51 protein-coding genes, 1 pseudogene, 1 riboswitch and 1 other annotated feature (1 of these 54 only partly in view) are annotated in these 57,671 nt (G+C 40.5%); of the genes and pseudogenes, 39 read left to right on the top strand and 13 right to left on the bottom strand.

Features of this window, described 5'->3' with window-relative positions; all coding sequences use genetic code 11:
• The 16 genes and pseudogenes from zapA to CS931_RS11375 form a co-directional block, all read left to right on the top strand.
• Positions 1-516: the 3' portion of a cell division protein ZapA gene (gene zapA, locus CS931_RS11450; protein ID WP_099206028.1), read on the top strand. 42 nt of this gene lie to the left of the window's left edge; the window shows 516 of its 558 coding nt (coding positions 43-558); the start codon falls outside the window, past its left edge; it ends in the stop codon at positions 514-516.
• The gene (locus CS931_RS11445) at positions 506-2,593 is read left to right on the top strand and encodes a U32 family peptidase (protein ID WP_143826252.1); all 2,088 of its coding nucleotides are present in this window, start codon (positions 506-508) and stop codon (positions 2,591-2,593) included. Before zapA ends, CS931_RS11445 begins: the two co-directional genes overlap by 11 nt.
• Before the next feature lie 91 nt (positions 2,594-2,684).
• The gene (gene dut, locus CS931_RS11440; protein ID WP_099206026.1) at positions 2,685-3,116 is read left to right on the top strand and encodes a dUTP diphosphatase; all 432 of its coding nucleotides are present in this window, start codon (positions 2,685-2,687) and stop codon (positions 3,114-3,116) included.
• Positions 3,117-3,511: 395 nt separating this feature from the next.
• Positions 3,512-4,537 (top strand): rod shape-determining protein, encoded by a 1,026-nt coding sequence (locus tag CS931_RS11435; RefSeq protein ID WP_099206070.1) that lies wholly within the window; start codon positions 3,512-3,514, stop codon positions 4,535-4,537.
• A gap of 147 nt (positions 4,538-4,684) precedes the next feature.
• The gene (mreC, locus tag CS931_RS11430; RefSeq protein ID WP_099206025.1) at positions 4,685-5,602 is read left to right on the top strand and encodes a rod shape-determining protein MreC; all 918 of its coding nucleotides are present in this window, start codon (positions 4,685-4,687) and stop codon (positions 5,600-5,602) included.
• A complete protein-coding gene (locus tag CS931_RS11425; RefSeq protein WP_099206024.1) occupies positions 5,602-6,114 on the top strand; it encodes a rod shape-determining protein MreD in 513 nt (170 codons plus the stop codon). The genes mreC and CS931_RS11425 overlap by 1 nt, the downstream gene beginning before the upstream one ends.
• Positions 6,115-6,134: 20 nt before the next feature.
• Positions 6,135-8,399 carry a penicillin-binding transpeptidase domain-containing protein gene (locus tag CS931_RS11420; RefSeq protein ID WP_099206023.1) on the top strand — a complete coding sequence of 755 codons (2,265 nt, stop codon included), beginning with the start codon at positions 6,135-6,137 and terminating at the stop codon, positions 8,397-8,399.
• Between the two features lie 132 nt (positions 8,400-8,531).
• Positions 8,532-9,266, top strand: coding sequence for a nucleotide-binding protein (locus CS931_RS11415; protein ID WP_099206022.1), 735 nt, complete (start codon positions 8,532-8,534; stop codon positions 9,264-9,266).
• Positions 9,267-9,314: 48 nt separating this feature from the next.
• Positions 9,315-9,713: a methylglyoxal synthase gene (gene mgsA / locus CS931_RS11410; RefSeq protein ID WP_099206021.1), complete on the top strand. Its 399-nt coding sequence runs from the start codon at positions 9,315-9,317 to the stop codon at positions 9,711-9,713.
• Positions 9,714-9,725: 12 nt separating this feature from the next.
• Positions 9,726-9,924: a binding site (T-box leader), on the top strand.
• A 113-nt stretch (positions 9,925-10,037) separates the two neighbouring features.
• A complete protein-coding gene (gene hisS / locus CS931_RS11405; protein ID WP_099206020.1) occupies positions 10,038-11,330 on the top strand; it encodes a histidine--tRNA ligase in 1,293 nt (430 codons plus the stop codon).
• A 114-nt stretch (positions 11,331-11,444) separates the two neighbouring features.
• Positions 11,445-13,229 (top strand): aspartate--tRNA ligase, encoded by a 1,785-nt coding sequence (aspS, locus tag CS931_RS11400; RefSeq protein ID WP_099206019.1) that lies wholly within the window; start codon positions 11,445-11,447, stop codon positions 13,227-13,229.
• Positions 13,230-13,561: 332 nt separating this feature from the next.
• Positions 13,562-16,044 (top strand): annotated as a pseudogene (locus CS931_RS11395) (anaerobic ribonucleoside triphosphate reductase).
• A gap of 223 nt (positions 16,045-16,267) precedes the next feature.
• Positions 16,268-16,762 (top strand): anaerobic ribonucleoside-triphosphate reductase activating protein, encoded by a 495-nt coding sequence (nrdG, locus tag CS931_RS11390; RefSeq protein ID WP_099206017.1) that lies wholly within the window; start codon positions 16,268-16,270, stop codon positions 16,760-16,762.
• A gap of 165 nt (positions 16,763-16,927) precedes the next feature.
• On the top strand, positions 16,928-18,694 hold the full coding sequence (locus tag CS931_RS11385) for a phosphoenolpyruvate carboxykinase (GTP) (protein WP_099206016.1): 1,767 nt from the start codon (positions 16,928-16,930) through the stop codon (positions 18,692-18,694).
• Positions 18,695-18,869: 175 nt separating this feature from the next.
• On the top strand, positions 18,870-19,265 hold the full coding sequence (locus tag CS931_RS11380) for a bacteriohemerythrin (RefSeq protein WP_099206014.1): 396 nt from the start codon (positions 18,870-18,872) through the stop codon (positions 19,263-19,265).
• Positions 19,266-19,684: 419 nt separating this feature from the next.
• Positions 19,685-20,671 carry a glycoside hydrolase family 130 protein gene (locus CS931_RS11375; protein WP_099206012.1) on the top strand — a complete coding sequence of 329 codons (987 nt, stop codon included), beginning with the start codon at positions 19,685-19,687 and terminating at the stop codon, positions 20,669-20,671.
• Positions 20,672-20,774: 103 nt separating this feature from the next.
• Here CS931_RS11375 and CS931_RS12835 read toward each other — a convergent pair whose 3' ends face one another.
• The 4 genes from CS931_RS12835 to CS931_RS11355 are packed head-to-tail and all read right to left on the bottom strand — an operon-like array spanning position 20,775 to position 22,670.
• Positions 20,775-21,899 carry a LysM peptidoglycan-binding domain-containing protein gene (locus CS931_RS12835; RefSeq protein ID WP_099206010.1) on the bottom strand — a complete coding sequence of 375 codons (1,125 nt, stop codon included), beginning with the start codon at positions 21,897-21,899 and terminating at the stop codon, positions 20,775-20,777.
• Positions 21,899-22,153, bottom strand: coding sequence for a phage holin (locus CS931_RS11365; RefSeq protein WP_099206008.1), 255 nt, complete (start codon positions 22,151-22,153; stop codon positions 21,899-21,901). Before CS931_RS11365 ends, CS931_RS12835 begins: the two co-directional genes overlap by 1 nt.
• A gap of 12 nt (positions 22,154-22,165) precedes the next feature.
• A complete protein-coding gene (locus CS931_RS11360; RefSeq protein WP_306341545.1) occupies positions 22,166-22,396 on the bottom strand; it encodes a hypothetical protein in 231 nt (76 codons plus the stop codon).
• Between the two features lie 28 nt (positions 22,397-22,424).
• On the bottom strand, positions 22,425-22,670 hold the full coding sequence (locus CS931_RS11355; protein ID WP_159459822.1) for a helix-turn-helix domain-containing protein: 246 nt from the start codon (positions 22,668-22,670) through the stop codon (positions 22,425-22,427).
• A 172-nt stretch (positions 22,671-22,842) separates the two neighbouring features.
• Here CS931_RS11355 and CS931_RS11350 point away from each other — a divergent pair, with 172 nt between their 5' ends.
• The 13 genes from CS931_RS11350 (at position 22,843) to CS931_RS11290 (ending at position 36,475) form a co-directional block, all read left to right on the top strand.
• On the top strand, positions 22,843-23,472 hold the full coding sequence (locus CS931_RS11350) for a LexA family protein (protein WP_099206006.1): 630 nt from the start codon (positions 22,843-22,845) through the stop codon (positions 23,470-23,472).
• Positions 23,473-23,760: 288 nt separating this feature from the next.
• Complete coding sequence (locus CS931_RS11345) at positions 23,761-24,687, top strand: DUF5685 family protein (protein WP_099206005.1); 927 nt, start codon at positions 23,761-23,763, stop codon at positions 24,685-24,687.
• Between the two features lie 82 nt (positions 24,688-24,769).
• On the top strand, positions 24,770-25,405 hold the full coding sequence (locus CS931_RS11340; RefSeq protein WP_099206004.1) for a J domain-containing protein: 636 nt from the start codon (positions 24,770-24,772) through the stop codon (positions 25,403-25,405).
• 86 nt (positions 25,406-25,491) lie between these two features.
• On the top strand, positions 25,492-26,055 hold the full coding sequence (locus CS931_RS11335) for a hypothetical protein (RefSeq protein WP_099206003.1): 564 nt from the start codon (positions 25,492-25,494) through the stop codon (positions 26,053-26,055).
• A gap of 255 nt (positions 26,056-26,310) precedes the next feature.
• The gene (locus CS931_RS11330) at positions 26,311-27,192 is read left to right on the top strand and encodes a MurR/RpiR family transcriptional regulator (protein ID WP_099206002.1); all 882 of its coding nucleotides are present in this window, start codon (positions 26,311-26,313) and stop codon (positions 27,190-27,192) included.
• Entirely contained in the window at positions 27,182-28,414 is a 1,233-nt protein-coding gene (locus tag CS931_RS11325) for a BaiN/RdsA family NAD(P)/FAD-dependent oxidoreductase (protein WP_099206001.1), read from the top strand. Before CS931_RS11330 ends, CS931_RS11325 begins: the two co-directional genes overlap by 11 nt.
• Before the next feature lie 108 nt (positions 28,415-28,522).
• Positions 28,523-29,200: a (d)CMP kinase gene (gene cmk / locus CS931_RS11320; RefSeq protein ID WP_099206000.1), complete on the top strand. Its 678-nt coding sequence runs from the start codon at positions 28,523-28,525 to the stop codon at positions 29,198-29,200.
• A 30-nt stretch (positions 29,201-29,230) separates the two neighbouring features.
• Complete coding sequence (locus tag CS931_RS11315; RefSeq protein WP_099205999.1) at positions 29,231-29,860, top strand: lysophospholipid acyltransferase family protein; 630 nt, start codon at positions 29,231-29,233, stop codon at positions 29,858-29,860.
• Position 29,861: 1 nt separating this feature from the next.
• The gene (locus CS931_RS11310; RefSeq protein WP_099205998.1) at positions 29,862-30,401 is read left to right on the top strand and encodes a hypothetical protein; all 540 of its coding nucleotides are present in this window, start codon (positions 29,862-29,864) and stop codon (positions 30,399-30,401) included.
• Positions 30,402-30,443: 42 nt separating this feature from the next.
• Complete coding sequence (locus CS931_RS11305) at positions 30,444-32,414, top strand: bifunctional 4-hydroxy-3-methylbut-2-enyl diphosphate reductase/30S ribosomal protein S1 (RefSeq protein ID WP_099205997.1); 1,971 nt, start codon at positions 30,444-30,446, stop codon at positions 32,412-32,414.
• Positions 32,415-32,576: 162 nt separating this feature from the next.
• Positions 32,577-34,931, top strand: a complete 2,355-nt coding sequence (gene secF, locus CS931_RS11300) for a protein translocase subunit SecF (protein WP_099205996.1) — start codon at positions 32,577-32,579, stop codon at positions 34,929-34,931.
• Positions 34,932-35,192: 261 nt separating this feature from the next.
• On the top strand, positions 35,193-35,585 hold the full coding sequence (locus CS931_RS11295; RefSeq protein WP_099205995.1) for a metal-dependent transcriptional regulator: 393 nt from the start codon (positions 35,193-35,195) through the stop codon (positions 35,583-35,585).
• Between the two features lie 54 nt (positions 35,586-35,639).
• Positions 35,640-35,776: riboswitch (FMN riboswitch) on the top strand.
• A 105-nt stretch (positions 35,777-35,881) separates the two neighbouring features.
• The gene (locus tag CS931_RS11290) at positions 35,882-36,475 is read left to right on the top strand and encodes an ECF transporter S component (protein ID WP_099205994.1); all 594 of its coding nucleotides are present in this window, start codon (positions 35,882-35,884) and stop codon (positions 36,473-36,475) included.
• A 112-nt stretch (positions 36,476-36,587) separates the two neighbouring features.
• Here CS931_RS11290 and CS931_RS11285 read toward each other — a convergent pair whose 3' ends face one another.
• On the bottom strand, positions 36,588-37,409 hold the full coding sequence (locus CS931_RS11285; protein ID WP_099205993.1) for a class I SAM-dependent methyltransferase: 822 nt from the start codon (positions 37,407-37,409) through the stop codon (positions 36,588-36,590).
• A 127-nt stretch (positions 37,410-37,536) separates the two neighbouring features.
• Entirely contained in the window at positions 37,537-38,067 is a 531-nt protein-coding gene (locus tag CS931_RS11280; RefSeq protein ID WP_099205992.1) for a DUF6106 family protein, read from the bottom strand.
• Between the two features lie 330 nt (positions 38,068-38,397).
• Between CS931_RS11280 and rpsB the strand changes: the two genes are divergently transcribed.
• The 3 genes from rpsB (at position 38,398) to mutY (ending at position 41,378) form a co-directional block, all read left to right on the top strand.
• Positions 38,398-39,117 carry a 30S ribosomal protein S2 gene (gene rpsB / locus CS931_RS11275; RefSeq protein ID WP_099205991.1) on the top strand — a complete coding sequence of 240 codons (720 nt, stop codon included), beginning with the start codon at positions 38,398-38,400 and terminating at the stop codon, positions 39,115-39,117.
• Positions 39,118-39,156: 39 nt separating this feature from the next.
• Positions 39,157-40,071, top strand: a complete 915-nt coding sequence (gene tsf, locus CS931_RS11270) for a translation elongation factor Ts (protein ID WP_099205990.1) — start codon at positions 39,157-39,159, stop codon at positions 40,069-40,071.
• 212 nt (positions 40,072-40,283) lie between these two features.
• The gene (mutY, locus tag CS931_RS11265) at positions 40,284-41,378 is read left to right on the top strand and encodes an A/G-specific adenine glycosylase (protein WP_099205989.1); all 1,095 of its coding nucleotides are present in this window, start codon (positions 40,284-40,286) and stop codon (positions 41,376-41,378) included.
• A gap of 66 nt (positions 41,379-41,444) precedes the next feature.
• Here the strand turns inward: mutY and CS931_RS11260 are convergent, their stop codons facing one another.
• Positions 41,445-41,747, bottom strand: a complete 303-nt coding sequence (locus CS931_RS11260; protein WP_099205988.1) for a hypothetical protein — start codon at positions 41,745-41,747, stop codon at positions 41,445-41,447.
• A gap of 218 nt (positions 41,748-41,965) precedes the next feature.
• Here CS931_RS11260 and CS931_RS11255 point away from each other — a divergent pair, with 218 nt between their 5' ends.
• The 6 genes from CS931_RS11255 (at position 41,966) to CS931_RS11230 (ending at position 49,134) form a co-directional block, all read left to right on the top strand.
• On the top strand, positions 41,966-43,096 hold the full coding sequence (locus tag CS931_RS11255) for a 5-bromo-4-chloroindolyl phosphate hydrolysis family protein (RefSeq protein ID WP_099205987.1): 1,131 nt from the start codon (positions 41,966-41,968) through the stop codon (positions 43,094-43,096).
• 29 nt (positions 43,097-43,125) lie between these two features.
• Positions 43,126-44,286 carry a toxic anion resistance protein gene (locus CS931_RS11250; RefSeq protein ID WP_099205986.1) on the top strand — a complete coding sequence of 387 codons (1,161 nt, stop codon included), beginning with the start codon at positions 43,126-43,128 and terminating at the stop codon, positions 44,284-44,286.
• Positions 44,287-44,333: 47 nt separating this feature from the next.
• On the top strand, positions 44,334-44,885 hold the full coding sequence (locus CS931_RS11245) for a LemA family protein (protein WP_099205984.1): 552 nt from the start codon (positions 44,334-44,336) through the stop codon (positions 44,883-44,885).
• A 48-nt stretch (positions 44,886-44,933) separates the two neighbouring features.
• The gene (locus tag CS931_RS13095; RefSeq protein WP_159459821.1) at positions 44,934-45,923 is read left to right on the top strand and encodes a TPM domain-containing protein; all 990 of its coding nucleotides are present in this window, start codon (positions 44,934-44,936) and stop codon (positions 45,921-45,923) included.
• Between the two features lie 115 nt (positions 45,924-46,038).
• A complete protein-coding gene (locus CS931_RS11235; protein ID WP_099205981.1) occupies positions 46,039-46,689 on the top strand; it encodes an HAD-IA family hydrolase in 651 nt (216 codons plus the stop codon).
• A 279-nt stretch (positions 46,690-46,968) separates the two neighbouring features.
• Complete coding sequence (locus CS931_RS11230; RefSeq protein ID WP_099205979.1) at positions 46,969-49,134, top strand: methyl-accepting chemotaxis protein; 2,166 nt, start codon at positions 46,969-46,971, stop codon at positions 49,132-49,134.
• Between the two features lie 149 nt (positions 49,135-49,283).
• On the opposite strand, the gene ychF is transcribed toward CS931_RS11230, so the two are convergent.
• The 6 genes from ychF to CS931_RS11200 form a co-directional block, all read right to left on the bottom strand.
• Entirely contained in the window at positions 49,284-50,378 is a 1,095-nt protein-coding gene (gene ychF, locus CS931_RS11225; protein ID WP_099205978.1) for a redox-regulated ATPase YchF, read from the bottom strand.
• Between the two features lie 433 nt (positions 50,379-50,811).
• Positions 50,812-51,627, bottom strand: coding sequence for an alpha/beta hydrolase (locus CS931_RS11220; protein WP_099205977.1), 816 nt, complete (start codon positions 51,625-51,627; stop codon positions 50,812-50,814).
• A gap of 29 nt (positions 51,628-51,656) precedes the next feature.
• A complete protein-coding gene (locus CS931_RS11215; protein ID WP_099205975.1) occupies positions 51,657-52,769 on the bottom strand; it encodes a polyamine ABC transporter substrate-binding protein in 1,113 nt (370 codons plus the stop codon).
• A gap of 144 nt (positions 52,770-52,913) precedes the next feature.
• On the bottom strand, positions 52,914-53,711 hold the full coding sequence (locus CS931_RS11210) for an ABC transporter permease (protein WP_099205973.1): 798 nt from the start codon (positions 53,709-53,711) through the stop codon (positions 52,914-52,916).
• A 185-nt stretch (positions 53,712-53,896) separates the two neighbouring features.
• Entirely contained in the window at positions 53,897-55,576 is a 1,680-nt protein-coding gene (gene pgeF / locus CS931_RS11205; RefSeq protein WP_099205971.1) for a peptidoglycan editing factor PgeF, read from the bottom strand.
• On the bottom strand, positions 55,573-56,262 hold the full coding sequence (locus tag CS931_RS11200) for an HAD family hydrolase (protein ID WP_099205969.1): 690 nt from the start codon (positions 56,260-56,262) through the stop codon (positions 55,573-55,575). The genes pgeF and CS931_RS11200 overlap by 4 nt, the downstream gene beginning before the upstream one ends.
• A gap of 190 nt (positions 56,263-56,452) precedes the next feature.
• Here CS931_RS11200 and CS931_RS11195 point away from each other — a divergent pair, with 190 nt between their 5' ends.
• Positions 56,453-57,625, top strand: a complete 1,173-nt coding sequence (locus CS931_RS11195; protein WP_099205967.1) for an NAD(P)-dependent malic enzyme — start codon at positions 56,453-56,455, stop codon at positions 57,623-57,625.
• Positions 57,626-57,671: the final 46 nt, after the last annotated feature.

Below are 57,671 nucleotides of genomic sequence, written 5' to 3'. Positions count from 1 at the left end.
TGCGGACTAATCACAGAAGAAACCGATGAATATATGCACGAGCTGGCAGCTGAAATCGGTGAAATGATGAATGAGGTCATGGCAGCATCCCCTTTTATTACAAAGGAATCAGCGGCGGTGACGGCAGCTTTGATTTATTTGGATACAGTAAAAAAAGATGAATTTAAAGAACTGGAAAAGAAAAAGAAAATTTCAGAGCTTGAAAAACGAAACTTGGAGCTGGAGAGACAAGCGGCACAACTGCGCAAAGAGAATAATCGCCTGTCAGATGAATCTGCCGCTCTTTTTAAGCAGATTGAGAATGGGATAGACAGTGATGAAAGACGTACATTAGAAGATAAAATAACTGATTTAGAGTGGCAGTTGGCGCAAGCTGATAAAGGGCAGAGTGCCACAGAAGAAAATGTGGCGTTACCACCAATAGACAAAAAAGTGAAGCTGCGTAATCCGCTGCGTAATTCAGAATGGGAAGAAAACGATTTTGTCACTTTCTTTGAGAAAAAACATGAAAAATAAAATAGAAGTACTAGCGCCTGCCGGAAGCTGGGATTCTCTGCAAGCAGCTGTATATGCCGGAGCAGATGCGGTTTATTTGGCAGGGCAATCTTTTGGAGCCAGAGCAAGTGCACAAAATTTCACAAATGAAGAGCTTGCTGAAGCGGCTGCCTTTTGCCATGCCCGAAATGTAAAACTCTATATCACCGTTAATACACTCATTAAAGACAGAGAAATGCAAGAAGCCTTGGAATTTATTCGTTTTCTTTGTGAGATAGCAGTAGATGCTGTCATTGTGCAGGATATGGGTCTATTCCGTGAAATTAGACGTTGTGCGCCTAATTTGGTTGTGCATGCATCTACACAAATGAGTTTGCATTCTCGTGCCGGTGTGCAGCTGTTAAAGGATAACGGGGCACAACGAGTGGTGTTGGCGAGAGAAATCTCTTTAGCAGAAACAGAAGAAATTACAAAGGCTTGTGAAATAGAAACCGAAAGCTTCGTGCATGGTGCTCTTTGTGTTTCTGTTTCGGGTCAGTGCTATTTTAGTGCCACGTTGGGTTCACGAAGCGGAAATAGAGGAATGTGTGCGCAACCCTGTCGCTTACCGTTTTTAGCAGATGGGGGAAACGGGCATGCCCTTAGCTTAAAAGACTTATCTTATATTGAAGAAGTCGAAAAGCTGGAGAATGCGGGGGTCACTTCCGCTAAGATTGAGGGACGCATGAAGCGCCCCGAATACGTCGCGGCAGCTGTTTCGGCTTGCCGAAAAGCAGCAGATGGTGAGGATATTCCGGAAGATTTGAAGAGTAGTTTAAACAGTGTATTTTCCCGTTCTGGTTTTACTAAAGGGTATTTTGAGGGAAAAATAGACGAAAATATGTTAGGTATACGCACAAAACAAGATGTTACAGCCGCGACTGAAAAGGTTTTTGGCAGTCTGCGAGGCTTATATCGAAAAGAACTTTCTCGTGTAGACGTATCTTTTTTACTTTCTGTGGACGATTTGGTCAAACTGACTGCTGTAGATGAACAGAATAATCATGCAGAGATGTGTGTACCAACAGAAGAAGGTCGTTTGCTGGAAAAAGAGAGATGTATTTTGCAACTAAGCAAAACAGGGGGAACCCCCTTCAAAGCACAAAATATAGTGGTGGAAAAAGCAAGCGTTCCTATTACGATTTCAACATTAAACAACATGAGACGAGAAGTGTTGAAAACTTTGTTGAAAACTAGAGAGCAATCCGATAAAATTGAGTTTTTATGCAAAACTGATTTTATGAATGAATTTCACCAAAATAATCTTGAGAATAAGAAGAAGACAAAAATGCCGCTGGTTGTTTCCTATCGTTCATGGAAACAGGTGACAGCAGAAACGTCTTCTTTAGATAAAATTGTATTGCCACTGTCTACCGACTTTAGCCAACTTAAAAAGTTTGAAATTCCAAATAATAAAATTATTTTGGAAATCCCTCGTGTTATATTTGGTCTAAGTTCAGAGGAGAAAATCAAGCAAAAAATGCAAGAGCATATGCTGGTAGGGCGAAAAGCGTTTCTATGCCAGAACATAGGGGCTCTACAGCTTTGTAAAGAGCTAGGAGCAGAGGCGCATGGTGGATTTTCGCTAAATATACTCAATAGCAAATCACTTGCTTTCTTTGCAGAAAATGGCTTAAAAAGTGCTGAACTTTCTCCGGAGATTACATTGAAAGAAATGATGGACTTAGGGAATGAAGTTCCTAAAGGTGTCATGCTATATGGTCGTCAGGCTTTGATGATGACGAGAAAATGTCCGGTAAAAAGCGAGAAACATCCTTGCCGAAATTGTACGGGAACAACGGCATTGATTGACAGACAAAAGAAAGAATTCCCTGTCATGTGTACATTGTCAGGAATGAATAAATATACGGAAGTTTTCAACAGCGTTCCTTTGTGGATGGCTGATCGACTACCTGAAGTCAAGGGTGCAGATTATGGGATTTTAAGGTTTACTGTGGAAAATGCTGTTGAATGTGATCAAATTTTGAAGGCATTTAATCGACAAGAAAAACCAGTATTTGACTATACTCGAGGGCTTTTTTACAGGGGAATTCAGTAAATGTGGAAAACTCTGTGGAGAATGTGGATAAATCATTCTTAAAAAATTTGAAATACCTTGATAACACTGAAAAAAAGGAGAAATCTAAGATATGTTGAAAATGATGAAGCTAAAAGAAGGTGCTATCATCCCTGAAAGAAAAACAAGGGGTAGTGCAGGATATGACCTGTGTGCATGTATAGCGACAGAATTTATACTTGAACCCGGTGATTTTATTATTATCCCAACCGGTTTGGGTGTAGAAATTCCAGAAGGCTATGCCGGCATGATTTTTACCCGCAGTGGTTTGGGCGTTAAGCATGGTGTACATGTTTCTAACGGTGTCGGTGTGATTGACAGTGACTATAGAGGCGAGATTCATGTTGGACTTCGCAATTTAGGAAAAACTGCTTATGCCATTTCGCCCAATGAGAGAATTGCTCAGCTCATTTTAATGCCAATTTTTACCCCTGACATTGAAGAAGTGTTTTCTCTCACCGAAACAGAACGAGGAGCAGGTGGATTTGGCAGTACAGGACGCTAATAAAAACCAGATATTGTGCTTGAGAAGATGAAAGAATCATATATCTGTGTTTGAGTAAAAATTAAGATAAAAACTTTGATTTATGTAAACTTAATGGTTGAGAAAATCGCGGAAATACGTTATAATAAAAGCATTACTGTAGGTTGGTGTCACAAAAGTGGTTACATAATGCAAAAACGATAAAATAACGCCGGTATTTATCTGGAATAATTTTGGTGTTAAACTTTTGGAGACAGATAGAGCACGACTCAAAAACAAAAGCGCAATCAAAGTTGATCTTATAAAAAGAGCTGAATGAGAACGAAACTATTGTATATCCTAATACGGGAAGATAGATTAACATAGCTGAATTAGGCTGGGAGGATACTATGTCAGGAATTTTTTCGATGTTTTCAATGTTTTCAAAAGATATAGGAATTGATTTGGGTACTGCCAATACTCTTGTTTTTATGAGAGGTAAAGGAATTGTTATGCGTGAACCGTCCGTTGTGGCTGTTGATGTTAGAACGGATGAAGTGCTTGCCGTTGGCAAGCAGGCAAAAGAAATGCTTGGCAGAACCCCCGGTTCTATTACAGCAGTTCGTCCACTAAAAGAGGGTGTTATTGCCGACTTTGATGTGACGGCCGCTATGCTTAAATATTTTATTCGCAAAGCGATGAAAGCGGGCTCTCTTTATCGTCCCAGAGTTGTGATTTGTATCCCCTCTGGTGTAACCGAGGTGGAGAGAAGAGCGGTTGAAGATGCCGCCAGACAAGCTGGCTCTAATAACGTAGATTTGATTGAAGAACCAATGGCTGCGGCAATTGGAGCAGGGCTTCCTGTTGGAGAACCCACGGGCAGCATGGTCGTTGACATCGGCGGTGGTACATCTGAAGTTGCCGTTATTTCACTGGGGGATATTGTAACCGCTGTTTCTGTACGTATGGCAGGCGATAAGTTTGATGAAGCCATTGTCACGTATGTAAAGAAAAAATACAATCTCCTGATTGGTGAGAGAACCGCAGAAGAAATCAAAGTTAAAATTGGTTCAGCTTTCCCAACAGAAGATATGCTTGATTCTTTTGTAGAGATTAAAGGTAGAAACTTGGTTGATGGCTTGCCCAAAAATGTGACGATTCACTCTGACGAGGTGCGTGAAGCATTAACAGACAGCGTGATGACCGTCGTTGATGCGATTAAAGATACTTTGGAGAAAACACCTCCTGAATTGGCTGCCGATATCATCGACAGAGGAATCATGCTCACTGGCGGTGGTGCTTTGCTGAAAGGTTTAGACAAATTGGTAAGTCAAGAGACCGGAATTCCGGTGCATGTGGCAGAAAGACCTTTGGATTGTGTTGTTGAGGGCACAGGAAAAAGCTTAGAAGTGGATTTGCCTAAGACCTATAGAAGATCTTCTAGAAAGAGATCTATGTTTTAAAGTTGTTTTTATGCTGTGAGAAAGAGGAATCGAACAGCTAAGTGATGAGGGCTGCTTAAAAGGTGCGGATGAATGGCGGTTGATAAAACGGCCCGACCCTTTTGCGGCCTCATTTTTTATTGACGAACTGTCAGGGAGGAATTTGTTTTGCGAGAAACATTCAAATGGTCCGGCATTAAAAAACTAGTTGTTGCTCTTGTGGCACTGTTCGTGCTCAATGCGTTTACGGCTTCAGGAAAAGCGAACTTTTTTTCCAGCGCAATTGGGCTGATAACGACCCCTCTTTTGCAGATGACAGCTAGTGCATCGGGTCAAGTGACAGAATATTTGAATCTTGACACCATGACAAAAGAAGAATTAAAGCAAAAGAATCAACAGCTTTCAGAAGAAAATGCACAACTGCGTAATCAGCTGTTGGATTATCAAAAAAAAGTAAAAGAAAACGAGCAGTTGAAAAGTCAGCTTGAAATCAAAGAAGAAAAAGCAGAGGTAAGCATGCTAGCTGCTTCTGTCATTGCACGGAATCAGAATGATGTTTTTTATGGATTCTCGATTGATAAGGGATCGTTGGCAGGTGTTGAGAGCGGTGATGCTGTTATTACCAATGAAGGTATGATTGGTGTCATCACAGACGTTTATGCGACGACCAGCAATGTGAAATCTATTTTCTCTGAAGACACAAAGGTAGCGGCTATGACAGTTTGCTATGATGAAGCTACATCAACCTATTCTGATGAAAGCGGTGTAATTGGCAGCAGCGCTATTTTGGCGGCTAATGGACTTTTGCGCATGGACTATCTTCTGAATGACACCAAGATTAAAGAAGGTGCCATTATTACAGCATCTGGTGTAGGCGGAAATTATCCGAAAGATTTGGTAATTGGTTCAGTGATGTCAGTAGAGCAGTCAGAGTATAGCATTTCAAAATATGCGGTTGTCAAACCTTATGCCGATATAAAGAATGCAACAGATGTCTTTGTTGTAACCGACTTTGCCGGCAAGAATGAAGAAAATAAGGAACCGGTCAGTGGGACCGCGCCAACTGATCCGGAGGCGGGAGAATAATGTCAGACAGAAAAAGATGGATTCGTTTTGTGGCTTATTCGCTAGAAATTATTTTGCTTTATGCCCTGCAAGATTCGCCTTGGCTTTTTCCTCCCATTTTTGGAGTGCGACCGATCTTGATGATTCCGGCGGCTGTGACAATTGCTATGGTAGAGAAAGAAACGCCAGCCATGAGCTTTGGCATATTCACAGGGTTGCTCATGGATTTTAGCGCCAGTGCAGGTTTGGGCTTCTTTGCCTCTGTGCTGGCGGTGCTCTGCTTTGTCATCAGTAGAATGTCCAGTACTATTTTACGGGTCAATATGATGTCTGCGGTGGTTTCAGGGTTGTGGGCAACGGTTGTTGCTGTTTTTTTAGGTTGGCTATTTCGTTACGTGCTAAAAGGTTATTCGTCCGCCGGTTATGTGGCGCTTCACAATTATTTGCCGGTTTGTTTTTATACGCTCTTGCTGCTTCCTCTTATTTTTTATATCAATAGAGGCATTGCCCGCACATTTCGACCGGAATATTAGCAGAGCGCTCGGAGGTATTCATGAAAACTTTGTTTCACAAATTAGGAAGAACCGGGGCTTTGGTGATTTTTGTCCTGCTGATTTTTGTATTGTTTACTGTGCGCCTGTTTGATTGGCAAATTTTGCAGGGCGATTATTATCGTGAACTGGCGTCGCAACAGAATACAGACTTTACAAAACTGTCTGCCGTTAGAGGAGAGATTAAAGATAAAGACGGCAATGTGCTGGCGGGTAATAAAATTACGTATAGTGTCAATCTTGTTTATCAAAAAATGGACTTGACCAATGGCTTTGATCCAAATCCGGTTTTGCTGAAAATTGTAGACTTGTTGGAAAGCCGAAATGAAGAATGGAAAGATGAGTTACCCATTAAGATAGACAACGAAGGCAACTATATTTTTGATGAAGAAAGACCAAAAGAAATTGAATATATGAAGAGTTCGGCTATGCTGAATGTGCAAAGTTATGCGACGCCAGATAACTGTATGGAAGCACTGATTGAACGCTACAACAGCGGTGGATATTCGCAGAAGAGAACAAGAGCATTGGCCTCACTGCGCTACTCCATGACAAAAAATGGTTTTGGCATGTCAGCGCCTTTTACCATTGCAGGCGATGTTTCACAGGAAACGGTTGGCATTATCAATGAAATGCTGAGTGAGTTGCCGGGCATTCAAACTGACGTAGCGGTGACACGATATTATGGAGAAGATGGAACACTTATCCCGCACAGTATCGGGCGTGTGGGCGCAATTTCTGAAAATCAATATAACAGAGAAAAAGAAGCCGGAAATGTCTACGACGCAACGAAGGGCAATGTTGAAGGCTACACACTGGATGACCGATACGGGCAAAGCGGACTTGAAAATGCGTTTGAGTCAGATTTGAGAGGCGTGAACGGTAAGCAGGTTGTTAACTTGGGGAGTGACGGTACGGTGGCCTCCACCGTGATTACACAATCGCCGAAAGCCGGTAATACGGTCTATACGACAATTGATTCTAAATTGCAGGCTGTTGCCAACCAATCTTTGGCGGAACAGGTGAGTTCCATTACAGAAGCAGAAGGAACAGTCACAGGTTCTGTGGTGGTTCTGGATGTTAAGGATTTTGGTATCTTGGCAGCGTCCAACTATCCTTCCTATGATATGAATCGCTATAATACAGACAGTGCCTATATTGAGGAGCTTTCTGAGGATGAAGTCTATAAACCCTTATTTAACAGAGCATTATATGGCACCTACACCCCTGGCTCTATTTTTAAACCGGCTGTAGCTGCTGCTGCTTTACAAGAGAGCGATATTAATTTAGGAACTATTTTTCTTTGTGAGGGAGAATTTAAGCATTTTAGTTATGCTGGCTATATTCCAACTTGTATGTCCGTGCATGGCTACGAAAGTGTTTACACCGCCTTGCGTGATTCTTGCAATATTTATTTCTTTGAAACAGGCTTGTTGCTTGGGATTGATAAAATGCAGGCCTATGCAGAAGCGTTTGGCTTGGGGACAACGACAGGGGTCGAGCTTGGAGAGTCTGAGGGAATTATGACCAATCCCACAGAATATCAGCAAAATCACCCAGGAGAAAGTTTTACCGAAGCAATTACTATTCAGGCAGCGATTGGTCAGGCAGATAACTCATTTACACCGATGCAGCTGGCAGCTTATACAGCGACCATTGCTAATAATGGTGTTCGCCTAAAGACGCACTATTTAGATAAAGTCACCGATTATACGGGGACAAACGTTGTTTATAAGCATGAGCCAGAGGTAGCTGCTGATACAGGCGTTTCAGAAACTACCATGCAGGCCGTTAAAGAAGGTATGCGCATGGTGGCGCAAAGCGGAACAGCCAGCACCGTGTTTGGCGATTATGGCATTAGCATGGGAGCCAAAACGGGTACCGCTGAAACAGGTAATGCGGATAACTTGACTTTTATTGCGTTTGCACCGTATGATGACCCTGAAATTGCTGTTTCTGTAGTCATTGAACATGGCCAAAAAGGCCATAATGCACAAAATGTGGCTAAGGCTATTTTTGATTCTTACTTTGGTTTAGAAACCACAGAGGACAACGAAAATTCATCAACCAGTGAAGAACCGGAAAATACGCCGAATGAAAGTGCTGCAGAAGGTACAGCATCGACAGCACCAAACGAAACAAACAGCGTAAAGCCCGGTGCGTTTTATGAGTTTAAGAAAGAAGCAACATTTTCTATAAAGCCGCAAGAGAATACATCAAGTGCACCGCCCGACGATGAGGAAACAACGGCTGAACCAGAAGAATAAAAACCGGAAATGGAATATATTTCTTAAAAACGGCTCACAATCTTTTAGCAAGACAAGCTTTGGTAAAGCTTTGAAAATTAAATTTTGACATCCTAGAATTCTTATGATAATATTATGGTTGAGGTAATGTACATGGGGATTTCAACAGTAGTGACATCAGGAAAAGGCGGCGTTGGAAAATCTGTTTTTTCTGTTGGACTAGGACGTGCACTGGCTGCACGGGGCCGCCGCGTTTTGCTCATTGACGGCGATGCGGGCTTGCGCAGTTTGGACAAGATGACGGGAATAGAAGAGAATTTGGTGTTTGATATAGCGGACGTTATGCATGGACGCTGTGCACCAATTGATGCAGTATATCCCTGTGCCATGGCGGAGGGATTGTTTCTTTTACCTGCTCCGGCATCTGTTGAGCTATCAGTGACTGCCAATATGATGAAACAATTGGTGCCTCTCTTAAAAAAATATTATGACCATGTAATCCTAGATTCTCCTGCAGGGCTTGGAACAGGTTTTCGTGCCAGTTCTTCTGAAGCCGACAGAGCCGTTGTTGTGTGCAACCCTGACCCGATTTGTGTGCGGGGAACAGGCGCTGTACGGAATGCACTGGAGAAGATGTCAGTCGATGAAAAATGGCTGGTCATCAATCGTTTTCAAAGAGAATTTTTTGAAACAGCAGCGGTATACGAAGATTTAGATGCTGTAATAGATAGTACAGGGATTCGTCTTTTGGGAGTAATTCCAGAGGATTTTGGATTGGCTGGTGCTTTTCAGAACGGAAAACCGGCAAAAGCAAACAGTTTTGGTATGATGGCAATCAGCAGAATAGCAGCACGCCTAGAAGGCGATATGGTGCCGGTTTCGCTGTGAGAGTCTGTTAAAGGCATGAAAAAAGTATGGAAGTAGGAGGAATTATAGATGAACATCGCGATTTCAGCGCATGACGCAAAAAAAGAATTGATGGTGCAATTTTGTATTGCGTACTGCGGCATTTTAAGCCGACATTCACTTTGCAGTACAGGTACAACAGGTAAAATGGTTTCAGAGGCAACCGGGTTGACAATTCAACGATTCTTGAGCGGCTCACAGGGCGGTGACCAGCAGATTTCAGCAAGAATTTCATGTAACGAAATCGATTTGCTGCTTTTCTTCCGTGATCCATTGACACCCAAACCACATGAACCTAATGATATGAATTTGCTTCGCTTATGTGATATGCACAGCATTCCTGTTGCGACAAACATTGCCACAGCAGAAGTCTTGATTCATGGCCTTGAGAGAGGCGATTTGGATTGGCGTGATATCCTGAGAGATTGATTAAATGAATGCATAATTGCCGTGAATAAGAAGAGTAGTCCTAACATATTCACATACAGAGAGAGGGGCAGCTTTTGCTGAAAGTCCCTTAGTGAAATGAGGATGAAGACACTTAGGAGCAATCGTTGCCCTGGCGGACAGGGTCTTTTGAGGAAAATTTATTAAATTTTCGAAAAAGGGTGGCACCACGAAGTAAACCTTCGTCCCTTAGCCGGGACGGAGGTTTTTTATCTATTTTTCCTTTTTAGATGAAAACTTACAAAAAAGGAAAAACAAATCCTGTAAAACAGGCCTATTTATGCAGTAAAGAAAGGATGTATTAAAATGGAATTGATTACAAAAGCCCCCAAGGGAACATTTGATATTCTGCCTGATAAATCAAATCAGTGGCAGATTATAGAAATGGTGATGCGTTCAGAAGCAGAGATGAACGGATTTGCCGAAGTGAGAACACCTGTCTTTGAGCATACAGAACTGTTTTTACGTGGAGTGGGAGATACAACCGATGTGGTTGAAAAGCAAATGTATACCTTTGAGGATAAAGGTGGACGTTCGATTACGCTTCGCCCAGAGGGAACAGCGGGTGCTGTTCGTGCTATGCTTGAAAGCGGTTTGTATAACGGGGGGTTCCCGGTAAAGCTTTATTACAATACCACCTGTTATCGCTATGAAAAACCGCAAGCCGGGCGTTTGAGAGAATTTCACCAGTTTGGTGTGGAAATGTTTGGTGCTGCTGAGGCCGCTGCTGACGCGCAGGTCATTGCAATGGCTGTGTCTACCATCGAACGTTTAGGACTACAAAACATCGGGCTTAAACTGAATTCGATTGGCTGCCCAACTTGCCGCGCTGAATATCACAAAGCACTTAAAGAATATTTCCTGGGTTATAAAGAAGAGCTTTGCGAAACCTGCGTTTCTCGCTTGGATAGAAATCCGATGAGGATTTTGGATTGCAAAAGTCCCGTTTGTGCAGAAATCGCCAAAGGAGCACCCAAGATTCTGGATTATATTTGTGATGACTGCCGTGAGCACTTTGAGCAGGTGCAGGCCTGTCTGAAAGCGGTCGATATAGACTATGAAATTGACACATCATTGGTACGTGGATTGGATTATTACACACGCACTGTGTTTGAGTTTGTTTCAAATGATATTGGGGCCCAAGGTGCCGTTGGCGGTGGGGGACGTTATGATGGCTTAGTAGAGCAGCTGGGAGGAAATCCAACAGCAGGTATCGGCTATGCTATGGGACTAGACCGTATTATGCTTGTCATGCAAGCACAAGGTCTTGAACTGCCAGAGCCGGAGAAATGCGAAGTTTATATTGCTTCTATGAATAAAGAAGCGAATGTAAGAGCATTTGCGCTGACAAATGATTTGCACCGCTGTGGTGTGTTTGCAGATTGTGATTTGTGCGGCAGAGGTTTAAAAGCACAAATGAAATATGCCAACAAAATAGGTGCTAAGTTTACTATTGTATTGGGCGAAGAAGAACTGGCGCAGAATCAGGCCAAAATGAAAAACATGAAAACAGGTGAAACCACAAGCGTTTCATTGGGCGATAATTTTGTAGACGAATATATTACCGTGGTCACAACAGCGGAAGATTTGTCTTTATAAATTGATTCCGATATAAGGGCATCCCGCTATAGAATAGCTCCATTTTAATCGTCAGGTATGGTGGTTTGGAGACAGCGAAAAGCTGAGTTTGATAAAAGAGAGGATAGAAAAGCAATGGAAACGATTCATGGACTGAAAAGAACTAAATATTGCGGAGAATTTCGCATGGGTGATGTTGGTCAAAAAGCAGTTGTATTTGGCTGGGCGCAGCGTCAGCGTGACCTTGGACAGCTCATTTTTATTGATTTGCGTGACCGTACCGGTTTGGTGCAGCTAGCTTTTGATGATTCTACTGATAAGGCGGTCTTTGATAAAGCGTTTGCTGTGCGTTCAGAGTTTGTGTTGGCAGCAGTGGGAACAGTTCGCGAGCGATCCTCTAAAAATAAAGATATTCCAACAGGGGAGATTGAAATTTTTGTAGAAGAGTTGCGCATTCTCAATCAATCCGAAACACCTCCTTTTGAAATCATTGATGAAACAACAGCCAAAGAAGATTTACGCTTAAAATATCGCTATCTCGATTTGCGCCGTCCTATGCTGCAAAGAAATCTACTAATGCGCCACAAAATTGCCAAAGTGACGAGAGATTATTTTGATGACAATGGGTTTATCGAAATCGAAACCCCTATGCTGATTAAATCAACTCCCGAAGGGGCAAAAGACTTTATTGTACCAAGCCGTCTGCATAAAGGCAGTTTTTATGCATTGCCACAATCGCCTCAGCTTTATAAACAGCTTTCTATGGTGGCTGGTTTTGACCGCTACTTCCAAATTGCCAGATGTTTCCGTGATGAAGACTTGAGAGCAAACCGTCAGCCTGAATTCACACAAATTGACGTGGAAATGTCTTTTGTAGAAATGGATGATGTACTCGGTATGGTTGAGGGCTATATCAGCCACATGATGAAAGAAGTTATGGGCGTGGAAATTCCCATGCCGCTGCCGAGAATCACTTATAAAGAGTCGATGGAGCGTTTTGGTTCAGATAAGCCTGATACTCGATATGGCATGGAGATTTGCGACATCAGTGATGTTGTGAAGTCTTGTGGATTCAGCGTATTTACAGGAGCTATTGAGGGCGGCGGAAGTGTGCGCGCAATTGTAGCTAAAAATGCAGCAACCAAACTCACCCGCAAAGAAATTGACAAACTTACGGCTACAGCAAAGGGAATCGGTGCAAAAGGTCTTGCCTGGGTTCGTATGACAGAAGAAGCCACCACCAGTTCATTTGCCAAGTTTATGGCGGAAGAAGAAATGCAAGCTATTTATCAAAAAACAGGGGCAGAAACAGGCGACGTTATTTTAATCATTGCCGACACCAAAACAAGCCATGTCTTGCCACAGCTTGGTATGCTACGTGTAGAAGTGGCCAAAAAGCTGGATATTGTTCCTGCCGGAAAGCATAATTTCTTGTGGGTCGTTGAAATGCCGTTCTTTGAATTTGATGAAGACGCCAACGAGTGGGTTGCGATGCACCATCCATTTACATCTCCTTTGGATGAATGCTTGCCGTATTTGGAAAGCGATAAGGGCGAAGTTCGTGCACAAGCCTATGATTTAGTGCTGAACGGTGAGGAAATGTGCAGCGGCTCGATTCGTGTAACTGATTCTGAACTGCAAGGACGTATTTTCAGCCTTTTAGGTTTAACACAGGAAAAAGCACAAGAAAAGTTTGGCTATCTTTTGGATGCGTTTAAATATGGTGCACCCCCTCATGGCGGTGTTGGCATTGGTATGGACAGATTAATTATGGTTTTGCTGGAAGCAGAGAGTCTTCGTGATGTTTTGGCTTATCCAAAGGTACAAAGTATGGTTGAATTGATGACAAATGCACCGGGTGATGTAGATCAAGAACAGTTAGAAGAATTGGGAATTACCATAGCTACGCAAGAAAAATAAAGAAAAACGTCGAAAGCGATAGTTTTTTCTGCAACAACATTTAGAATCATATCTAAAATATATAGCTAAATTTATACTATATATAGTGTTTGGTGGTTGACATCATCCAGTGGGGGTGTTATAATCTAAAACACAGAAGAAATGAATCAGCGCCGTATAAGGAATAGATTAAATTCTCCGCAGAAATTTAATCTATTCTTATTTGTCTCCAAGACTGAAAATAAGCGAAAATTTGCGCTAAATTCTTTAAAAACATAGAAAAAAGAGAAGCATGCGGTACAGTAAACACATAGAAAAAAAGGTTAATTTGCCGTGAAGAAAGGGTTGCCATTATGCTGGGAGAAATTATAAAAAGAAGCGGAGAGAAAGCGGCATTTGATGCCTCGAAAATTCGTGCAGCTATTTTTAAAGCCAATGTTCGTAATGCAACAGAAAAGTTTAGTGATAAAGAGCTTGACGATTTAACCCGTGCGGTTTTAGCCGAAGCAGAAAAACAAACAGATTTGCCTACAGTAGAGCATATACAAGATATTGTGGAAGAAAAGTTGATTGCAGCAGGATATGCTAAAACAGCCAAAGCTTATATTCTATATAGAGCCGAGCATCAAAAAATCCGCGAAATGGATGATGAGCTTGTCAAGATTTATTCGGCGCTTACGTTTGTCAATGCAGAAGATGTAGACTTAAAGCGTGAAAATGCCAATATCAATGCTGACACGGCTATGGGAACCATGTTGAAGTATGGTTCTGAAGGGGCCAAAAGCTTCTATGATAAATATGTAATTCCACATCATATTGCCGAAGCCCATGCCCGCGGTGATATTCATATTCATGATAAAGATTTTTACACATTGACTGAAACTTGCTGCCAAATTGATTTAATTAAGCTTTTCAAAGGTGGATTTTCTACCGGTCACGGTTATTTGAGAGAACCGAATGACATTCGAAGCTATGCTGCGCTAGCTTGTATTGCTATTCAAGCCAATCAGAACGAAATGCACGGCGGACAAAGTGTGCCCAATTTTGATTACTCAATGGCAAAAGGAATTGATAAGACCTATCGCAAAGAGTATTTTAAGGCATTGACAGAATACATACAGGTTATGAAAGGGATTTCATTTGAAGAGAGCAAGAAGATTACAGATGAAGTCGCTGAAAAACTGAGTAAGAATGTAAATCTGGACACAGTAGATGAATACAGTGAAAAAGTGGTTTCTGTTTTGACCAATGCAGACACTTTTACCCAAGAAGAGGCATCTAAAGCTGTTTCTTATGTAAAAGAAGCCGCTTGGCGTGGAACAGATAAGGCAACCTATCAAGCAATGGAAGCTTTGATTCACAACCTGAATACCATGAACTCGAGAGCAGGCGCGCAGGTGCCGTTTAGTTCGCTGAACTATGGTACAGACACTAGCGAACAAGGAAGAATGGTCATCCGCAATTTGCTTTTGGCTACAGAAGATGGACTAGGAGATGGCGAGACACCTATCTTCCCAGTACAGATTTTTAAAGTCAAAGAGGGCATTAATTACAATGAGACTGACCCAAACTACGACTTGTTTAAGCTGTCTATGCGAGTGTCGGCTAAGCGATTGTTCCCGAATTTTAGCTTTATTGATGCCCCATTCAATATTCAATACTATAAACCGGGCGATTACAATTCAGAAGTATCGTATATGGGATGCCGAACCCGTGTTATGCAAAACGCCTATGACCCTGACCGTTCAGTTACTTGCGGACGAGGAAATTTGAGCTTTACTTCGATTAACTTACCAAGAGTGGGAATACAAGCCGGCGGTGATATCGCCAAATTCTACGAGATTTTAGATCAGAGAATTGATCTGGTGATTGAACAATTATTGCATCGCTTTAAAATTCAATCCAGCAAAAAAGCTTATAACTATCCTTTCTTGATGGGACAAGGGGTTTGGATAGATTCCGAAAAATTGCAGAGAGAAGATTCTGTGGCTGAAGTGCTGAAACATGGAACGCTAAGTATTGGTTTTATTGGTCTTGCAGAAACCCTGAAAGCGCTCACAGGTAAGCATCATGGTGAGAGCGAAGAGAGCTATAAGCTTGGCTACGAAATCATTTCATATATGAGAAAACGCATGGATGATATGTGTGAAAAAACACATTTAAACTGGACCTTAATTGCGACACCTGCCGAGGGTCTTAGTGGTCGTTTTGTCCGTATGGATAAAAAGCTATTTGGTGAGATTGAAGGCGTAACAAGCCGTGAATATTATACAAACTCTTTCCATATCCCGGTTTATTATCCCATCAGCGGTTATGAAAAAATCAGAAAAGAAGCACCTTTCCACGCGTTGACCAATGCAGGACATATCAGCTATGTGGAACTTGACGGTGATACTTGTAAGAACATTGATGCATTTGAAAGCGTAATTCGCACGATGAAAGAAGCAGGAATCGGCTATGGCTCTGTCAATCACCCAGTAGACCGTGACCCGGTTTGCGGATACAACGGCATTATTGATGAAGTATGCCCTCGTTGCGGACGAAAAGCAGGAGAAGGTGTCCCACTTTCAAAATTACAGGAACTAAAAACTCGTTATCATGACGTACCGGATTATTCGAGCTTGATAGAATAAAATAAGTAGAGACAAAACACAGTAGTATAGGAGGATTTATCATGGATAAAAAAGAAGTCATTATTGGCGAAGGCAGAGATTTTGAAAGAATCAGAAGAATTACCGGCTATTTAGTAGGAACAACAGATCGTTGGAATAATGCCAAACGTGCAGAAGAAAGAGATCGTGTAAAGCATAATCTTTCCTCTTCCTGTTGCGGCTGAATTATAGGGGGAACCCGGATAAGAAAGAGATTTATCTTTTTTATACCGGGATTTTTCTTACTTTAACTAGTTTTTATTTCTTAATGTTCACTGTTGCAAGATTTAAAGGAAAGAATATAAGGATATGTTAAAAAATTTTAATATAGAATTTAGGTCTTTCAATTTAAAGAGAAAAGTGCTAAAATAGAAACATAATAAGTAAAGCCATAAAGGTGGTGAGCAGATGGAAATTCGGTTGGCAGGTATAGTGAAAGAATCCATTACAGATGGTCCGGGAATTCGTTATACCGTATTTGTGCAAGGGTGTCCGCATGGGTGCCCGGGCTGTCATAATCCGCAAACGCATGATTTTAGCGGCGGTACATTTCGTTCAGTAGAAAGTATATTTGAAGAATTTAAACAGAATCCTATGCTCAAGGGGATAACGCTTAGCGGCGGGGAACCCTTTACCCAACCTAAGGAACTGACTCATTTGGCAAAGCTTGTTCATTCAATAGGCAAAGATGTTGTGACTTATAGCGGTTGGACCTATGAAGAGCTTTCATCCATGAAAAGTGAAGCTATACAGGATTTATTGAATGAAACTGATATGCTGGTAGACGGCAAATTTGTAGAAGCACAGAAAAATCTGGAACTCCGCTTTAGAGGTAGCGAAAACCAGCGTCTTATTGACATGAATCGGACGAAAGCTGATGGAAAGATTGTTTTAGTGGAGTGAAGTTTAAGAGAATGATGTAAAAGAAGAGTAAAATCTTTTTGAACGGAATTTTAAAATTTGCAGCATTAATTTTTGAATCTTGCAAATTGGACAGCCATGTGATAATATGTTACTAGGAGAACGATTACCAATTGCTTGCCAGAAATGGCGGAAGGAGTAAAAGGAATGACCAATAATAAGACTGTTTTAAGCTGGATTGATGAAATGAAGGAATTGCTTCAACCTGACCAAATCGTTTGGATTGATGGTTCTGAGGAGCAACTCGAAGCTTTGCGCAAAGAAGCTTGTGAAAGCGGTGAACTCATTAAATTGAATGAGGAGAAATTGCCGGGTTGTTATCTACACAGAACGGCTGTCAATGACGTTGCTCGTGTGGAAGACAGAACGTTTATCTGCTCTAAAGATGAAAAAGATGCTGGTCCTACCAACCACTGGAAAGATCCTCAGGAAGCCTATAAAATGCTGTTTGATATCGCAAGAGGCAGCATGAAGGGCAGAACCATGTATGTAATCCCTTATTCTATGGGACCTGTTGGTTCACCTCTTGCCAAAATTGGTTTAGAAGTAACTGACTCTATCTATGTTGTACTCAACATGGCCATCATGGCTCGTATCGGCAAAGCTGTTTTGGATGTTTTGGGCGACAGCACAGACTGGGTTAAAGGTCTGCACAGCCGCTGCGATATCGATGCAGAAAAACGTTACATTTGCCATTTCCCAGAAGACAACTATATCATCAGCGTAAACTCTGGTTACGGCGGCAATGTTTTGCTGGGCAAAAAATGCTTTGCACTGCGTATTGCTTCTTATCAGGGCAAAAATGAAAGCTGGATGGCTGAGCATATGTTGATTCTTGGTATCGAGAATCCGCAGGGCGAAGTTAAATACGTCAGCGCCGCATTCCCATCAGCTTGTGGTAAAACCAACCTTGCTATGCTGATTCCGCCAGAAGGCTATACAAAAGCCGGCTACAAAGTTTGGACAGTCGGTGATGATATTGCTTGGATGCGTATCGGAAAAGACGGCAGACTATATGCCATTAACCCAGAAGCCGGTTTCTTCGGTGTTGCACCGGGTACAAATGAGAAATCAAACCCAAATGCTTTGGCTTCTACCAAAAAAGGCACTATTTTCACCAATGTTGTACAAAACTTGGATGATAACACAGTATGGTGGGAAGGCTTGGATAAAAATCCGCCGACCAATGCAATCAACTGGAAAGGTGAACCTTGGAACGGAAAAGAATCCGATGAAAAAGGTGCTCATCCAAACAGCCGCTTTACTGCTCCGGCAATCAATTGTCCTTGCATCAGCAGCGAGTTTGAAAATCCAGAAGGCGTGCCGATTTCTGCTATTATCTTTGGCGGACGCCGTGCACAAACCACTCCGCTGGTTTATCAGTCAAAAGATTGGAACAACGGTGTGTTTGTAGGTTCAATCATGGCTTCTGAAACAACCGCTGCCGCTGCTGGCGCTGTTGGTGTCGTTCGTCGTGATCCTATGGCTATGCTTCCTTTCTGTGGCTATCATATGGGCGATTATTTCGCACATTGGCTCGAAATGGGTGAAAAACTCGGTGATAAAGCACCGAAAATTTTCAACACCAACTGGTTCCGTCTTGATGACGAAGGCCACTTCATTTGGCCTGGATTCGGTGATAACTTCCGTGTATTGGATTGGATTATCAACCGTGTTGAAGGCAAAGTAGAAGCAAATGAAACTGCTATTGGCTTTGTGCCGAAAGCAGAAGATCTCAACCTAGAAGGTCTAAAAGACTTTGGCGTTGATGAGCTTCAACCAATTTTGGAAGTCAGTAATGAGCAGTGGGCAAAAGAAGCAGAAGGTATTGAAGAATTCTACAAGAAATTTGGAGACAGATTACCGGAAGAGCTTCATAACCAGCTTGAAACACTGAGAAACAATGTGAAATAATTCTATTGTTAGATGAATAGAATCAATAAGACGGTGTGGACTTCTTGTCCGCACCGTTTTTGTGTTATTTAAACAAAATTATTAGTCCAATGTAAAAAAATAGAGGTTATTTATTGTAATCACAATAAAACTGTTGTAATATAAGAATTAATAATCATTGCGTGGAGGGAAAATTATGCCGTGGACACAAAATTTATCGGTTGGTGTAAATGAAATTGATGAGCAGCACAAAACTTGGTTTGAAAAAGCTGAAAAACTATTTGAAGCCGGAAAAAATCATCAAGCCAAGGAATATATAGGAGAGCTGTTAGAGTTTCTGGATAGCTATACAAAAAAACATTTTGCAGATGAAGAGAAATATATGCTGAGTATTCAGTATCCTGGATATGAAGAGCAAAAAAAGGCTCATATACTTTTTATCGCTCAGCTCGCAAAACTAAAAAGCGATTTTAATTCTTCTGGCGGAAATTTGATGGTGATTCTAAATGCCAATAAAATGGTAGTGGATTGGTTAACACAGCACATATCCAATATGGACAAGAAAATAGGACAGTTTGTAAAAACAAAATAAAATAAGAAAAGATAACCTGATTGGTATCAGATTTCTAGCCTATCAAAAATCTTATGAGCACGAAAAACGTTCGATGTTGTAAGATTTAAGAGAGAACCCAAAGTTTTATAAGCATTGCAACTGCAAATGTCGGCTCTTTTTTGAATGACTGGAATACACGATGACAATCAGGTGATTTTTTTAGCGAATAAACTTAAATTAGGCAAAATTAGACAGAGTTTGTGTTTTAAGATTATGCAAAAGTAAAATTGAATAGTGCAAAAGACCATAAAAATTTAGAAAATATCTTATATTTTGCACAAAAGTGGTGTGAGGGCATTGCTTTTTATTTGGTTTAACACTATAATAATAAAAAATGCTCAAATAGGTGGCAAAGAAAACCTGTTGTATTGAGATAGCAAAGGAAAGAGGGAGACAAAATGGCAAAAATTATTGGAAAACCAGCGCATGCCAACATGCCGTGGCAAGACAAACCAGAGGGGTATCTTAAGCCAGTTTGGCGCTATGATGCAAATCCAGTCATTAAAAGAGATGCAATTCCAACATCAAACAGTATTTTCAACTCTGCTGTTGTAGAATTTGGCGATGCTTATGCAGGTGTGTTCCGTTGTGATAACCTAGCTGTGCAGATGGATATATTTGCTGGATTCAGTGAAGATGGTATTCATTGGAATATCAATCATGACCCAATCGTATTTGAGGGTGATGAAGAGGTAACACGTAAAGAATATCGTTATGATCCTCGCGTTTGCTTTATTGATGACCGTTATTACATCACTTGGTGTAATGGTTACCATGGTCCAACCATTGGTGTAGGTTATACTTTTGATTTTAAGACTTTCTATCAGCTTGAAAATGCCTTTTTGCCATACAACCGTAATGGCGTTTTGTTCCCAAGAAAAATTAACGGCAAATTTGCGATGATGAGCCGTCCTAGTGACACAGGTCACACCCCATTTGGCGATGTTTTCTATAGCGAAAGCCCAGACTTAACACATTGGGGCAAACACCGCTATATGTTTGGCACAGCAGCAGGCTGGCAGGCTAAAAAAGTTGGTCCTGGACCCACACCGATTGAAACAGATGAAGGCTGGCTGATGATTTATCACGGCGTGTTGAATTCTTGCAATGGCTTTGTTTATCGCTTTGGCGCCGCTCTTCTCGATATAGAGAAACCTTGGATTGTAAAAGAGCGTGGCAATTTCTATATCTTTGGACCGGAAGAATCTTATGAGTTGACAGGTGATGTGCCTAACGTTACATTCCCTTGCGCTTGCTTAACAGATGCTCCCACAGGTAGAATTTCCATTTATTATGGTGCAGCTGATACCGTTACAGGTCTTGCCTTCACAACAGTAGATGAGATTTTGAGCTATATCCGTAAATATCCCATGAAAGTCGATTAATTTGCGTATAAGCATAACAACTTAAAAAATAAAAAGGAAATCACCCTACTTCATTTGAAGCAGGGTGATTTCCTTTTCATTCTAACATAAAGAATAGGATGATTTACGAGAGTCGAATCACTTGACCAACGTAAATCAAGTTGGGATTGGATATGCCGTTTATTTCGGCCAGTTTTTGATAGGTTGTGTTATATTTTGAAGCAATACCGGAGAGGGTGTCACCCGATTGTACGGTGTAGTTATTTGGTGCAGCAGAAGCAGTTCCTGAAATTTTGATGACTTGACCCGGATAAATTAAATTGGGATTAGCGAGACCATTTATCTCGGCAAGTTTTTGGTAAGTCGTACCGTATTTAGCAGCAATACCTCCTAGGGTATCGCCGGACTGTACAACATAATTTTCAGAAGCTGAGGGAGTAGTAGGCACAGCAGGAGAAGTCGAAGCAGTGAGCTTAATGACTTGACCTGTGTAGATAAGGTTGGGATTGGATATACCGTTTATTTCAGCCAGTTTTTGGTAGGTTGTGCCATGTTTTTCAGCAATGCCACCTAGTGTATCTCCTGATTGGACAACATAGGTGTCTGTTGCAGAGGGCGCTGGCTCTTTGATAGGAGGTGAAGTTGGTTTGCCGGGCGTTTCAGGAGTACCCGATAGAAAGTCTTTATAGGCATAGTTGCCGTCAAATCCTTTTCCTCCAATTTGATAAGAATCAGTGAATTGCCAAATATCAAACGTTTTTTCATAGGTGTTGGCGTTGCTCCACTGAGCCACCCATCTGCCATATTGATTAAGACGGCTGTCATTCAATTTTACATTAAACCAATATAAATTGGCATAAATGCCAGCATAATAGCCCGCTTCTTTAATAATGTCGCAATAGGTGACGGCCATATCAATCAAAACTTCGCCAGACGGCAAAATTTTATCTTCTAAGTCGTACCAAACACCATATTGTGGGTTGGTATTTTTAAGCAGTCGTAAAGTGTGAGCGGCTTCACTTTTAGCCATTTCAACATTTCTAGCATAAGAATATAGATAGACGCCATAAGGCATATTGTGAATTTTACATTTCTCTAGATTGGCAAAATATTGGGCATCATCTTGGTGAGCCATATCATTACCATAGCCGCAGCGCAAAATTACAAATTTTACACCGGCCGCTTTTAAAGCGTGAAAGTCCACATCGCCGTTTGCATAGGAAATGTCAACTCCAAAAGTTTGTGACATTAAGTTGCCTCCTTGTCTTTCAAGTTATGCATAAGTTTGTCCGCTTCAATGGCAGGAGCCGTAATGCTGTTGTTTTTCCACCAAGCTATGATAGAAGTTACGATGGTGGCAGCCGTACTAACAAGAGCGGTAATTGTTTCATCTCCCAAAGAAAGGGGACTTTTGTCAAACATAACAAGAATTTGATTAATCAATGCGAGCAATAAGCACGCAGTGCGCGCAATGGTGCCGGCAGAAATTTTGTTGTCTTTCATACACATCTCTCCTTATTTTATAGTATGCTCAAGGCCGTCAATTCTGTGATTAATGACTTTCACCTTTTCTTCTAAAATGGCGGTTCGTTCAATTAGTTGATTGTGTTTGTCAACTTTTTTCTCAAGCTGTTCTATGCGGTGGCGAGTCAGTTTTTGGCTGGCAAATACACCAAAGGCTGAACCAATAATGGTTCCGGCGCAGGATAGAATAGCGACAATAACATTGCTGTCTATGGGGGTCACCTCCTCACACAAATCATTCGCCAGCGGTTTATTTCGTCAGAAGTTTCGGCGAATGCTCAGCGTGGTGCTGATGAACCTCAATGCCAAGCAACCAATCGGCAGAAACGCCGAGTGTAAGTGCTAACCAGCTTAAGGCAGCAGCACCGGGTTCATTGCGGCCAAGTTCATAATTACGCAGCATCTTAAGAGAAATTCCCGATTTTTCAGATAATATTTTTTGTGTCATATTTTGGTTCATTCGTTTACTTCTGATTTTTTCTCCTAATGGAGTCATGGTGACCACCTCAATTTGCATATTTAAGAACCTTAAAAGGAACTTTATAAAGTCAATTTTAGTACCATAAAAGGAACTTGTCAAGTAAAAAGGAAGAAAAGTTCCTTTTAAAGAACAAATTGCTTGACGATAACAGAACAAAGGTTTATAATGCGCGTAGGGGGCGATTCATATGATGATAGAAAAACTAAATGACATCCGTAAGGCTAGAGGAATGACAATCAGTGAATTGTCAGAAAAATCAGGAGTTCCGCTAAGCACTATAAAGAAAATAAGTGCCGGTATTACAAAAAACCCAAATATGGCGACGATTAGTGCGCTAATAAAGGTCATGGACTGTACATTAGGGGATTTGGACCCCCGAAGTTCTGAAGAACAAGACTGGGAAAAAGCCGGTTTAGTGCCCTATCATCCTCAAAACAGAATGCCACTGCTGGGCAAAGTTTCTTGTGGAATGCCCATGTATGCCGCAGAAGACATTGAAGGCTATATTGCCAGTGATTTTGAAGAAGATGGAGAATATTTTGGTTTGCGTGCCCGTGGTGACAGCATGAATGCGCTCGGAATCAATGAAGGAGATATCATTGTTGTACACAAACAACCAGTTGTCGAAAATGGTGAAGTTGCTGTCGTCTTAGTGAACGGGGATGAAGCTACTGTTAAACGGTTTAATCGCCAAGGAGATACCGTGATTTTATCGCCTCAATCCGATAATCCTGAACACCACCCACAAATTTACAATTTAAAAGAAATATCCATTAGTGTGGTCGGGAAAGTGATTGAGCTGCGAAAAAGATTTTAAAAATGACAATATTGGGGTAAGAATTTAAACAAAAGCTTTACGAAAAGCCTTTGTAAACCATGATATGGAGTAGAAGGTCTTTGTGTGCAGACATGCTTTAAAGCTTCGAAGCTTTGTAGAGATATAAAATTAAGGAGACTTCGCTGTTTTATGCCAACAGCGGAGTATTTATTTTGTTATCATAAATTCGTTTTAATTTTGTAAGAATCACTGCATAAAAAATTTACAGGCTGTTCAATAAGTTTTTCTTGCAATCAGGTAAAATAATAAACAAGAAAGGGAAAGAACATGTTTGGGTATATACGTCCTTTAAAATCAGAATTGTTGGTGCGAGAATATGAAGAATATAAGGCGGTTTACTGTCAGCTTTGCCGTGTGTTAGGCGACAGCTTAGGTGTTGGCACCAGATTTACACTGAGTTATGATGCGACGTTATATGCATTGGTAGCTATTGCTGTGAACGGTAGTGCTGTCCCTGCCAAAGAAAAGCACTGCACGGTGAATCCAGCAAAAAAATGCAAATTTATTGCTTCATCCGGGACAGAATATGAAAAAGCAGCCGCTCTTTCCATTATGATGACTTATTACAAATTTTATGATAATATAGAGGATGATAGCTTTTCCAAGTCAGTGGTGTCCAGAATGGGGTTGCCTTATTTAAGTCAAAAATATAAAAAGGCAAAAGCGCAGTACCCCGACATGGCAGAAATTGTCTCCTCCGCAATGAAAGATCAAGCAGAGATAGAGGCAACTGAAAATCCATCGTTAGATGCTTGTTGTGAACCTACGGCTAATATGCTTGCTCTGCTCATGGAAGAACTAGGACACGGTGATAAAATGCTTGCTGTGCCGCTTAAGCAATTTGGGTATTTTCTTGGGCGTTGGGTTTATTTAATGGATGCCTCAGATGATTTGGCAGATGATTTAAAATCCGGAAGCTTTAATCCCTTGGTTCAGAAATTGTCACTGCAGAGCTATGTCGGCAAAAAGCAATCAGAAGCTTTTTCAGGTGAGGTTCGCCAGAAAGCCGAAACTTTTTGCAATGAAGCACTTAACGCCAATTTAGCAAACCTATTGCCAGCTATTAATCTCATTTCGTTTCAACAGTTTGCACCAATTATTGAAAACATCGTGCAAAAGGGCTTGCCGCAAGTACAGAAAGAGATTCTTTTTCTGCATGTTAAAGACAGGAAACGCAAAAAAGAGCCTCATTAAATTAAACACGTAGTTTATTGCCATTAAAATAAATTTATTTTAGAGAACGCGCCATGGAAAAAGAGAAAGGGAAGGACCTAATATGACAGATCCGTATAAAGTTTTGGGGGTTGCACCCAATGCAACAGATGAACAAGTAAAAGAGGCCTATCGAACCCTTGCAAAAAAATATCACCCCGACCAGTATGCAGACAGTCCGCTAAAAGAACTGGCAGATGAGAAGATGAAAGAAATCAACGAAGCTTATGACACTGTCGTTAACCAAAGGAAGCAAGGTACTAGTCAGCAGGCACAAAGTAAAAGCTATACCGGTGGTTATAACTATGTCAATACAGATGGTAATTCAGGTTTTAGAGATGTTCGCCAGTTGATTATGGCGGGCAGATTTGCCGATGCAGAGCAAATTCTGAATGGGGTACCGGTACAAAGCAGAAATGCAGAATGGTACTTTCTAAAAGGCTCTGTTCTTTATCGCAGGGGTTGGTTGGAAGAGGCTCGTGAGCATTTTGCTGAGGCGTGCCGCAGAGATCCGGGCAATGCCGAATACACGGCTGCCATGAACCAAGCATCTAACCAAAGAAGTGGCGCTTACGGCGGATATTCTCCAAACATGAATCAAAATGTGAACGGCTGTAATTCATGCGATGTTTGTACAGGCTTAATGGCGGCCGATTGCTGCTGCGAATGCATGGGCGGAGATTTAATTTCTTGCTGTTAAAAGTAAAAATTTAATTTTGTGTTATATTTTTTCAGCTTGCAGACAAGAAAAACAGAGAAATTGCGAAAAAGTGACTTAAGAGAGGAATGAGGGACAGAGCAGATATGATGCGTAAAACCTATGCACAAAAAATGGCTTTTACGGGCATAATAGCAGCACTTTGCGTGGTGGTTCTTTTTTTAACGGGGATTGTTCCCATCGCTACCATTGCCTTGCCTGCCTTAGCCGGCTGCCTTTTGATTGCGGTTGTAGTAGAAGCAGGTGTGAAATGGGCTTTCGGAGCTTATGCGGGTTGTTCACTACTTTCTCTTTTGTTGGTGCCCGATCGAGAAGCCGCCTTGTTTTTTATCGTGTTTTTTGGCTATTATCCTGCCCTATATGCTATTTTGGGTAGAATTAAGAATGTAGTCATACGGTGGATAACAAAATTAGCGGTATTCAACGCGGCGATGTTCCTAGAAGTTTTTGTCTCTGTAAAATTTTTAAATATCCCGATTGAAGAGATTCCTTTCTTTGGACAAAATACGGTTATTGTTCTTTTCCTATTATTGAATGCGGTTTTTATTATTTATGATAAGGCGTTTGATGGATTAATTTTTAGATATATTAAAGTGGTTCAACCCAAAATTAAAAAGATGTTTCGCTTTTAGTGTAAAAGAGTGCAGTGTAGACTGTACTCTTTTTTTGCAAAAATGACAGCTTTGTAAAAGCTAACTTGCAAAATAGAGAGTAGGAAGACAAATAGGCAGGTGAAATGGCTTGCTTTTTGCAAGACGAAACGGTAAAATAAAGCTAAGCAGCTTATGTGGAGTGAAACAAGTTTGCGATTTATGATGAGAAAACTACCACAGACTCTACAAGATTGCTTATATTGAAGAAGGACGATAAAGTTCGAGGAAAAAAATATGAATAGTCAGCTTTCAGAAAAAATTCATCAGTACAGTGCGACCTTTTCAAAAGGGCAAAAACAAATTGCTCGATATATAGAAGAATACCCTGACCGTGTGGCCTTTATGACGGCTGCCAAATTGGGTTTGACAGTGGGTGTCAGTGAATCAACAGTGGTTCGCTTTGCGACAGAAATTGGCTATTCAGGCTACCCTGCTTTGCAGCAAGCGATGCAAGAAATGATTCGCAGTAAGCTGACAAGCTTGCAGCGGTTAAGAATGTCTATGGAGCAGTTTGACAGAGAGAAAATTTTAGAGGCTGTTTTAGATAAAGATTCAGCTATTGTCAAACGAACCAAAGAGAATATGGATCAAGAAGCTTTCTATGAAGCAGTCAAGGCACTTGTCGGCGTGAAAAAAGTTTACATTTTGGGAGCAGGTAGTTCTCTTGCACTGGCTACCTTTCTTTCTCATTATTGTGAATTGATTTATGACAATGTGCATTTGATTGATGCTACGGGCGAAGCTCGTATTTATCAGCAGATGATTAGTGCTGATAAGGACGATGCCATCATCGCAATGAGCTTCCCGAGATATTCTAAGAAAGCGGTTAAAGCTTTGGATTTCGCTCAAAATTTAGGAGCTGTGACGATTGCTATCACTGATAGTGAAAGTTCACCGCTTGTTAAACATGCGTCTCATGTTCTACTCGCCAAAAGTGAAATGGTTTCTTTTGTCGACTCGCTTGTAGGACCACTTAGCTTAATTAATGCGCTGATTGTGGCCTTAGCGATGGAAAAACAAGCGGAGGTAGCGGAAAAGCTTGACCGGATTGAAAGAATCTGGGACGAATACGGTGTATACGAGAAAGTGGATGAAAAAATAAACGATGAAGAATGAATATGATGCCATTATAATTGGCGCAGGGCCGGCAGGACTTATGGCGGCAGGTACATGCGCCGCACAAGGCAAATCCGTTTTAATGATAGAAAAAAACGCAAAAACGGGACGCAAACTTCGCATTACCGGAAAAGGTCGGTGCAATGTGACCAATGACTGTTCACCACAAGAGGTAATTGCTTCGGTGCCAAAAAACGGCAAGTTCCTTTTTAGCGCCCTTAATCAGTTTGATTCCAGCGAGACCATGCACTTTTTTGAAAACTTAGGCGTAAAGCTGAAAGTAGAACGTGGCAGGCGGGTTTTTCCTGTATCTGATTCAGCGAATGAAGTGGCCGATGCACTTGAGAAATTTGCGCAGCAAAATGGAGTGGAAATACACAGAGACACTGTGCAGTCTTTACGAGTGGAAAATGGGGCCATTGTGGGTGTGAAAACACAGAGCGGAGTGGTCAAAGCAAAATCTGTTTTGATTGCCTGTGGAGGAGCTTCTTACCCTGGAACAGGTTCAAATGGTGATGGTGCAAAACTCGCTAAAGCGGTGGGGCATACAATAGAGCCTTTGAAGCCGTCTTTGATTCCTTTGGTTGAAAAAGGTGATACTTGCGCCAAACTGCAAGGTTTATCCCTTAAAAACAGCGGTGTGAAAGTCATTGATCAGGAAAAGAAAAAAGTTATCTATGAAGACTTTGGGGAACTGCTGTTTACGCATTTTGGGCTTTCAGGGCCGACCATCTTGAGTGCATCGGCTCATATGCGGCAGATGGCTAGCGGCCGTTATGCCGTCGAAATTGATTTAAAGCCTGCCTTGGATGACAAAAAATTAGATGAGAGAATTTTGCGTGACTTTGAAGAAACTAAGAACAAGCAGTTTATGAATAGCTTAGAAAAACTTTTGCCGCAGAAATTGATTCCTGTTATCGTTGAAAAATCAGGAATTGACCCGGAAAAGCGCTGTCACTCCGTGACAAGAGAAGAAAGACTTGCTTTAGGGCATTTATTGAAACATTTTACGGTTCAAGTACAAAGCTTTAGACCTTTAAATGAAGCCATCGTAACGTCTGGCGGTGTTTCGGTTAAAGAAATCTCGCCTAAGACGATGGAATCAAAATTGATTGCAGGACTCTTTTTTGCCGGTGAAGTGATGGATGTTGACGCCTATACAGGTGGATTCAATCTGCAAATTGCCTTTGCAACAGGACATTTAGCCGGTTCTTATTTATAATCCACTTGACAAATAGAAACAAAATAAGTCTTGATTAGTCGTAAAGATAACAAGGCTATTGCTTAAAAATGATATAAAAATAACGGAAGGAAAGGAAGGATGTAGAAAATGTTTGCAGTAGCAATTGATGGCCCTTCAGGGGCAGGGAAAAGCTCAGTGGCTCGTGCTGTAGCAGAAGAGTTGGGTTTTATCTATGTAGATACGGGGGCTATCTATCGAACGGTAGCCGTGGCTCTAATGCAGTTAGCAATTAATGTGTATGATGAAGAGCAAATTGAGAGCGCCTTGACAAAGATTCAAGTGAATATAGAGCGGGTTGACGGAGAACAGAGAATGTTTTTGGGTAATCGGGATGTCACTGAGCTGCTTCGTACTCCCGAAATCACGAAAACAGCATCTGTTGTTGCGGCTGTGCCTACTGTCAGAGACTTTTTGTTAGAGATACAGCGTAAGATAGCGCAGGAAAATCATGTCATTATGGATGGTCGCGATATTGGCACGGTGGTATTGCCCCATGCGCAGATAAAAATCTTTTTAACGGCTTCTGCAGAAGAACGTGCTAAACGTCGCATTGCGCAAATGGAGGAAGCCGGCATGAAGCCTGACCCTGCCGCAGTGCTCAGCGATATTCGTGAGCGGGATGAGCGAGATTCTAATCGTGAAATCGCACCACTCAGGCCTGCAGAAGACTCCATTTTAGTTGACACATCCAGTAGCACGAAAGAAGAAACCGTGCAAAAGATGATTTCGATTATTAAGGAGAAAAGAGAAAACGCCAAAGATTAACATTGGCAATAAGAAAGGTGGTCTGACCAAATGAAAAAAACAGCTTTATATCGTTTTGCACAAATCATTGTGCCGGCAATCTTTAAGATTCTTTATCGCTATAAGATAGTTGGAAAAGAAAATATACCACAAACCGGTAAGCTTTTGATGTGCAGTAATCATACATCCAATGCAGACCCCTTATTTTTGGGACTTACGCAAAAAAGACAAGTTTGGTTTATGGCAAAGCAAGAATTGTTTAAAAATAAATTTTTGGCAGGGATTATCAGAGGGCTAGGAGCATTTCCTGTGGAACGCTCGGGCGGTGTTTCTGCCATTAAAAAGGGAATTGATCTTTTAAAGAAAGAAAATGTGGTTGGTATTTTCATTGAAGGCACACGCTCAAAAACAGGTGAACTACTAAAACCCAAGCCCGGTGTGACACTGCTTGCGTATGAAACAAAGGCAACCATTGTGCCGATGGCCATTGTCGGCAAAGATGGAAAGCCTCCCAAGGCTTTTCAAAAAACAATTATTAACATTGGTAAGCCCATGCCATTTGAAGATTTAGGAATGGAAGATTCCAGTGGCCTTGCCATGAGAAACGCAAGCCGCACAGTCATGGAGGAAATTCGAATTCTGCGAGAAGAAGCCATTAAAATGCAGCAGAAAGGCGAATAGATTGAAAATATTTGAAAAAGAGGGCAAGAATAAAAAATCAATGGTGTGGCTGTTATTCACTATTATTTTTTGTTTTCTGTTATCGGCTTGTGACAGCGGTCAAACCGTCAACCGCAAAGAACCAGTCTCTACAGATTTATCCGTCGTGCAGATTGAGGGCGTAGAGATAGGTGTTTCTATTGATACAATAGATTTGGAAAAATATACACCGTTGCCAGCCGATACCTTTACCGAAGAGCCGAATGTTTATCGCTTTGAGGAAATGCAATTTGAGACAGATGGGAATAAACAAATTCAGAAAATAACAATATCCAATAACTTTGAGAATAAGACGGCCTTGTTTTCGATAAAAGGTGAAAATGAGAATCTAACCATACAAAAGGTTGTTGAGTTATTGGGAAAAAACTACAATGATTATTGGTACGACAGAGAGCAAAAGATTAAAGCTTACACATATCATGATGAAGCAAAAGAGATGTATGCAACTTTTACCTTTAACACAGATTATAAAGATTTAATCTGGGTAATTCTTAGTCGGTAGATAAAAAAGAGTGCAACAAAAGATGGATAGTGAGGTGAATCAATGGTAGAGTTAGCCAAAACCGCAGGCTTTTGCTACGGAGTGGATAGAGCGGTTGGCATGGTATATGATTTGCTAGAAAAAGGAAAAAAAGTAGCGACAGTAGGGCCAATTATTCATAACCCTCAAATTGTCTCTGACCTAGCAGAAAAAGGCGTTATTATTGTAAACGAACCCAAAGAAGTGCCCAAGGGTTATGTTTTGGTTATCCGCTCACATGGCGTTGGAAAAATTGTGACAGATGAGGCAGAAGATCTGGCGCTTGAATTAGCCGATGCAACATGTCCTTTTGTAAAAAAGATTCATCGGCTAGCAACTCGTGCAGGCGAAGAAGGAAAAGTGTTTTTGTTCTTTGGAGATGCCGATCATCCAGAGGTTATGGGTGTTGTGGGTCACTGCACGGGAGAATATTACGTCGTCAAAAATGAGAGCGGCTTATACGAATTATGGCAAAATAATCCCGATTTAGCGCAAAAATCGATTTTTGTGGCGGCGCAAACGACGTTTAATACAAATGAATGGAAGAATTGTTTAAAAACTCTTAAAAAACTATGTACAAATCATGAGGTTTTTGATACAATATGTAATGCAACTGTTCTTAGACAAGCAGAAGCAAAAATTTTATCTGAAAATTCCGATGTCATGATTGTTGTTGGCGGCCGTGAAAGTTCAAACACGGCAAAGCTCTTTTCAATTTGCAACGAAAATGCAGAAACCTATTTGGTTGAAACAGCAAAAGAACTGCCAAACCTTGAGGGAAGTCTAAAAATCGGGATAACAGCGGGGGCATCGACCCCTGCAAGCATTATAAAGGAGGTACTTGTTACCATGTCGGACATGAATCAAATTGCAGAACAAAACTTTGAGGAGATGCTTGAGGAGTCCCTGAAGAGTTTCAATACAGATGAAAAGGTGCGTGGCATCGTTGTCGGAATTACGCCGACTGAAGTATATGTCGATGTGGGCAGAAAACAGGCCGGCTTTGTACCTGCAAATGAACTTTCTCAAGATCCTAACGTAAGACCCGAAGATATCGTTAAAATGGGCGATGAAATTGACCTTTTGATTATGAAAACCAATGATCAAGAAGGCACCATCATGCTTTCTAAAAAGCGTGTTGACGCTATGAAAGGCTGGGATGACATCGAGGCTGCTCTTGAGAGCCAAGAAGTTTTGACCGGTAAAGTGATTGAAGTTGTTAAGGGCGGCGTCATTGTTTTAAGCAAAAACATGCGCATTTTTGTCCCTGCTTCTCAAGCAACAACCTCAAGAGGCGAAGACCTAAACGGACTTAAGAACAAAGAAGTTAACTTCCGTGTGATTGAAGTGAATAGAGGACGCCGCCGTGCGGTTGGTTCTATCCGTTCCGTTTTGAAAGAACAAAGAAAAGCAGCACAGGAGAAATTCTGGACTGATATTCAAGAAGGACAGCGTTTTACCGGCAAAGTAAAATCTTTCACCAACTTCGGTGCCTTTATCGATTTAGGCGGTGTAGACGGTATGGTTCATATCTCTGAGCTTTCTTGGAATAGAGTAAAGCATCCTAGTGATGTACTTTCTATCGGAGAAACCGTAGAAGTATTTGTAAAAGGATTAGACAGAGAAAACGGTAAAATTTCTCTTGGTTATAAAGATCCTTCTCAAAACCCTTGGGAAAAACTTGAAAAAGAATATCCTGCTGGCACAGTATGTGAAGCAACAATTGTCGGCTTAACCGATTTTGGTGCATTTGCAAATGTAATTCCCGGCATTGACGGATTAATTCATATCTCTCAAATTGCAGACCGCAGAATTGAGAAACCCCAAGATGTTTTGGCAGTTGGCGACAAAGTGAATGTCAAAATCACAGAAATCGATTTTGAAAATCATAGAGTGTCTTTGTCTATGCGTGCTTTGCTTGAAGATTCTCAGGCAGAAGCAGCAAAAGCAGATAACGGCGAGGCAGAAGTAGTCTATAGCACAGAAGCAGAGTAAATAAATTTTAGCAAATACAATGTGCGTATAACGGGGTAGTGAAAACTGCCCTGTTTTATCTATTCAGGTTTTTGGACAGGCTGTGTGTGCTTAAACCTGCATATTTATAGTAAACTTGACTTTGCTTTGTTAAAAAAAGGCAGTCAACAGGGGGAATCAACTTTGAAAAAGGCAAAAAAATATGTGTTTTTTGTCGTTGCTATTTTGACCGTTTTATTTACATACCTTTCTTTGTTTGGTGCGTATGGTCAGAATGGAGATTTCAAAACGACGTATCTGAAAGGTGCCGGCGATATTCGCTGGGGCATTGATATTCGAGGCGGTGTAGAAGCTACATTTAGTCCGGCTGATGGAATTAAAGCGGATGACAATCAGTTGAACGCAGCAAAAGCAATTATCGAAACCCGTATGGTAAACACCAATATTACGGACTATGAATTGTATAAAGATTCGACGAATAATCGTATTATTGTTCGTTTCCCGTGGAAGAGTGATGAGAGTGATTTCAACGCTGAAAAGGCAATTGAAGAGCTTTCAGCTACCGCGCTTTTGACATTCCGTGAGGGAATGGAATATGAATCTAGCGAATATGCAGCAGATGGTTCTTTGATTTATAAGACGCCTGCAGGTGAAACAGCCAACAAGATTATTCTTGAGGGTGCAGATGTTGTCAAAGCCGAACCAGGCATGATTCAAGATTCTTCTTCAGGCCAATATGAATATCTGGTTTCGCTAGAGCTTTCAGAAGACGGCAAAACAAAATTTGCTGAAGCAACAGAAAGACTCAAAGGCGGCGTCATCTCCATTTGGATGGATGATGTGATGATTTCATATCCTACAGTAGAAGCTGTTATTTCGGATGGTAAGTGTACCATTAGCGGAAACTTTACTTCGGCTGAAGCCTCTGCTTTGGCTTCTAAGATTCAAGCAGGTGCATTGCCCTTTGCTCTAAAAGTTTCTGATTTTAGCGCGATTACTCCTACCTTAGGTTCACGTGCATTAGATGCCATGGCACAGGCTGGTGTCATTGCATTCATAATCATTGCCATCTTGATGTTGGTTTTTTATCGTTTACCCGGTTTTGTGGCTATTATCAGTTTGGCGGGACAAGTTGCTTTTTCTTTGGCGATTGTATCAGGATTCTTCCCTGCATTCAACAGCTTTACCATGACATTGCCCGGTATCGCCGGTATTATTCTTTCCATTGGTATGGGTGTTGACGCCAATATTATTACAGCAAGCCGTATTCGTGAAGAGCTTAAGAACGGAAAATCTTTGGATAGTGCCATTCAAAAAGGTTCAAGCGAAAGCTTTTGGGCGATTTTTGACGGCAATATCACCGTGATTATCGTTGCTTTGATGCTGATCGGCGTGTTTGGACCCAGCAATATTCTTTCCATGTTGTTTGGACAGTCTACGACAGGCTCTATTTATGCCTTTGGTTATACACTTCTTTTAGGTACATTTGGAAACTTTATCATGGGTGTTTGGGCTTCAAGAGCGATGGTTCGCTCACTGTCAGCTTTCAAGCCTCTTCGAAATAAATGGCTGTATGGAGCACCTAAAGATAATGCGAAGTCATTCTACTTTGATTTCTACAAATCTAAAAAATATTTTATTGCTGTTTCTGTTGTTATCATGTTAGCGGGTGTGGTTTTCAATATCACATCAGGCGTTAAATTGGATACACAATTTGCCGGTGGCGCACAGCTGCAATATTCTGTTTCGGGCGGCAATGTAGAGCAAGAAGATGTGCAGGACATTGTAACAGAAGCGACTGGAAAACATGCTACAGTAGTAGTGAACGAATCTATGGCAGAAGAAGATGCCGGAAAGAAATTTATCACTATTTCTTTCTCAGGCAAAGAAGCTTTAAATGTAGAAGAGCAAAAGAATGTTTTAGTATCTTTAGAAGATAAATTTGCTGATTCTGATTTTGAGTTTGTGCAGTCTAGCTCTATGGATCCGGCAATGGGTGCAAAATTCTTGCAGAAATGCTTAGTCTGCCTTGCCATTACGGTTGTTTTCCTGCTGATTTATATTGGACTTCGTTTCAAGAAGATTGGCGGACTTACAGCAGGCGGAACAGCCATTATTGCCCTTTTGCATGATGTGTTGATTACGTACTTTGTTTTTGTCATATTCGGTATGCCGATTAATGACAACTTTATGGCGGTTATCCTAACAATTTTGGGTTATTCTTTGAATGACACAATTGTTATTTTTGACCGTATTCGTGAGAATAGAAGACTTATGCCGAAATCTGATATCACCTATATTTCAAATCTAAGTCTTAGCCAAACCTTTGGCCGCTCTGTTATGACTTCTGTAGCTACTTTTGCAGCTCTTTTGGTTACTTACATTATAGCTATTATGAATAATATGGATTCTGTTGCAAGTTTTGCTATGCCGATGATGATTGGTGTTGTGGCAGGCGCTTATTCAAGCTTGGTTATTGCCGCACCGCTCTATAGCTGGTTGCAACTTCGTCAGAAAAAAGGACAAAAGGCTAACTAGTAAGGAATAAAGCAAACAGATTAATATAATGCGACGTTAATAAACTTCCGTACCGAAAGAGGTGCGGGAGTTTTATTATTTCTTTATGGCATACTGCCTTCAGTGGTACAGTACAGTTCTTATAGACTTTATTTTTAAATAAGAACATTAATTAGCTAAAAAATAAACAGTTTGCTATAACTAACTAAAATGAGAATTACTCTTGAAAGTACGGCAAATAGGTGTTATAATGAAAGAAATAATTAGGTAAGGAGGCAGGAGATGAAAATTCAGGAATCAGCAGAAAATTATTTAGAAACCATATTGATGCTTAGTGAGACAAAACACGATGTGCGTTCAATTGATATTGCGACAGAAATGGAGTTTACAAAACCCAGTGTAAGTGTAGCAATGAAAAAGCTTCGAGAAAATGGATATATTCATATGGATACTGACGGCTACATTACGCTGACAGAGTCCGGTAAAATCGTAGCAGAGAGAACCTATGAAAGACATAAGTTTTTGTCAAAGTTTTTAACAGATATTGGTGTCAATCATGAAGTAGCAGCTGAAGATGCCTGCCGCATTGAACATGTTATCAGTGCCGAGAGCTTTGAAAAATTAAAAACTTTTGTAAAGATGACTTCAACCGAGTTAGACAATCAGGTTGAATAAAAGCTGCAATAAAGTCACTTGACTTTATTATTTTTTCAGCGTACAATAAAGACAACAATTCTTCGGGGCAAGGTGAAATTCCTGACCGGCAGTGATAGTCTGCGAGCCATTTTGGTTGAATCGGTGTAATTCCGATACCGACGGTAATTTTCTGTGAAAGCAGAAAAAAGTCCGGATGATAGAAGAGAGCATAGAAAAAAGTTTCCCCGATAGGCTTTTTGCGCCTTTCGGGGATTTTTGTTTCGCTCTTGCCGATTGATTGTAAAATTATCATCGTCATGAGAAAGGGTTTTGTTATGGAAAGAGTACAAAAACGAGTCAATGTAAGAAAGCTAGCCGTCGTAGCTGTGCTGGGAGCAGTCGCTTCTGTGTTAATGTTTTTGGAATTTAGCATTCCGATTGTTCCGTCTTTTTTAAAGCTAGATTTTTCAGAACTACCGGCTTTAATTGCAGCGTTTGCCTTTGGACCTCTGTCAGGGGTTGCGGTATGTTTGATTAAAAATGTAGTAAATCTGCTATTCAGCAGTTCCTTTGGAGTAGGTTCTATTGCGAATTTCTTGATAGGAGCTGTGTTTGTTTGGACGGCAGGATTCATTTATCAAAAAGGTAAAAATCGTAAATCGGCCATGATAGGAGTGCTGGTGGGCAGCATAATCATGGGGGTGGCGAGTTTATTTGTCAACTATTATATTGTTTACCCAATCTATGCACAGTTGATGACAATGGAGAAAATTATACAGGCCTATCAGGTAATTTATCCAGGTGTCAAAAATTTGTGGCAGGCACTTTTGATTTTTAATCTTCCGTTTACAATAATAAAAGGCTTTATCAATGCTGGGTTGACGTTTATGCTTTATAAAAAACTTTCACCTATTTTGAAGGGCAATTAGTAGGTTTTTATTAATAAAAAGAAGCGTAGGATATTTTCCTACGCTTCTTTGGTTTATAAATGAAATATAACGGCACGATTTATCGGAGATATAGAATGAAAAATTGAAATCTTCATTTCCTAGACACTATCATAAAATGGGGGCTCATGCCCATGATGGCATCTTCATTTTCTGTACGCCTGACAATATCTAACAATCTTTCGCGGCTTTTATCTTCTTCCCATTTTTCATTTAAACAGGGAGTAAACCAAATGGCACCTTCGATGGCGTATTTATCAATAATTTCGAAACCGCTGGATTCAATTTCACCTTGTAGTTCTAAAGGTGTATGAAAGTAAGCTTGTGCCAAGAAATAGGGATATTCTTGGGGCCTTGTATGAATACCTGATGACAATTCAGTAGTAATCATTTGATAGTAGATATCATCATCTAAGAAAAGATTATCCTTGCCATAAGTTGATAAAGCCCAAGTTGTAGAACTGAATTTTGAGATTCCCACTGAAAACAAAAGACCTCCTTTTTTCAAAACTCTTTTAGCTTCATGCAAAACTTGTAATCTATCAGTCTTATTTTGCAAATGGTATAATGGACCCATTAACAAAACAATATCAGCACTGTTATCTGCTCTTTGAACGTTTCTGGCATCACAAATCTCTGCCGAAAAAATATGATTGCCATTTTGGTTTTTAAGAGCATATTCAACAGCCAATGGGGCTAATTCTAAAAGATGAACATCATTTTTTAGTTCTGCGAGCCAAGAAGAATAGACGCCAATACCTCCACCAATATCATAGATAACATAACTAGAATCAGATAGGTATTTTTCTAGGATTTCTTTCGTTCGGAGAAATTCAACTTTTCCAAGGCCTCGTTCTAATCGACCTTTTTCAGCACCTGCATTATAAAATTCAAATACTTCATCGATTTTTTCCATATGTTCACCTTATTTCAGCATATTTTAAAAAATGCATAAGGATTTTAACTCCCTATGCACACTTTTAATTGAAGCTGATATTTCATATAATAAAGAAGTAAAAATTAGCACTAACTAAAAAATCATTTTAATGTTTACGGCCAAATAGCTCAAATCGCAGATGAGTAGGCATGAATTTCTTAACAGCCTCCAGCAAATCTTCATCAGGACTGAAAATTAATAGAGTTTTACCTGTTTTTTTAGTATTGACAATCACATACCAAGCACCTTGACCATCACTATATTCAGAAACAAACAATTTTGTTTGCACCTGACGGTTTTCCAGTCTTGCTTTATTTTTTTCGTATTCACCCATGTCTTCAATGTCTTTGCATTCGAAGGTAGTCAAACGTTTTCTAGAAGCACGGTTCATGATTTTGTCAACGGAAACATAACCGTTTGTCAAGCTGTATTCGTATTCAAGATTTCGCATAGAAATCAACTTGTAACCGCCATAGCTAGCTGCGATGACCACAAAGAAAACAATACTGGGGTTTGGTAGAAAAAGAAGAGTGGCGAAGCCAAGGGCAATAACCGCCAAAAAAATTAGGACAAAGATAGCAATATCCTTTCCTCCGGTTCTTTTTTTCACCATGCGTTCAATAAAAACATCATTCATTTACAGTTCGCTCCTAAAAGTTTATCGTCATAATAAATAAAAAAATAATTAAGATAAATGTTACAGCTATTCTATCATAATAAAATTAGAAATTCAAACGTTCTTTTATGAATTTTGTTTAAAATTTCTTCTATAAAAGATGAAATTAGAAGTGATACTTGAGGGTACAATAAAAAATACGGATTTAGTAGAGAAAGACTTGCTAAAAAAAATAAAATATGATATACTTGATTGGCAAAAAAACACACGTCGTTAAGTTTCGTATTGGTGCTCAATCTTGAGTTTTCACGAAAAAAACTGCGGCGGCGGACAAACCATGGAGGTATTAAAATGGCTATTGTATCAATGAAACAACTTTTGGAGGCTGGTGTTCACTTCGGTCACCAAACAAGAAGATGGAACCCGAAAATGGCTCAGTACATTTTCACAGAGAGAAATGGTATCTATATCATTGATCTTCAAAAAACCGTAAAAAAACTAGAAGAAGCTTATAACTTTGTTCGTGACATTGCAATGGATGGCAAAAACGTCTTGTTTGTCGGTACAAAGAAACAAGCTCAGGATTCCATTCGTGAAGAAGCTGAAAGAGCTGGCGCTTACTATGTAAATGCTCGTTGGTTGGGCGGCATGATGACAAACTTCACAACAATTCGTCGCAGAATTGAAAGACTGAAACAACTCAGAAAAATGGAAGAAGACGGCACATTTGAACTTCTGCCTAAAAAAGAAGTTGCTAAACTCAGACATGAAGCTGAAAAGCTTGAAAAATTCATGGGCGGTATCGAATCCATGAACGAATTCCCTGGTGCACTCTTTATTGTTGATCCACGCAAGGAGAGAATTGCTGTAGCAGAAGCTAAAAACTTAGGTATTCCGATTGTGGCTATCGTTGACACAAACTGTGATCCTGATGAAATTGATTATGTAATTCCTGGCAATGATGATGCTATTCGTGCTGTTAAATTCATTTCTAGCGTAATTGCTAATGCAATCATTGAAGGCCGCGAAGGTCAAATGGGCGCAGCTGCTGCAGAAGAAGTAAAAGAATAAGAACATTTTATAATAGATAAAATTTGGAGGTAATGAAACATGGCTTTTACGGCTAAAGACGTTGTGGCCCTTCGTGAGAAGACTGGCTGCGGTATGATGGATTGTAAAAAAGCGCTGACCGAAGCAGATGGCGATATGGAAAAAGCAATTGACATTCTTCGTGAAAAAGGTTTAGCTGCTTCTGTAAAGAAAGCCGGCAGAATTGCCGCTGAAGGCGTTGCCTATGCAAAAGTGAGCGATTGCGGTAAAGTGGCTGTTGCCATTGAAGTAAACGCAGAAACCGACTTTGTTGCTAAAAATGAAGATTTCAAGAAGTTTGTTGAAACTTGTGCAGATACAGTAATTCACACAAATCCTGCTGATGTAGAAGCTTTGCTTGCTACAAAAGCTTATGGTAGTGAAGAAACAGTAGATGCTTTGTTGAAAGACAAAATTTTGACTATCGGCGAGAACATGAAGGTTCGTCGTTTTGCAAGATATGAAGGCGCTGTTGTCTCTTATGTACACGGCGGTGGACGTATCAGCGTTATTGTGAATTTTGAAACCAGTGATGAAATTGCTGCGAAAGAAGAATTCCAAGAGTATGGCAAAAACGTTGCTATGCAAATTGCTGCGGTTAACCCAACCTATTTGCATGAATCAGATGTGCCGGCTGATGTAGTCGCAAAAGAAAAAGCCATCTTGAAAGAGCAAATCGTCAATGACGGTAAGCCTGAAGCGATTGCTGAGAAAATCGTTGTTGGCAGACTGGGTAAATTCTTTAAAGAAATTTGCCTTGTTGACCAGGTCTATGTTAAAGACAGCAATATGACTGTTCAGCAGTATACAGATTCTGTTGGCAAAGCACTTGGCGGCGAAATTAAGATTCTGAGCTTTGTACGTTTTGAAAAAGGCGAAGGACTTGAGAAGAGAGAAGATGACTTTGCTTCTGAAGTTGCCAGCATGGTGAAATAAGATAGCTTAGTTTGTAAAAAGTTGGGTTTTATCCCGATTTGATTGACTTAATCAAGAAAAAAGCGTATGTTTTAAATAACATACGCTTTTTATTTTTAACCTCAAATGAATTATAAAGTTTAAAAAGTTTTTTTTGGTAAGACAATTCTAATCAATAAAATTTCCGTAATCTATAATATAGCGATGCAAAAGAAATTAGGTAGGATATAAAAATGACAGATATGGTTTATGAGCAAAGAGACAATGAAAAAGAGGAGAGATTAGTCAGAAATCTGATGGATTGGTACTATCAGAACCAGCGTGATTTAATTTGGAGAAAAACGAGAGAACCTTACCGAATCTGGATTTCTGAAATTATGGCACAGCAAACTAGAATTACGGCTGTCCTCCCTTATTATGAACGGTTTATGAAAACTTTTCCAACGCTCAAATCTTTAGCAGAGGCTTCTGAAGATGAGGTCTTAAAATCTTGGGAAGGGTTGGGATATTATTCTCGTGCGCGCAATTTATTAAAAACTGCGCAGATAATACAAGTAGACCACCAAGGTGATTTTCCGCAGGGATCGGCTGTGCTTAAGAAGCTTCCGGGAATTGGAGAGTATACGGCCGGAGCCATCGCCAGTATTTGCTTTGATGAAAAAGTACCGGCTGTTGACGGGAATGTACAGAGAGTATTTGCAAGAATCTATGAGAATCGCATGGATATCAGCATACCACAGAGTAAAAAATTATTGACGGAGTTTGTAAGAGAAGTGATGCCTGAAAGAGAAACAGGTATCTTTAATCAAGCGCTTATGGAGCTTGGCGCTTTGATTTGCATTCCCAAAATCCCTAATTGTGAATCTTGTCCGGTGCAAGGATTGTGTGAAGCGTACAAAAAGGGGACACAAGCCGAGCTACCTGTTAAAGCACCAAAAAAAGCGGCTAAGCAAGAATCGAAAACAATTCTATTAATCACCAATGGAGCGGGGGAAGTTCTTCTTCGGCAACGCACAGAAAAACTCTTGGGCGGATTGTGGGAGTTTTATATGATTGAGGAGGATTTAACAGAAGAAGAGGTTTTAGTTTATTTAGAAAAGATAGGAATCTCACTGGAAAAGATAACATATATAGGCGCAGCTACTCATATTTTTACTCATAAGCAGTGGAATATGAAGGGATATGAATGCAAGGTGAAAGACGGAAAAGGAATTGATGGATTTTCTTTTTATGCAAAAGAGCAGATAGAAAACTTAGCCTTGCCGACAGCTTTGCAGTTTTTTAGAAATTGGTTAAGTGAAGAATCGCAAATTGGGTTTTCCGTATAAAGAAGAAACCGCATGCTAAAGGCACACGGTTTCTCTTATAAGGATTTTGCAAAATTTTCTGAAAACTTATTCTTTGGGAGCACTGGTGGTATCGCCCTCAACAAATGACTCTACGCCGCTTTTAAAGTCTTCGGCACCTTCTTTAATCTTGGAGCCAGCATCTTCAGCACCGCTCTTAATATCAGAGCCAAGGTCTTCGGCACCGCTCTTGATATCAGAACCAAGATTTTCGGCGTCACTCTTTAAATTAGAGGCGGTACTGTTTTTAGGTGTAGAAACGGTGCTATCATTTTTGGTGTCTTTTTTACAGGCAGTCAGTGAAAAAACAAGAACAAGTGAGAGCAGAGATACTAAAATTTTTTTTGTCATAATATTTTCCTCGCAATTTATTAATAAATTTATGTTAATATATTGATACTAGTAGTAATTTGCAGATTTCTTTTAAATATACAATTTTGATAAAACTTATCTTACAGCTATCTTAAAGCTAATGAGCTTTTCTTGACACCAAGCTTTGTTTTAACGTACAATAATAGAGAAACCAAATTTTCAAAAAATTTTATTGAATAAATAATAAGGTGGGCGAAATGAATTCAAAATTTCCTAAATCTGTTGAAGAGCAGTTTCGTTCTTCGCAGATTAATAAAACGCTTTCTGGTGCAGGAGAAGTCTCTAAACAAGTGGCAAGGAGTATTGAAAAAGTGTCTGCAGTAATTGATTCTACCATTCAAACTGTCGATCAATCAATTGGTCGAGAATTTGGCAGTAGAGCGAAGCAAGCGGCAAACAATCAATATGAACCACAGCAGCGTCCACCTGTTAATCAAGGGCAGCCAAGGCCTTATTATAAAGCGCCTGTTCCGCCAAAACCACCGAAGGCACCCAAGCCGCCTAAACCACCTAGATATGTTCCCCCGTCAAGGCCGGCTTATGCAGGCAGACCCGTTCCGCCTCCCAGTCAGTTTAAGCATAAGGGACAAAATAATATGCCGATACCGGGTCCGGGTCAGCATGTAGAGCAAATTAAAAAGACAAATATCATGAAATATGTTATTACCGTCATAGCGGCAATTTCTTATGCCACCAGTGGCAATCTGTATGATGTATCTGATTTTGTTGGTTATGCAATCATGATGGCAGTGGTTTACTGGGTTTCAGGGCTTATTTTTAAAGATAAAACACAATATATGCTGGTCGATGATGTAGCCAAAGAAGCAGAACCAGAGAAACCGAAGGCAGAACCCAAGAAAAAAGTTTCTAAAACAGGAGATCCTGTGGCTGATGAGTTGATTGATGAAGGATATGAGATGCTTGATACCATTACAAAGTTGGGCGTAGGCATTCGTGATGAGTCCATCCGCGACTGTGTCAACCGTATGGACACAGCATTTAAGGGGATTCTGGAGTATGTGACGAGCAATCCTAAAAAAGTATCACAGGTTCGCCGCTTCATGAATTATTATCTGCCAACCTCGATTAAGTTACTTCAAACCTATCAGCGCTTGGATCGTCAAGCGGTGAAAGGTGAAAATATCACCACTTCTATGGAAGATATTGACCGCTTTATGTATACCGTAGCAGATGCATTTGAGAAACAGCTTGATTCACTCTTTAGTGATGATGCGATGGATATTTCAGCCGATATATCGGTCTTTGAAACCATGCTCAAGCAAGAGGGACTGCAAGAAGAAGAATTGAAAATGAATTTTAAAGAGTAATATTGAGGGGAATAAAAGGAGAGTTTGAAATGGAGCAAAATGAAAAAATCACCTTATCATTAGAAAGCGATATGCATACACCTAGTTTAACGTTAGATGCTAACGAAGAGATGACTTTTAAGCCAGAAGAAGTGCAAGAAGCAAAGCCGAAAGCTGAAATTCTGAATGAAGGCAGTCTTTCACCAGAAGAACGCAAGATAGTGGAAGAATTTGCAGAAAAAATTGACGTAACCGACAGCACAGTCATTATGCAATATGGTTCAGGAGCACAGAAAAAGATTGCGGCTTTTTCTGATGTGGCGCTGAATAAGGTTAGCACTAAAGATTTAGGCGAAATCGGAGAAGACTTAACCACTTTAGTGACAGAGCTTAAAGGTTTTGATGCAGAAGAAGAGGAAAAAGGTCTTTTTGGATTCTTTAAAAATAGCGGCAAAAAGATTAAAGCCATAAAAGTGAAATATGACAAGGCACAAGTGAATGTTGATAAGGTTGCCAAAACGCTAGAGGGTCATCAAATTCAGCTTCTGAAAGATATTGTCATGCTCGACAAATTGTATGACCAGAATTTGAGCTATCAAAAAGAGCTTACCATGTATATTATTGCTGGTAAGAAAAAGCTAAACCTAGAACGTGAAACAACCTTGGTTGCATTAAGGGACAAAGCACAAAAAAGTGCCTTGCCTGAAGATGCACAAACTGCCAATGATTTTATGCAGCAGTGTGATGCCTTTGAAAAGAAATTGCACGACCTTGAATTAACCCGTATGGTGTCTATTCAAATGTCACCGCAAATTCGCTTAGTACAAAATAACAATAAGATTATGAGTGAGAAAATTCAATCAACCATCTTAAATACCATTCCACTTTGGAAGAGCCAGATGGTGCTCTCTTTGGGATTGGCACACTCTGAACAAGCGGTGCAGGCACAAAGACAGGTCAGTGATATGACCAATCAATTGTTGAAAAAGAATGCAGACCGTCTGAAAATTAGCACGATTGAAACAGCGAAAGAATCAGAGCGTGGTATTGTGGACCTAGAAACATTGAAGCATACCAATGAATCACTGCTCCAAACATTAGATGAAGTTATGCGTATTCAAGATGAAGGAAGAACCAAGCGCCGTGAAGCTGAAGGAGAGATTGCAAGGCTAGAAACTGAGCTTAAGCAAAAACTTTTGGATATGCGATAAATCAAATGCGGCAGTAGGGTGACTAGTGAAAAGAAAGGGAAGAAACATTGAAAAAGAAAATTGCATTTTTCCTCATGGTGATTGCGATTGTGTTGGTTGCCGTTTGGGGAATGGGCAACTCACAGAAGAAAGAACGTCTTGAACTGATTGAAGTTTATCAGGATTCTGTCGGCACAAAGATCACTGAAACCGCAGATAAAGCACAAAATATGCTGAAAATAGCCAGAAAGTATGCAGACCAGAATAGTCAGTTAGAGCCCATGTGTCAAGCCATTGAAAGTAAATTGAGTGAACTGACAGTTTCGGAAAATGAACAGGTTTCACCAGAAGTGCTCAAGGAGATTTACGCATTGACAGATACGTTGTCAGCAGAACTGAAAAATACTGCATTGAACGAACAAGACCAAAGGTCTAATGAAAATTTCATGGCTGAAATTCTTTCTCTAAAAGATCAAATTGGACACTTAGACTACAATAAACAAGCGGCAGAATGGAATGCTAAGCAAGACAAATTCCCGGCAAGTTTGCTGAAGGCCATAAAGATAAATGGAAAACAGCTGATATCGTCTGCAATGGTTTATGTATATGGTGACTTATAATTGGGAAAAATGAACTGACGGACCGAATGATAGATGAATGGAGTAGAAATGAAGAATTTGATAAAAAAAGGGTTGGCGTTTTTGGTAGCCGTCATTCTGCTAGTGCCGACAGCTTTGCCGGCTTTTGCAGTTACAGTACCAAGTCGTCCGTCCAATCAATATGTGCTGGATCAAGCAGATGTACTTTCTGACACAACAGAGCAAGACATTATCACACGCAATCAAGCTCTTTTTAAATCAACAGGAGCAGAAATTGTTGTTGTGGCAGTTGATTTTATTTCTGGGGATAGAGCCGAGCGTTATGCTTATGAGATTTTTAATACATGGGGAATCGGCTCATCCGAGCGCAATAACGGTTTACTTTTGATGTTTGCTACAGGAGAAGTTGCCGTTAGAGCGATGCCGGGCACTGGAGTAGAAAATCTTTTTACAGCCAGTGTGCTGAACACAATGTTAGAAGATTACTTTTATAAAGATTATGACAATGGGCAATATGATACAGCGGTAAAAGCATTTTTTGATGAAGCATATGGAAAAATGCAAAGATACTACGCAAACTATCAAGATGAGTACACCAATCAAGACAACAGTTATGGGCAGGGCGGAAATCCGCGCTCATCCAATATATTCTCGTCTATCGGTTCAGGAATCTCCAATATTGTTCGCGGTATAGGCAGAATAATTTTATTGATTGTAATCCTTGTGGTTATTGCTTCTATTATAGGCGGTTCTCGTCGTGGAGGCGGTGGCGGAGGATATGGCGGCGGAGGCGGCGGTTTCTGGAATGGCTGGCTGCTGGGCAGTATGTTCCGTCCCAGATACCATAATCATCACCATGGCGGTTTCGGAGGTTATGGCGGACATAGGCCACCGTCTGGTGGTTTTGGAGGATTTGGTGGTTTTGGCGGCGGCGGTCGCTCAGGTGGCGGTGGTGCCGGACGAGGCGGTTTTGGCGGTTTCGGAAGCGGCGGCTTTGGCGGCGGTGGAGGTTTCTCTGGTGGAGGATCTTCAGGCGGCGGCGGAGCTGGACGCGGATAAAAATACTTGCACCTGTGGGATTGGAATCTCGCAGGTGCATTTTCATGGGCAGATTGACTTCAATTGCCCTAGATGATATGATTAAGAAAACAAGTGGAATGAGCAGGAGGTCAATTTGAAACAGTATATTTTATTTGACTTGGATGGTACTTTGGTTAATTCAAGCGAAGGGATTTTTAAAAGTGTATATTATGCCTTAAATAGTTTAGGGATTGAAGAGAGTGAACCCGAGCAATTTCGCCGTTTTATTGGTCCGCCATTAGATTATTCTTTCAGAACTTTTTATAATCTAAATGAAACAGGCGTACGTAAGGCGTTAGAGAAATATAGAGAGCGGTATACCGAAAAGGGCGTCTATGAGTGCAAAATGTATGAAGGCATGAAAGAACTTGTAGAAGAACTGGTTGCAGAGGGGAAAACAGTTTGTCTGGCAACCTCAAAACCCCAAGTTTTTGCAGAGCAGATATTAGAAATGTTTCATATTAAAGAGTATTTTAAGGTAATTGTGGGCGCTACTTTAGATGGCACTTTGTCTGAAAAAGGAGATATTATTAAAGAAGCAGTTCGTCAATTAGCAGGAGTTTCCAAAGAAGAAATGATTATGATAGGGGACAGAGAGCACGATATTTTAGGAGCAAAAGAGAATGGCGTTCAAAGCATTGGTATTCGCCATGGATTTGCTGAAAAGGGCGAATTTGAAGCGGCAGGTGCAGATTATATTGTAGAGAATACGCACGAGCTGAAAAATCTTCTAAAAACGCTGTAAAAAATGATAGACAGATTAATCGAAATTACTTAAGGAAGCCGATTTTTTATATCTCGGCTCCTTTTTTTATATATTATAGTATACAATCTTTGTGCAGTTTATATTATGCGGTGAACAAATTAATAGGCAATGTGTAGAATTCGACAAAAAAACAGAGAATGCGAGTTTTTCCTTTCTTTTTTGTTGGCAGGTGGAATAAATATAGTAAATATCTGTACGATACCATAAAAGTTTAGTTTTCTAAAAATAGGGTGTTTATTTAACAAAGGAGAAATTATAATGAAAATTCCACCAAGCGAATTAAATGAAAATAGCAAAACTTCTATTTCTGATTTTCAGAGCAATAAAAAAGGTACGTTTAAAACTCTTCTGACAAAAATTTTAATATCCATAGGTTTGCCAGTTATTCTATCACTGGCAGTGGTAGGAGCTATCTTGCTACAAATGATAAAGGCAAGCACAATTAGTCAATCAAACAATGTTTTGCAGGCGAAATCACAGGCAGCCGCTTATGACCTTGAAAACTTTTTGATGAGATATGAAGATATTGCAGAGCAGCTCGCCAACAATATTTTTGTCAAGCAGATGATAATGGATTCAAACAAAACCAAGAATTTAGAAAAACAGAGTGATTATAAACTGTTGACGGACACATTAGAGGCGGCACATGGCGAAGACGAAAATATATTAGCTGTATTTGTTGCAGGGGTAGATGCAGAGCAATTGATTACTACAGGCGGTGACAATATAGATGATTATAAAGTAAAAGAGAGATCTTGGTTCGCGCAGATGGAAGAAAAAAATGGCTTGACATTAAGTGAGCCCTATGAAGATATGGTGACAGGTAAACAGATAGCTTCGGTTTTTGTACCAATTTTTGATGACAAATCAGGTGAAATTATTGGTGTTGCTGGCGTTGATATGACACTGGAAAGATTGAGTCAAATTGTAAGCAGCTATGAGTTAGGCAATACTGGATATTATTTGATGACAACACAAGGTGGGCAACTTTTATCTCACCCCGATAAATCTCTTGTAAATACAAATATAGCAGATGCCAATATGTCAGAAAATATCAAGTCTGCTATTTTGGCACAAACCAATGAAGAAATCATATATACGCTCAATGGTGAAGAGGCACGCGGATTTGTTTCTTCTATTGGAGAGACGGGTTGGACAATTACTTCTGGCTTGCCAGACAATGAATTCTTTAAAGAGTATAATCAGATTTTAATATACACCTTAATTGTATTTGGGCTGGCTGTTGTGATTGTTTTCTTAATGATTATAGTTGTAGCAAGAAGCATAGTGTCACCCATTAAGAATCTAACAAAAACAGCGAATGAAATTGCTGAAGGCAGACTAGATATTTCTGCAGAGGTTAATTCTAAAGATGAAGTAGGGCAGATGGCAACCGCGATTAATCGTACAGTGACACAACTAAATCGTTATATAAGTTACATAAAAGAGGTCACATCTGTTCTGGGAACAATGGCAGACGGTGATATGCGCGTTCATCTGGAGCAAGACTATGTAGGCGAATTTGCACCCATTAAAGAAGCAATGCTGAACATTTCATCCTCCCTAAACAATGTTCTTTCCACGATTCAAACGGCGTCTGAACAAGTAAATGCTGGAGCAGGGCAAGTGTCTTCAGGCTCGCAGGCGTTGGCTTCAGGTGCTACAGAGCAAGCTGCAACAGTAGAAGAGTTGACAGCCTCAATTAGTACAGTAGCCAACCAAGCTGAAAACAACTTGAATCACGTTCGTGAAGCAACAGAATATGTGGGACAAGCCGACCTACGGACCCAAGAGGTTAACCAGCATATGCAAGAATTGACACATTCTATGGATGAAATTCGCATGGCTAGTGAAAAAATCTCTGATATTACCAAAGTAATTGAAGATATTGCGTTTCAGACCAATATTTTAGCTTTAAATGCAGCAATTGAAGCTGCTCGAGCTGGTACAGCCGGAAAAGGATTTGCGGTTGTTGCGGATGAGGTGCGTAATTTGGCAGGAAAATCTGCTGAAGCAGCTCATCAAACAGCAGGCTTGATTAGCCACGCGACAGAAACAGTTTCCCAAGGAAATAAAATTGCAGAAGAGACGGCATTCCTGTTAAAAGAACTTTCTGAAAACTCCAGTAAAGTGAATAATGCCATTCATAATATTGAAAATTCTTCATCAGAGCAGGCCTATGCAATTGATGAAATTCAAAAGGGAATAGCGGAAGTCTCTGCCGTTGTGCAAGAAAACGCAGCTACAGCAGAAGAAAGCTCTGCCTCTAGTGAAGAATTGTCAGCTCAAGCCCATGCTTTGCAAGCCGAAGTAGCAAGATTTAAGCTGGATAACAATGAAACCTACCATGAAGATATCGAAAATACATGGCAAGAAGAAAGCAGCGTAAATATTGAGAGCATAAATGAAGGCTCTAAATATTGAGTGAAGACTAAAAATGTTCTTTTATAATTAGATCGAGATAGAAATTAACATAGTACTGTAAAAAGCAAGAAATCTGTAGGCAAAATTATTGCCTACAGGTTTCTTTTTTAAAACAGCAGAGATAGAGCAGAGATAATATTAAAAAGGGATTAGACATTGAAACGGAATAAAACAATGTCACCATCTTGCATGACGTATTCTTTTCCCTCAGAGCGGACAAGTCCCTTTTCTTTGGCGGTAGACATGGAGCCGGTTTCCATCAACTCATCAAAGCCAATGACCTCAGCTCTAATAAAGCCTTTTTCAAAGTCAGTGTGAATTTTTCCCGCTGCTTGGGGTGCTTTTGTGCCCTTGGTAATGGTCCAGGCACGAACCTCAGGCTTGCCGGCAGTTAGATAAGAAATCAAACCTAATAGAGCATAACATTCACGAATCAAACGATCGAGGCCAGATTCAGACAAGTTCATGTCAGAAAGGAACATTTGCTTTTCTTCATAATCCATGCCAGAAATTTCAGCTTCAATTTCAGCACAAATAGGCAGTACAGCTGCAGATTCTTGACGTGCAATCTCTGAGACAGTTTGATAACCGCTGTTGCTTTCTATGCCAGAAGAAAAATCAGTGTCACTCATGTTGGCGGCATAAATAATAGGTTTATTGGTCAGCAAGGCAACAGAAGATAGCCATTCTGCTTCTTCTTCCGTACAGGAGATACTACGAGCAGAATTTCCTTTTTCAAGTTCACCTTTTACACGCTCAAAGAAAGCGACTTCATCTTGCAATTTTTTATCGGCTTTCATTGCTTTTTTAGTGCGGTCAATTTTTCTTTCCACAAATTCAAGATCAGAAAGGATCAACTCTAGATCTATGGTTTCAATATCACGTTTAGGATCAATGCTGCCTTCAACATGGATAATGTCGTCATTTTCAAAGCAGCGTACAACGTGCAGAATCGCGTCTACTTCTCGAATATTGGACAAGAATTTGTTGCCCAGACCTTCTCCTTTAGAAGCTCCTTTGACAAGGCCTGCGATGTCCACAAATTCAATCGTTGCAGGTGTGAATTTTTCTGGTTCATACATTTTAGCTAAAGCATCCAGACGTTTGTCTGGAACAGCGACCACGCCCACATTGGGTTCAATCGTGCAAAATGGGTAGTTGGCCGATTGTGCACCGGCATTGGTAATAGCATTAAAAAGTGTACTTTTGCCGACATTGGGCAGACCGACAATTCCTAGTTTCATAAATCTCTATATCTCCTTTGTTTTAGAGGTTACTGGGTATATTTTACCATTTTCAAAATATACACGTCATCAAAGCTTATCGAATATTCTTGCACACAGTAACGACTTGTTTTCCTTTAGGTACATTTTATCCTAATTTCTTGTTCTTTAAGTTTCATCCAAACACTTTGTCAGTTTTTATTTTTATAGAAACAAGCTTATACAATTCTTAATTATACAATATTCAGACACAAATCTCAACGTAAAAATAGTTTTTGACAGTGTCTAAAATAAGGAAGTATTCTGCTGGGATGTTACTAGCTGGTGAGGTTTTAGGCCTGCATAAAATTAGGGAGGTAAAAGTTATTTTCATTCCAATTGTGGTAATTGGCACCATATAAAAAGCAGTATTAAAGACTTTTGGCTTTAATACTGCTTCCTGAAATTGTTGTACTTATGGCTGATACGAAAACGTATTATGTAGCCATTCAATACTCAAATCCATCCAGCGGGCGTTGTAAGGGTTGTAAGACCCAACCTCTTCTGTGCAGACAGAAGTACCATGGCCGTCGTGAGGGAAAAAGTGACATTCATAAGATACTTTTTGTTTTTGCAAGGCAGAGACCATGCGAATACTATTTTCAATTGGAACACAATCATCTTCTACCGTGTGCCATAAGAAAGCTGGCGGTGTATCAGCAGAGACATGATTTTCCAGAGAAAAGAAGTTAGCACCGTCCTCTCCTAGCTGACAGCCACTGATTGTTTCAATAGAACCTTGATGGCAGAAAGCAGGGTCGGCTGTGATAACAGGATAGCAAAGAATCATGGCATTGGGACGGTTCTTTCCCTCTTGGTTGTCATAGCTTTTTAGAAGTTCTTTGTGGTTCCAAAGTGTGCCTAACGAGGCTGCCAAATGACCGCCGGCAGAAAAACCGCAGACAGCAATTTTGTTGGCATCTGTATGCCATTCTTTAGCATTTTCACGAATACGGATAAAGGTTTCAGACAGTTCTTTGAGCGGTCTGAAGTTTTTAGCATGATCAAGAATAGAATAGTAAAGAATAAAAACATTATATCCAGCTGCAAAATAACGTAGGGCAACAGGGTCAGCCTCGCGCTTAGACAAAAACATATAGCCGCCGCCCGGACAAATGACTACAGCCGGAAACTCGGCGCGATGAGTTTCCATTTCAAGCATTGGTTCATGTAAGTAAGCATCAACATAAGCGCCTTGATCATCAAAAGGATAGAAAGTTAATTTATTCATATGGAATGTCTCCTCACTTTATCAATGTATTATTCAGTAGCAGATTTGAAAGAAGTCCAAATTTTTTCATGTGCTTCAGTGGCTTCAGCAGAGACAAGCTGAATGAGTTCTACTTTATCGGGTGTGATTTCATCAGGGAGAGTAAGAAATTCTCGATATTCCTCGTTAATGAGAGAATCAGCATCTTTGTTGGTAGAATAATAACCGAGGAATTCATAGTATTTAGCAGCAATTTCGGGCGTCAGCAGATAATCAATAAATTGATAAGCGGCATCGGGATGAGGAGCATTAACCGGAATAAATTGTGACATAATACCAAAGCCAATACCTTCTTTTGGCAAGACCACTTTTAAAGAGGGGAGAGCCATTTTGGCCTTTGTTACTTGAGAGGTGTACATAACGGCAGCACCAATTTCTCCTGAAATGAGGTCATTTTGCAGGTTGTCATCTTTAATCATACGAATATTTGGTGCCAGCTCGTTTAGCTTTGTGCCAGCCTTTTCAATTACAGAGACATCTTCGGTATTATAGCTTTCACCCAGCACTTTAAGAGCCATACCGTTGATAACGCGATAGTTAGAAGTCACACCAAGATTTCCGGCTAAGGAAGAATCCCATAAATCCGCATAACCTGTAATTTCTTTTTGGATAATGTCAGGGTTGTACACAATGGTTTGCACACCCGCAGCAAGTGGAACGGTATATTCATCGTTGGGATCAAAAAATTGCTTTTGATAAAAGGGATTAATGCTGTTATAATGACTTAGCTTTGATGTATCTAATTTGGCCGCTAAATTTTCAGCAATAGCAAGCTCAAGAATATAATCATCTGCTAAAATTAGGTCATAAGTACCGCCCTTTTCGGTCTGTAATTTGGCGAGCATAGTTTCATCGGTATCAAAAGTAGCGTAGTCGACGGTAATACCGGTTTTTTCTTTAAAGTCGTCGAGTAGTTCTTGTGAGAACATACCTGCCCAAGTATAAAGGGTCAAGGTTTTGCTGTTAGAAGAATCAACCGATTCGCTGCCAGTTGAGGAATCAGCAGAGGATTCTTTAGCTGGGGCCGTGTTACTGCTGCATGAAGCAAGCACAGAAACAAATAAAACGCCAATTAACAGGATAGAAATAATCTTTTTCATCATAATACCTCCTAAAATACGTAATCCAATTTCTATCAGTACTGAAAAATAAGCTACCTTAAGATGTCATTCAGACGCCTTAAGGTTTTTCTTTTCAGTATTTATTTAAAAAAAACAGCAAAATCATAGGGCAAGACCATTATGCTTTTATAGATTGTTGGGCAGATGTTTCTTCTGTGGAGAGCGTCCTATCCAAAGAGAAATGGCAAAGAAAACTACGGAAATCAAGAAAATTAGCGTACATAAAGCGTTAATTTCAGGGGTGATACCGGTTTTGATTTGCGTATAAATAAGAAGCGGTAAAGTATTAGTCTTTGCGCCCGTCACAAACACGCTAATTATAACATCGTCAAGGCTCATTGTAAAGGAAAGCAGCATACCTGAAGCAATGGCAGGTGCAATCAAAGGCAGAATAATATCAAAGAAAACGCGAACTGGGCTGGCGCCTAAATCGAGAGCGGCTTCAGATAGGCTTTTATCCATACCAATCAACCTTGCTTTGACTAACATAAAAACGTAAGGGATACAGAAAGCGGTATGAGCGATAATAAGCGTTGTCATACCAAAAGGCAGACCGATTAAAGCGAAAAAGGTCATAAAAACAACGCCTAAAATGATTTCTGGAATCATAATCGGTAAAGTGGAGATATATTCTATCATTCCCGCAGATTTCAGTTTTACTTTCGTCATACCAAAGGCACCCAGAGTGCCAATAATGGCAGCACAAATACTGCTTGAGAAAGCTAAAATTAAGCTGTTTTGCAAGGCAGAAAAAAGAGCTTGGTTTTTAAAAAGTGTTTGATACCATTTTAAAGAAAAACCGCCCCAGATGGCACTGATAGAGCTCTCGTTAAACGAGTAAATAATGACAAATATAATAGGAATGTACATAATGCCAAGCACACTGCCTAAAAAGATTTTTGGGGATTTTCCCAGATTTTTCATTTTGCTTCCTTTCCCTGTGTTAAAAGTCAAACTTCATCTCAAAAATAGGATTTTATGAAAAGATGAAAGATAAAGTAGGAAAAATACGCACTTAACAGCAAATCGATAAAGTTCCTACTCAAGAACGATTACTGGTTTTAAGAGATTCTTTATAGACACACACCGTGATGAAGCGTTGGTTGTGTTTAAATCAGAGCCATGACAGCGGCATTGCTGCCACGCTGTCCTCGAGTTTTACGATGAGAAAAGACCAAATCACTTTCTTTCATTGTGCAAACATTCCCGACTTTAATGTTTTCAGGTTTTACACCGGCTGAAAGTAAAAATTGACGATTACATTCCCAAAGGTCGACGTGGGATTTTCCGTCACCTGTATCGGTAACAAAAAAGGCAGAGTTAGGAAGCTCTTCAAAAACTTGTGCAACGGGCAAATCCACCTCAAAACGATCTTTGCTGATGGAAGGTCCGATGGCAACCTTAAGCGTTGCTGGGTTCGAACCAAATTCTGCTGCCATCTTTTGAACCATAGCGCCCGCCATATCCGCAGCAGTACCCTTCCAGCCAGCATGTGCCAATCCGATAGCATGATGTTCTTCGTCATAGCAGTAGAGCGGCACACAATCGGCACAATAGATGACAAGAGTTACCCCTAGTTCATTTGTACAAAGGCCGTCAATACTTTCCAAATCTTTTGGTTTCCAAATGCCGGTACCAATATTTTCTTTGGTCACGCGGCGAATATTGGTATGATGATCTTGAGCACCGGCCACAAAGCTTTCGGGAGGAACACCCAAAGCTTCAGCAAAAAGATTGTAATTGTGCTTCACGTTTTTATCGCTGTCACCTCGTCCAAAGCCAAGGTTTATGGCTGCAAATTCGTTTTGGCTGACCCCTCCAATTCGGGTAGAGAAAGCATGCTTTGCATTCCCTTCAAAGAAATTTTGAAAAGTCAGTAAACCAACGCCGTTTTCTGCAATGGAAAGGTTCATGTTGCCGACTACTGCCGACAAAGCTTCTCTGGGTGGTTCGATAATCGGAATTGGAAAAGATTTTTTATTCACACTAATTCCCTCATATTTTTGTTTTACAATCAGCCGTCCTGCAAAAACATAACCACAGGTAGGGCAAAGAAATTCGGCACGAAAGCTTTTGTTTTTTAGAATCCATTCGGAGGTTTTATGAGAGGCAGAACCACATTTTGGGCAGACAAATTTCAGCTGCTTTCTGTCAATGGCAGGATTTGTCAGGTCACAAATGTAGGAAGTCTTAAAGGTAACCCGATTATAAAATTCTTCATCACAGATTGTCGTGAATCTTTCTAGTTCAGCAGAATCATATACCTTGCGAAGAATTTCAAGAGCCAGCAGGCTGTCATCCAAAGCACGATGCATTTCAAGATTTTCGGCATGAATGCCAACCAATTCGGCAGCTTTGCCAAGACCCACTTGTTGGCTGGTAGACAAGCCTAAACGTTTTTCGGCAAAAAATTGTAGGTCCACATATTTTTTGAGAAAGGGAACGGTTCTGGTTCCATTAAAATAATGGCAATTTTCAGTTAGAGCCAGCACGTCTGAAGGCCCCCAAGTTAAAATGACAGAGTTTTTTGCCCATTTGCGAAAGCGACTGACGGCTTTCATAAATGGAATCCCCTCTATAAGAGCTTCATCGGTTATGCTTGTCAAATCAGAGATAATACTGCTCAGTTTTTTGGCAATCTGCGGTTTAATAAAGCAAGAAAAAGTATCTTGCACAACTAAGTTTTCGTCACATTTTACCGCGCCAAATTCAATGATTTCATTTACATAGCCTTTTTTGCGACGGCTGTAAGAGCCGTTCCACTCCAAATCAAGTACAATTATATTCATAGAACCCTCATGGAAAAAGACTCTTTCTCTTTTCTTAGTATAGAATATAAGTCATTCGGCTTATGGGCGAGAAAAGTGGCACCGTTTGATACGAGTTCGTTCTGATCTCTAAAACCCCAGAGAACGCCGGCACCGTCTACCCCTGTATTTCGAGCAGTTTGCATATCAACATCGCTGTCACCGCAATATAATACATTTTCTTTGGCGATAGCTAAACGTTCTATAATAGAGGAAAGAGCGGTTGGGTCGGGTTTAGCAGGAACAGATTCTTTTTGCCCTTCGACAATATCAAATAGATTAGGAAAATATTTTTCGGCAATAAAAACAGCCATATCATGAGGCTTGTTGGAGAGTACAGCCAAAAGAAAGCCTTCTTCTTTTAAAGCGTGTAAAAGCTCGTTCATACCGTCATAGGCTGTCACGAGATGAAAAGGGTCAGACTCGTAAAGTTTACTGTATTCTTTTAGCAGAGTTTTATGATTTTCAGGGGTGTTTTCAGCGCCTGAATGAATCAAAATTCGCTCAATCAGTTTGTCAACACCGTTTCCGACCATTTTTTTATAAAGTTCAGTTTCAACCGGTGGCAGATTCATCACAGCGAGTGCTTGATTCCCAAAATAAGCAAGAGAATCAAGAGTGTTGATAATGGTACCGTCCATATCAAAAATACAAGCTTTATACATCATGAAACAAACCTTTCCGTCTCTATGGGATTTTAAAATTATATTTAGATTAATTTTACCACAGGGAAGTTAGTCTTGCAAGCAAGAGGATAAAAAAGCAGATTTTTTCATCATTTTGCTTTGACAGTAGGGAGAAATAAGATTACAATAAGGACAACAATATAGGTAACAAAAAACAGGGGGAGAATTGAGCATGAATTATTCTGAAGAAGCGATTAAAATGCACAAAGAGTGGAAAGGTAAAATCCGTGTGACAACGCCTTGCCCAATGAACAATCGAGATGATTTATCAGTAGCCTATACACCCGGCGTGGCAGCACCTTGCCTTGAAATTGCCAAGAATGTAGAAGATTCATACCTTTATACCCGAAGAGGAAATCTTGTGGCTGTTGTGACAGACGGTACCGCTGTTTTAGGTCTTGGTGATATCGGTCCAGAAGCCGGCATGCCTGTTATGGAGGGCAAATGTGCCTTGTTCCAAGCTTTCGCAGGAGTAGATGCTTTCCCACTTTGTATCCGCAGTAAAGACACCGATGAAATCGTTCGTACGGTTGAGCTTTTAGCCGGTTCTTTTGGCGGAATCAACCTTGAAGATATTGCGGCTCCTCGTTGTTTTGAAATTGAAGCTAAACTGAAAGAACGCCTAGATATTCCTGTGTTCCATGATGACCAGCATGGAACGGCTGTGGTAACCCTAGCTTCTATCCTAAATGCTCTAAAAGTTGTAGGCAAAAAGATAGAAGATGTTTCAGTAGTGGTGAATGGGGCCGGTTCAGCCGGAATCGCTTGTACCAAGCTGATGATGCAAGCAGGGCTCAGAAATGTAACCCTTTGCGATAAAAATGGCGCTATCTATGAAGGCATGGAGAACCTAACTTTTGCACAAGAAGAAATGTCCAAGGTAACAAACCGTGAAAAGAAAAAGGGTTCTCTAGCAGAAATTATTGTGGGGGCAGACGTATTCTTGGGCGTATCCGCACCCGGCTGTCTGACAACAGAAATGGTCAAAACCATGGCAAAAGACGCAGTGATTTTTGCTTGTGCCAACCCAACACCTGAAATTTTCCCTGAAGATGCTAAGGCTGGCGGGGCAAAAGTAGTGGGAACAGGTCGCTCTGACTACCCCAATCAAATTAACAATGTACTGGCTTTTCCGGGTATTTTCCGTGGTGCACTAGATGTGCGTGCCAAAGAAATCAATGAAGAAATGAAACTGGCTGCCGCCAAGGCAATTGCAGGCATTATCGGCGACGACGAGCTGAACGAAAACAACATCATTCCTTCTGCACTGGATAAAAGAGTGGCAGCCGAAGTGGCCAAGGCAGTGGCAGAAGCAGCCGTTAAAACAGGCGTGAATCGGATTTAAGTTGGGCGTGGTAGAACATACAAATCCGTTTTATATTTGCTTCGAA

The sequence above is a fragment of the Scatolibacter rhodanostii genome (genome assembly GCF_900197595.1).
GTDB lineage: Bacteria > Bacillota > Clostridia > Oscillospirales > Acutalibacteraceae > Scatolibacter > Scatolibacter rhodanostii.
The sequence above is the reverse complement of the archived record's forward strand: the minus strand, read 5'-3'. Positions and strand labels throughout refer to the sequence as shown.

Excerpts from the sequence above, each read along its gene's own strand:
- CS931_RS11445 (WP_143826252.1), top strand. The coding sequence starts at position 506 with ATGAAAAATAAAATAGAAGTACTAGCGCCTGCCGGAAGCTGGGATTCT.
- dut (WP_099206026.1), top strand. The coding sequence starts at position 2,685 with ATGTTGAAAATGATGAAGCTAAAAGAAGGTGCTATCATCCCTGAAAGA.
- CS931_RS11435 (WP_099206070.1), top strand. The coding sequence starts at position 3,512 with ATGTTTTCAAAAGATATAGGAATTGATTTGGGTACTGCCAATACTCTT.
- CS931_RS11425 (WP_099206024.1), top strand. The coding sequence starts at position 5,602 with ATGTCAGACAGAAAAAGATGGATTCGTTTTGTGGCTTATTCGCTAGAA.
- CS931_RS11420 (WP_099206023.1), top strand. The coding sequence starts at position 6,135 with ATGAAAACTTTGTTTCACAAATTAGGAAGAACCGGGGCTTTGGTGATT.
- CS931_RS11415 (WP_099206022.1), top strand. The coding sequence starts at position 8,532 with ATGGGGATTTCAACAGTAGTGACATCAGGAAAAGGCGGCGTTGGAAAA.
- mgsA (WP_099206021.1), top strand. The coding sequence starts at position 9,315 with ATGAACATCGCGATTTCAGCGCATGACGCAAAAAAAGAATTGATGGTG.
- hisS (WP_099206020.1), top strand. The coding sequence starts at position 10,038 with ATGGAATTGATTACAAAAGCCCCCAAGGGAACATTTGATATTCTGCCT.
- aspS (WP_099206019.1), top strand. The coding sequence starts at position 11,445 with ATGGAAACGATTCATGGACTGAAAAGAACTAAATATTGCGGAGAATTT.
- nrdG (WP_099206017.1), top strand. The coding sequence starts at position 16,268 with ATGGAAATTCGGTTGGCAGGTATAGTGAAAGAATCCATTACAGATGGT.
- CS931_RS11385 (WP_099206016.1), top strand. The coding sequence starts at position 16,928 with ATGACCAATAATAAGACTGTTTTAAGCTGGATTGATGAAATGAAGGAA.
- CS931_RS11380 (WP_099206014.1), top strand. The coding sequence starts at position 18,870 with ATGCCGTGGACACAAAATTTATCGGTTGGTGTAAATGAAATTGATGAG.
- CS931_RS11375 (WP_099206012.1), top strand. The coding sequence starts at position 19,685 with ATGGCAAAAATTATTGGAAAACCAGCGCATGCCAACATGCCGTGGCAA.
- CS931_RS12835 (WP_099206010.1), bottom strand. The coding sequence starts at position 21,899 with ATGTCACAAACTTTTGGAGTTGACATTTCCTATGCAAACGGCGATGTG.
- CS931_RS11365 (WP_099206008.1), bottom strand. The coding sequence starts at position 22,153 with ATGAAAGACAACAAAATTTCTGCCGGCACCATTGCGCGCACTGCGTGC.
- CS931_RS11355 (WP_159459822.1), bottom strand. The coding sequence starts at position 22,670 with ATGACTCCATTAGGAGAAAAAATCAGAAGTAAACGAATGAACCAAAAT.
- CS931_RS11350 (WP_099206006.1), top strand. The coding sequence starts at position 22,843 with ATGATGATAGAAAAACTAAATGACATCCGTAAGGCTAGAGGAATGACA.
- CS931_RS11345 (WP_099206005.1), top strand. The coding sequence starts at position 23,761 with ATGTTTGGGTATATACGTCCTTTAAAATCAGAATTGTTGGTGCGAGAA.
- CS931_RS11340 (WP_099206004.1), top strand. The coding sequence starts at position 24,770 with ATGACAGATCCGTATAAAGTTTTGGGGGTTGCACCCAATGCAACAGAT.
- CS931_RS11335 (WP_099206003.1), top strand. The coding sequence starts at position 25,492 with ATGAGGGACAGAGCAGATATGATGCGTAAAACCTATGCACAAAAAATG.
- CS931_RS11330 (WP_099206002.1), top strand. The coding sequence starts at position 26,311 with ATGAATAGTCAGCTTTCAGAAAAAATTCATCAGTACAGTGCGACCTTT.
- CS931_RS11325 (WP_099206001.1), top strand. The coding sequence starts at position 27,182 with ATGAAGAATGAATATGATGCCATTATAATTGGCGCAGGGCCGGCAGGA.
- cmk (WP_099206000.1), top strand. The coding sequence starts at position 28,523 with ATGTTTGCAGTAGCAATTGATGGCCCTTCAGGGGCAGGGAAAAGCTCA.
- CS931_RS11315 (WP_099205999.1), top strand. The coding sequence starts at position 29,231 with ATGAAAAAAACAGCTTTATATCGTTTTGCACAAATCATTGTGCCGGCA.
- CS931_RS11305 (WP_099205997.1), top strand. The coding sequence starts at position 30,444 with ATGGTAGAGTTAGCCAAAACCGCAGGCTTTTGCTACGGAGTGGATAGA.
- CS931_RS11295 (WP_099205995.1), top strand. The coding sequence starts at position 35,193 with ATGAAAATTCAGGAATCAGCAGAAAATTATTTAGAAACCATATTGATG.
- CS931_RS11290 (WP_099205994.1), top strand. The coding sequence starts at position 35,882 with ATGGAAAGAGTACAAAAACGAGTCAATGTAAGAAAGCTAGCCGTCGTA.
- CS931_RS11285 (WP_099205993.1), bottom strand. The coding sequence starts at position 37,409 with ATGGAAAAAATCGATGAAGTATTTGAATTTTATAATGCAGGTGCTGAA.
- CS931_RS11280 (WP_099205992.1), bottom strand. The coding sequence starts at position 38,067 with ATGAATGATGTTTTTATTGAACGCATGGTGAAAAAAAGAACCGGAGGA.
- rpsB (WP_099205991.1), top strand. The coding sequence starts at position 38,398 with ATGGCTATTGTATCAATGAAACAACTTTTGGAGGCTGGTGTTCACTTC.
- tsf (WP_099205990.1), top strand. The coding sequence starts at position 39,157 with ATGGCTTTTACGGCTAAAGACGTTGTGGCCCTTCGTGAGAAGACTGGC.
- mutY (WP_099205989.1), top strand. The coding sequence starts at position 40,284 with ATGACAGATATGGTTTATGAGCAAAGAGACAATGAAAAAGAGGAGAGA.
- CS931_RS11260 (WP_099205988.1), bottom strand. The coding sequence starts at position 41,747 with ATGACAAAAAAAATTTTAGTATCTCTGCTCTCACTTGTTCTTGTTTTT.
- CS931_RS11255 (WP_099205987.1), top strand. The coding sequence starts at position 41,966 with ATGAATTCAAAATTTCCTAAATCTGTTGAAGAGCAGTTTCGTTCTTCG.
- CS931_RS11250 (WP_099205986.1), top strand. The coding sequence starts at position 43,126 with ATGGAGCAAAATGAAAAAATCACCTTATCATTAGAAAGCGATATGCAT.
- CS931_RS13095 (WP_159459821.1), top strand. The coding sequence starts at position 44,934 with ATGAAGAATTTGATAAAAAAAGGGTTGGCGTTTTTGGTAGCCGTCATT.
- CS931_RS11230 (WP_099205979.1), top strand. The coding sequence starts at position 46,969 with ATGAAAATTCCACCAAGCGAATTAAATGAAAATAGCAAAACTTCTATT.
- ychF (WP_099205978.1), bottom strand. The coding sequence starts at position 50,378 with ATGAAACTAGGAATTGTCGGTCTGCCCAATGTCGGCAAAAGTACACTT.
- CS931_RS11220 (WP_099205977.1), bottom strand. The coding sequence starts at position 51,627 with ATGAATAAATTAACTTTCTATCCTTTTGATGATCAAGGCGCTTATGTT.
- CS931_RS11215 (WP_099205975.1), bottom strand. The coding sequence starts at position 52,769 with ATGATGAAAAAGATTATTTCTATCCTGTTAATTGGCGTTTTATTTGTT.
- CS931_RS11210 (WP_099205973.1), bottom strand. The coding sequence starts at position 53,711 with ATGAAAAATCTGGGAAAATCCCCAAAAATCTTTTTAGGCAGTGTGCTT.
- pgeF (WP_099205971.1), bottom strand. The coding sequence starts at position 55,576 with ATGAATATAATTGTACTTGATTTGGAGTGGAACGGCTCTTACAGCCGT.
- CS931_RS11200 (WP_099205969.1), bottom strand. The coding sequence starts at position 56,262 with ATGATGTATAAAGCTTGTATTTTTGATATGGACGGTACCATTATCAAC.
- CS931_RS11195 (WP_099205967.1), top strand. The coding sequence starts at position 56,453 with ATGAATTATTCTGAAGAAGCGATTAAAATGCACAAAGAGTGGAAAGGT.